General features: G+C 39.9%; 39 protein-coding genes. 24 read left to right on the top strand and 15 right to left on the bottom strand.

Annotation, left to right across the window (positions count from 1 at the left end; translation table 11 throughout):
* The first annotated feature begins 156 nt into the window (after window positions 1-156).
* The 3 genes from tig (at window position 157) to clpX (ending at window position 3,487) form a co-directional block, all read left to right on the top strand.
* Entirely contained in the window at window positions 157-1,527 is a 1,371-nt protein-coding gene (tig, locus tag B4C08_RS02580) for a trigger factor (RefSeq protein WP_296662516.1), read from the top strand.
* Window positions 1,528-1,613: 86 nt separating this feature from the next.
* Window positions 1,614-2,225 carry an ATP-dependent Clp endopeptidase proteolytic subunit ClpP gene (gene clpP / locus B4C08_RS02575; RefSeq protein ID WP_296662514.1) on the top strand — a complete coding sequence of 204 codons (612 nt, stop codon included), beginning with the start codon at window positions 1,614-1,616 and terminating at the stop codon, window positions 2,223-2,225.
* On the top strand, window positions 2,225-3,487 hold the full coding sequence (gene clpX / locus B4C08_RS02570) for an ATP-dependent Clp protease ATP-binding subunit ClpX (protein WP_296662512.1): 1,263 nt from the start codon (window positions 2,225-2,227) through the stop codon (window positions 3,485-3,487). The genes clpP and clpX overlap by 1 nt, the downstream gene beginning before the upstream one ends.
* 48 nt (window positions 3,488-3,535) lie before the next feature.
* Here clpX and B4C08_RS02565 read toward each other — a convergent pair whose 3' ends face one another.
* On the bottom strand, window positions 3,536-4,654 hold the full coding sequence (locus tag B4C08_RS02565) for a glycosyltransferase family 4 protein (protein ID WP_296662511.1): 1,119 nt from the start codon (window positions 4,652-4,654) through the stop codon (window positions 3,536-3,538).
* A 48-nt stretch (window positions 4,655-4,702) separates the two neighbouring features.
* On the opposite strand from B4C08_RS02565, the gene B4C08_RS02560 reads away from it, so the two are divergent.
* From B4C08_RS02560 to B4C08_RS02530, 7 genes are read left to right on the top strand one after another with little or no spacing between them, the layout of a single operon-like run.
* Window positions 4,703-5,869, top strand: a complete 1,167-nt coding sequence (locus B4C08_RS02560; RefSeq protein WP_295799542.1) for a DEAD/DEAH box helicase — start codon at window positions 4,703-4,705, stop codon at window positions 5,867-5,869.
* Window positions 5,870-5,924: 55 nt separating this feature from the next.
* Window positions 5,925-8,879 (top strand): chromosome segregation SMC family protein, encoded by a 2,955-nt coding sequence (locus B4C08_RS02555; protein ID WP_296662509.1) that lies wholly within the window; start codon window positions 5,925-5,927, stop codon window positions 8,877-8,879.
* A complete protein-coding gene (locus tag B4C08_RS02550) occupies window positions 8,876-9,247 on the top strand; it encodes a hypothetical protein (protein WP_296662507.1) in 372 nt (123 codons plus the stop codon). Before B4C08_RS02555 ends, B4C08_RS02550 begins: the two co-directional genes overlap by 4 nt.
* Window positions 9,244-10,731, top strand: coding sequence for a hypothetical protein (locus B4C08_RS02545; RefSeq protein ID WP_296662506.1), 1,488 nt, complete (start codon window positions 9,244-9,246; stop codon window positions 10,729-10,731). The genes B4C08_RS02550 and B4C08_RS02545 overlap by 4 nt, the downstream gene beginning before the upstream one ends.
* 16 nt (window positions 10,732-10,747) lie before the next feature.
* Window positions 10,748-11,443, top strand: a complete 696-nt coding sequence (locus B4C08_RS02540; RefSeq protein ID WP_296662504.1) for an SIMPL domain-containing protein — start codon at window positions 10,748-10,750, stop codon at window positions 11,441-11,443.
* A 32-nt stretch (window positions 11,444-11,475) separates the two neighbouring features.
* Window positions 11,476-12,813: a serine--tRNA ligase gene (gene serS, locus B4C08_RS02535; protein WP_296662503.1), complete on the top strand. Its 1,338-nt coding sequence runs from the start codon at window positions 11,476-11,478 to the stop codon at window positions 12,811-12,813.
* 20 nt (window positions 12,814-12,833) lie between these two features.
* On the top strand, window positions 12,834-13,931 hold the full coding sequence (locus B4C08_RS02530) for an AI-2E family transporter (protein ID WP_295799681.1): 1,098 nt from the start codon (window positions 12,834-12,836) through the stop codon (window positions 13,929-13,931).
* 31 nt (window positions 13,932-13,962) lie between these two features.
* On the opposite strand, the gene B4C08_RS02525 is transcribed toward B4C08_RS02530, so the two are convergent.
* Both B4C08_RS02525 and B4C08_RS02520 read right to left on the bottom strand, forming a co-directional pair.
* Complete coding sequence (locus tag B4C08_RS02525) at window positions 13,963-14,940, bottom strand: hypothetical protein (protein WP_296662501.1); 978 nt, start codon at window positions 14,938-14,940, stop codon at window positions 13,963-13,965.
* Between the two features lie 11 nt (window positions 14,941-14,951).
* Window positions 14,952-15,644 carry a hypothetical protein gene (locus tag B4C08_RS02520; protein WP_296662499.1) on the bottom strand — a complete coding sequence of 231 codons (693 nt, stop codon included), beginning with the start codon at window positions 15,642-15,644 and terminating at the stop codon, window positions 14,952-14,954.
* A gap of 75 nt (window positions 15,645-15,719) precedes the next feature.
* On the opposite strand from B4C08_RS02520, the gene B4C08_RS02515 reads away from it, so the two are divergent.
* Window positions 15,720-16,430, top strand: a complete 711-nt coding sequence (locus B4C08_RS02515; RefSeq protein WP_296662498.1) for a Bax inhibitor-1/YccA family protein — start codon at window positions 15,720-15,722, stop codon at window positions 16,428-16,430.
* Window positions 16,431-16,433: 3 nt separating this feature from the next.
* On the opposite strand, the gene B4C08_RS02510 is transcribed toward B4C08_RS02515, so the two are convergent.
* Window positions 16,434-18,881 (bottom strand): helicase C-terminal domain-containing protein, encoded by a 2,448-nt coding sequence (locus B4C08_RS02510; RefSeq protein ID WP_296662496.1) that lies wholly within the window; start codon window positions 18,879-18,881, stop codon window positions 16,434-16,436.
* Window positions 18,882-19,155: 274 nt separating this feature from the next.
* Between B4C08_RS02510 and B4C08_RS02505 the strand changes: the two genes are divergently transcribed.
* The 13 genes from B4C08_RS02505 (at window position 19,156) to B4C08_RS02445 (ending at window position 33,233) form a co-directional block, all read left to right on the top strand.
* Window positions 19,156-20,097: an L-lactate dehydrogenase gene (locus tag B4C08_RS02505; protein WP_296662495.1), complete on the top strand. Its 942-nt coding sequence runs from the start codon at window positions 19,156-19,158 to the stop codon at window positions 20,095-20,097.
* Complete coding sequence (fumC, locus tag B4C08_RS02500) at window positions 20,098-21,486, top strand: class II fumarate hydratase (protein WP_296662493.1); 1,389 nt, start codon at window positions 20,098-20,100, stop codon at window positions 21,484-21,486.
* 63 nt (window positions 21,487-21,549) lie between these two features.
* Window positions 21,550-22,389 (top strand): CoB--CoM heterodisulfide reductase iron-sulfur subunit B family protein, encoded by an 840-nt coding sequence (locus B4C08_RS02495; protein ID WP_296662491.1) that lies wholly within the window; start codon window positions 21,550-21,552, stop codon window positions 22,387-22,389.
* Window positions 22,382-22,777, top strand: a complete 396-nt coding sequence (locus B4C08_RS02490; RefSeq protein WP_295798332.1) for a 4Fe-4S dicluster domain-containing protein — start codon at window positions 22,382-22,384, stop codon at window positions 22,775-22,777. Before B4C08_RS02495 ends, B4C08_RS02490 begins: the two co-directional genes overlap by 8 nt.
* A gap of 10 nt (window positions 22,778-22,787) precedes the next feature.
* Window positions 22,788-24,800, top strand: a complete 2,013-nt coding sequence (locus tag B4C08_RS02485; RefSeq protein WP_296662489.1) for a CoB--CoM heterodisulfide reductase iron-sulfur subunit A family protein — start codon at window positions 22,788-22,790, stop codon at window positions 24,798-24,800.
* A gap of 52 nt (window positions 24,801-24,852) precedes the next feature.
* A complete protein-coding gene (locus B4C08_RS02480) occupies window positions 24,853-25,293 on the top strand; it encodes a hydrogenase iron-sulfur subunit (RefSeq protein ID WP_013701512.1) in 441 nt (146 codons plus the stop codon).
* Window positions 25,278-26,240 carry a 4Fe-4S dicluster domain-containing protein gene (locus tag B4C08_RS02475; protein WP_296662487.1) on the top strand — a complete coding sequence of 321 codons (963 nt, stop codon included), beginning with the start codon at window positions 25,278-25,280 and terminating at the stop codon, window positions 26,238-26,240. The genes B4C08_RS02480 and B4C08_RS02475 overlap by 16 nt, the downstream gene beginning before the upstream one ends.
* Window positions 26,240-27,277 (top strand): 4Fe-4S dicluster domain-containing protein, encoded by a 1,038-nt coding sequence (locus tag B4C08_RS02470; RefSeq protein ID WP_296662485.1) that lies wholly within the window; start codon window positions 26,240-26,242, stop codon window positions 27,275-27,277. The genes B4C08_RS02475 and B4C08_RS02470 overlap by 1 nt, the downstream gene beginning before the upstream one ends.
* A gap of 16 nt (window positions 27,278-27,293) precedes the next feature.
* A complete protein-coding gene (locus B4C08_RS02465; protein WP_276749901.1) occupies window positions 27,294-28,124 on the top strand; it encodes an FAD/NAD(P)-binding protein in 831 nt (276 codons plus the stop codon).
* A gap of 82 nt (window positions 28,125-28,206) precedes the next feature.
* Window positions 28,207-28,890: a 4Fe-4S dicluster domain-containing protein gene (locus B4C08_RS02460; RefSeq protein WP_013701516.1), complete on the top strand. Its 684-nt coding sequence runs from the start codon at window positions 28,207-28,209 to the stop codon at window positions 28,888-28,890.
* A 42-nt stretch (window positions 28,891-28,932) separates the two neighbouring features.
* On the top strand, window positions 28,933-30,576 hold the full coding sequence (locus B4C08_RS02455) for an FAD-dependent oxidoreductase (RefSeq protein ID WP_296662483.1): 1,644 nt from the start codon (window positions 28,933-28,935) through the stop codon (window positions 30,574-30,576).
* A gap of 100 nt (window positions 30,577-30,676) precedes the next feature.
* Window positions 30,677-32,767: a methyl-accepting chemotaxis protein gene (locus tag B4C08_RS02450; protein WP_296662482.1), complete on the top strand. Its 2,091-nt coding sequence runs from the start codon at window positions 30,677-30,679 to the stop codon at window positions 32,765-32,767.
* Window positions 32,768-32,942: 175 nt separating this feature from the next.
* Complete coding sequence (locus tag B4C08_RS02445; protein ID WP_296662480.1) at window positions 32,943-33,233, top strand: type II toxin-antitoxin system HicB family antitoxin; 291 nt, start codon at window positions 32,943-32,945, stop codon at window positions 33,231-33,233.
* A 74-nt stretch (window positions 33,234-33,307) separates the two neighbouring features.
* On the opposite strand, the gene B4C08_RS02440 is transcribed toward B4C08_RS02445, so the two are convergent.
* The 11 genes from B4C08_RS02440 to B4C08_RS11210 all read right to left on the bottom strand — a co-directional run bounded on the left by B4C08_RS02440 (window position 33,308) and on the right by B4C08_RS11210 (window position 43,194).
* Window positions 33,308-34,429, bottom strand: coding sequence for an NAD-dependent epimerase/dehydratase family protein (locus B4C08_RS02440; protein ID WP_296662478.1), 1,122 nt, complete (start codon window positions 34,427-34,429; stop codon window positions 33,308-33,310).
* Window positions 34,430-34,573: 144 nt separating this feature from the next.
* On the bottom strand, window positions 34,574-35,329 hold the full coding sequence (locus tag B4C08_RS02435) for a glycosyltransferase family 2 protein (RefSeq protein ID WP_296662477.1): 756 nt from the start codon (window positions 35,327-35,329) through the stop codon (window positions 34,574-34,576).
* Window positions 35,305-36,387 carry a glycosyltransferase gene (locus B4C08_RS02430; protein WP_296662475.1) on the bottom strand — a complete coding sequence of 361 codons (1,083 nt, stop codon included), beginning with the start codon at window positions 36,385-36,387 and terminating at the stop codon, window positions 35,305-35,307. Before B4C08_RS02430 ends, B4C08_RS02435 begins: the two co-directional genes overlap by 25 nt.
* An 18-nt stretch (window positions 36,388-36,405) precedes the next feature.
* Complete coding sequence (locus B4C08_RS02425) at window positions 36,406-37,464, bottom strand: EpsG family protein (protein WP_296662474.1); 1,059 nt, start codon at window positions 37,462-37,464, stop codon at window positions 36,406-36,408.
* On the bottom strand, window positions 37,461-38,360 hold the full coding sequence (locus B4C08_RS02420) for a glycosyltransferase family 2 protein (protein WP_296662472.1): 900 nt from the start codon (window positions 38,358-38,360) through the stop codon (window positions 37,461-37,463). The genes B4C08_RS02425 and B4C08_RS02420 overlap by 4 nt, the downstream gene beginning before the upstream one ends.
* Before the next feature lie 18 nt (window positions 38,361-38,378).
* Window positions 38,379-39,299 carry a DUF4422 domain-containing protein gene (locus B4C08_RS02415; RefSeq protein WP_296662470.1) on the bottom strand — a complete coding sequence of 307 codons (921 nt, stop codon included), beginning with the start codon at window positions 39,297-39,299 and terminating at the stop codon, window positions 38,379-38,381.
* Entirely contained in the window at window positions 39,289-40,431 is a 1,143-nt protein-coding gene (gene glf, locus B4C08_RS02410) for a UDP-galactopyranose mutase (RefSeq protein WP_296662468.1), read from the bottom strand. Before glf ends, B4C08_RS02415 begins: the two co-directional genes overlap by 11 nt.
* A 68-nt stretch (window positions 40,432-40,499) precedes the next feature.
* Window positions 40,500-41,075: a hypothetical protein gene (locus B4C08_RS02405; RefSeq protein ID WP_296662467.1), complete on the bottom strand. Its 576-nt coding sequence runs from the start codon at window positions 41,073-41,075 to the stop codon at window positions 40,500-40,502.
* On the bottom strand, window positions 41,072-41,254 hold the full coding sequence (locus tag B4C08_RS02400; RefSeq protein WP_296012623.1) for a hypothetical protein: 183 nt from the start codon (window positions 41,252-41,254) through the stop codon (window positions 41,072-41,074). The genes B4C08_RS02405 and B4C08_RS02400 overlap by 4 nt, the downstream gene beginning before the upstream one ends.
* 432 nt (window positions 41,255-41,686) lie before the next feature.
* On the bottom strand, window positions 41,687-42,832 hold the full coding sequence (locus tag B4C08_RS02395) for a polysaccharide pyruvyl transferase family protein (protein ID WP_296662465.1): 1,146 nt from the start codon (window positions 42,830-42,832) through the stop codon (window positions 41,687-41,689).
* A complete protein-coding gene (locus tag B4C08_RS11210) occupies window positions 42,829-43,194 on the bottom strand; it encodes a hypothetical protein (protein ID WP_414717759.1) in 366 nt (121 codons plus the stop codon). Before B4C08_RS11210 ends, B4C08_RS02395 begins: the two co-directional genes overlap by 4 nt.
* Between the last annotated feature and the right edge of the window lie 121 nt (window positions 43,195-43,315).

Raw genomic sequence — 43,315 nt, 5'->3', positions numbered from 1 at the left:
GTTCGATTCCCGTTTTCCGCTCGACGACGAAGCGATTTGGATTTTTTCTGAATCGCTTTTTTATTTAGGGCTTATAAATCCCTAAAAACGGCTGTGTCAAGGATTAAAATGAAGCGTGCCTTGACCCGGTGTATTTTATAATCGAGAGGTTCCCACGTGAAGGTAACAAAGGAAATTTCCAAACTTGAAAATTCAGCAGTAAAACTCACTGCCACAATTGCAAAAGAAGATGTTGTTTCTGGATACAACAAAAACATTTCTAAATACGCAAAAAATGTTCAGCTTCCAGGATTCCGCAAAGGTCATGTTCCTGTAAAAGTTCTTGAACAAAAGTATGGAGATTCCCTAAAGCAGGAAGTTCTCGCAGATCTTATCGATGAATCTTTGAACCAGATTTTCGCAGAGGAAGAATCAAAAGACATCCGTCCTCTTCCCTACACTCAGCCACGTCTTGACGGCGACAAGCTTCCAGAATTCAGCACAGACAAAGATTTGACTTTTTCTGTTGTTTATGACGTTTTCCCTTCTGTTGAAGTAAAAGATTTTTCAAAAATTGAAGTAAAAGAGCCTCAGGTTGAAATTGGCGAAAAAGAACTCAATGAAGAATTGAAAGCTATTCAGGAAAGAAACGCTGTTGTAATCGATAAAAAAGAAGGCGAGCCTGTTGAAAAAGACAATATTGTTACAATCGACTACAAAGAGCTTGATGACTCTGGAGCTGCAATTCAAGGAAGCGAGCGCGAAGGCTTTGTTTTCACTGTTGGAACAGGTGAGAATATCTACAAGATTGATGACGAAATCATTGGCATGAAAAAGGATGAGACAAAGGAAATCTCTAAGACTTATGATGCTAAAGATGAAAACAAAGATCTTGCCGGAAAAACAAAGAAAATCAGCGTAACTGTAAAAGCTATAAAACTCCGCAATCTTCCAGCTCTTGATGACGAGCTTGCGCAGGATGTAAGCGAAAAATACAAAACACTTGATGATCTTAAAAAAGATATTTCTAAAGGTCTTGAAAGCGCAAAAAATAGAAAAATTTCAGAACTTAAATCGCAGAGTCTTCTTGAGCAGCTTGTAGAAAAAAATCCGATTGTGCTTCCAAAGTCAATGGTTCAGGCAGAAATGGAAAGCCGCTGGAGAATGATGGCGCAGCAGTTCCAGACAACACCAGAGCAGCTTGAAAAAATGATTTCAGCTTCTGGACAGTCAAAAGAAAATATGCTCACACAGTGGACTGGAGATGCTGAAAAAATGCTCAAAAGCCGCCTGATTGTTGATGCTCTTATCCGTGAGAAAAATATTGCGGTTACTCCAGAAGAAGTTGAAGCAGAATTCGCAAAAATTGCAGATGAATCAGGCTCAACTCTTGATGAAGTAAAAGAGCACTACAAAGATGCACGTGCAAAAGAATATATTATTGATGAAATAAAAGAAAACAAGCTTTACGATGAGCTTTACAAACAGGTGAAAGTTTCAAAAGGCGACAAAGTTGACTTTGCGGATCTTTTTAAAAACAATCGCTAGTTTATAAAATTTCTGACGATAAGAAAAAAACGGAGTGTTGCCCATTCCGTTTTTTTTGTTTACACTATTCATCAGAGGAAAATTTAATGAATGAATTTATGAATACTCTTGTTCCGACTGTCATTGAAAGAAGCGGAAACGGAGAGCGTGCCTATGACTTGTATTCAAGGCTTTTAAAGGACAGAATAATTTTTGTGGATGGAGAAATCCGCGATGAAACAGCAGATTTGATTGTGGCGCAAATTCTCTATCTAGAAAGCGAAAATCCAGAAAAAGACATAAGCATGTATATAAACAGCCCTGGCGGTTCAGTTACAGCAGGACTTGCAATTTACGATACTATGCAATATGTAAGATGCGATATTCAGACTATTTGCATGGGACAGGCAGCAAGCATGGGTGCAATTATTCTTGCCGGCGGAACAATCGGAAAAAGATACGCTCTTCCTTCTAGCCGTGTGATGATTCATCAGCCTTGGGGCGGAACTCAAGGCCAGGAAAGCGACATTGCGATTCAGGCAAAGGAAATCGGACGCTTAAAAAAACTTAGCATAAAATATCTTTCCATGCAGACAGGAAAAAAAGAAGAAGAAATCGCAGTTGATATGGAGCGTGATTTTTATATGCCAGCAGAAGATGCAAAAAATTATGGAATAATTGACCATATAATGAACAGCGCGAAAAAAGGAGTTCAATAATGGCCAGATTAGGCAGAAACAATCAGCCGGTATGCGCATTTTGCGGTCGTCCTGCTGATGAACATAGAAGAGTTGTAAGTTCCCCAGATGACATGATTTATATCTGCGAGCATTGTGTTGCAACTTGCCAGACGATTTTAAACAATGAAGCCCACACAATCGCTCCAATCGACATGAGCGCAATTCCTTCTCCAAAAGAATTCAAATCGTATCTTGACCAGTACGTTATCGGTCAGGATTATGCGAAAAAAGTTCTTTCCGTGGCAGTATACAATCATTACAAGCAGCTTTCGATTTCAAGAGAACAGCAGCTTACAATGGATGTGAAAATTGAAAAATCGAACATTCTTCTTTTAGGGCCAACTGGCTCGGGAAAAACACTTCTTGCAAAAACACTTGCGCAGAAACTGAATGTTCCATTTGCAATTGCGGATGCCACTACCCTTACTGAAGCCGGATACGTTGGCGAAGACGTTGAAAATGTTCTTTTAAAGCTCATCAATGCGGCGGATGGAGATATTGCAGCAGCAGAACGAGGAATCATTTTTATTGACGAAATAGACAAAATCGGAAGGAAAAGTGAAAACACTTCAATTACACGCGATGTTTCTGGTGAAGGCGTTCAGCAGGCGCTTTTAAAGATTCTTGAAGGAACACATGCTTCAGTTCCTCCTCAGGGCGGCAGAAAACACCCGAATCAGGAAATGATTGATATTGATACCACAAATATTCTGTTTATTTGCGGCGGAGCTTTTGTTGGACTTGACAAAATAATTGAGCAGCGTCTTTCAACTGCTTCAATAGGATTCGGAGCGGAAGGCACTCACAGAACAAATGAAGAGCGAATGGAGCTTTTGAATCAAGTTACAAGCGATGACTTGGTAAAATTCGGTCTTATACCAGAACTTATCGGACGACTTCCAATGACCTGTGCTTTAAAGGAACTCAACAAGGAAGACTTAAAGAGAATTCTTGTAGAGCCAAAAAATGCAATAACAAAACAGTTTCAGGCTATTTTTGCGATAGACGATGTGGAGCTTTCTTTTGACGATGATGCGATTGACCAGATTGCAGAAATGGCAATAAGAAGCAAAACTGGAGCACGCGGACTAAGGGCAATTGTAGAGCACATTTTGCTTGACCTTATGTACGAAGTTCCGAGTGTAAAAGGCAAAAAGAAACTTGTAATCACAAAAGATATTGTAAATCAAAAAGAACTTCCAACTGCGGAATCCCTTTTGATTGAACAAAAAACAGCTTAAAAAAATGAAAGGAGCTTTCAAATGCAACAGCTAACGGAAGCTCCTTTTTTATTTTAAAATACTTTTTATTATCTCCAAAGTTTCAAGCACACATTTTTCCCAAGAAAATCTTTTTGACCAGACAAGAGCACTTTCTGATATTTTTTTCCTAAAAACTTCGTCTGTTGTTATTTTTTCTATGCATGAAGCAAATTCTTCTATGTTATTGCTATCGAAGAAAAGCGCATTGTTCCCAGCAACTTCCGGAAGAGCTCCGGCTTTTGCACAGGCAACAGGAATTCCAGTCGCCATAGCTTCAAGAATAGGAAGCCCCGCCCCTTCATTCACAGAAGGAAAAACACAGGCCTCAGAATTTCTATATAACTCAGGAAAACTTTCATGCGGAAAATATCCGGTTATAAAAATGTCGCTCGCCGCAGAAGATTCAAATGCCGCCTTGTGAACTTCATCGCTGTAAGGTCCGTCGCTTCCGGCAATTACAAGTCTATGCGGCAAATTTGTTTTTTCCTTAAACAGCGAAAATGCTTTTATGAGCTCAATGTGCTTTTTTTCAGGACTTTGCATACGGCTTGCATAAATTATATAAGGCTTTTTTATTGCGAACGGCTTTATATCAGCAATTTCATTTTCAATTCCAAGAGAGTCAATCGGAAAAAAAATGCTGTGGTCGATTCCGTTGTGGACAATTTCTATTCGCCTGCATTTCAGTCCTAAACGCTCAAGATTTTTCTTTACGAACATGCTCGGAACAATTATGCAGTCAACATTTGAAAGTCCGGTTTTTATGTGCTTTTGCGCAAGCCAGTTTTCGTTTTTAAAAATATTTCCAGGAATGTCATTTATTATTGCAATGCCGGGAACTTTAAATTTTGAAGGAATAAGTCTAGCTCCAGCCGGAAAAACAACCGCATTGTATCCAGTTTTTTTTATAAATCGATTTGCAGACAAATAATGCCAAAGACGAATTGCTCCAGGAGTCGGTTTTATTCCAATGCTAGAAAAAGGAACATCGCGCTTTGCGTTATAAGTGTATCTGTCGATTTCTTCCCCGAACAGTTCAAAGTTGAATTCATTTTCAGCAGGAAGATTATTTATAAAAGACATAAGGTATGAGCCGAGCCCGGATTTACCGTGGTCGCAACCAAACGTATCAATTCCAATTTTCATATTTGCATAGTATATCACAAAACTTTAAAAATATGCTATATTTTGTTTATGAACAAATTTTTAGAACTAAAAGTTGACGAGTCAATTGTCGCAAAGCTTGAAGAAATCGGCATAAAAGAACCTACCGAGGTGCAGAAAAAAATAATTCCGCTTATTTCAGAAGGAAAAAATATAATGTTCCAAAGCGAAACTGGAACTGGAAAAACGTTCGCATATTTGCTGCCGCTGCTTAGCCGATTGAATTCCACAGAAAAAAGAATGGCGCGTCTTATGATTGCTTCCCCGACTTACGAACTTGCTTCCCAAATAAAAGTTCAAGTGCAGAAAATCAGCGGAATAAAATGCGCCTTGCTTATTGGCGGAGCACCAATTTCACGTCAAATCGAACTTTTAAAGGAAAAGCCAGAAATTGTAATTGGAGGGCCTGCACGGCTTCTTGAGCTGATTCATTTAAAAAAACTCAAGGCTGACGGAATTGAAACTCTTGTTCTTGATGAGGCTGACCGTCTTTTAAGTCCTGAACTTAGGGACAGCACAAAAGATCTTATGGAGCGTCTCCCAAAATCAGTTCAGCTTATAGGAAATTCCGCCACTGTAAGCAAATACACACGAGAAATTCTTCAGAAAGCAAGAAACGGAATTTTAAATGATGAAAAGGAAAACGCGATTCTTTTTGTTGCGCTTCCCATGGAAAATGTTCTTAGAAAGCAAATTTCGCATTGGGCAATTTTTGCAGAAAGAAGAGACAAAATCGACACGCTGAGAAGTTTTATAAATGCGGAAAAACCAAAAAAGCTTCTTGTTTTCACTTCAAAATCTGATCAAATTGAAAACATTGCTTCAAAACTAAGGTTTAAAAAAATCGACTGCGAAACTTTGTGCGGAAAAACGAACAAGGTTGACAGAAAATCGGCAATCGACAGATTCAGAAGCGGAAAAGCCAAAATTCTCATTACAACAGATCTTGCTTCTAGAGGACTTGACATAGAAGGCATAACTCACGTTGTTCAGATGGATTTGCCTGAAAAAGAAGATTTTTTTATTCACCGTGCAGGAAGAACTGCAAGAGCCGGAGCAACTGGAATAAACTGTGTAATCGGAGATGCCTGGGAAATGGAAAACTATGCCCGACTCGAGAAAAAACTGAAGATAAAAGTTTTTCCAAAAATGCTTTATAAAGGCAATGTTGTTGATCCAAATTCCTTTAATACTTGAGGCTCAAAGGCCATTTTGCTATAATAGAAAAACATTTTAAATTAAGGAACTTCCTGTGTTTTTAAAAAGTCTTGAAATATTCGGTTTTAAGTCATTTGCCGATCGAACTCATATAAATTTTGCTGACGGAATTACTGCCCTGCTTGGTCCTAATGGCTGCGGAAAAAGCAATGTTGTTGATGCAATAAAATGGGTTCTTGCAGAAAACCGCTCAAAAAATCTTCGCGCCGAATCAATGGAAGACGTAATTTTCAACGGAACAGAAACTCGTCCGGCACTTTCTATGGCGGAAGTTACACTGACAATTGCAAACGAAAACGGACTTCTTCCTCTTGAAGATTCTGAAATCGCAATAAAACGCAGGCTTTACCGCAACGGTGAAAACGAATATTTTATAAATTCAAATCAAGTTGGTGCTTCTTCAATCCGCAAGCTTTTTATGGACACTGGAGTTGGAAAAGCAGCCTATTCTGTCATGGAGCAGGGAAAAATCGACCAGATTCTTTCAAGCAAGCCGGAAGACAGACGTTATCTTTTTGAGGAAGCCGCAGGAATCAGCCGTTCAAAGGCAGAAGTTGCAGATGCAGAACGTGAGCTCGAAAAAACAAGGGCGAATTTGGCTCAAATTGATATTGGACTTGCGGAAACAAAACGCAGCTACGAAACTTTAAAAGTTCAGGCTGAAAAAACTGCAAAATACAGAAAACTTCAAGATGAAAAATTTGAATGCGAGCTTGACATTCAGCTTTTAAAGCTCAAGGATTTTACGCAGAACAAGGCGCGCCATGAGCAGAACAGAAAAGAAGCTGAAGAAAAAAGAAATTCCGCGGCAAATGAAATTGAAGAAATTTTAAATACGCTTCAAGTCAACACGGACAAAGTAAAAGAACTTCAGGAACAAGTAAACACAAAACAGCAGCTTGTCATAAAAATCAGCGCAGAGCAAACCGGAAAAAAAGCTATGGCTCGGCAGCTTCACGAACATCAAAGCCAGATGAAAGAAAAAATCGGGCAAATTGAAAACCGCATAAAAAACATTGAAGAGCGCATTGATGAATATAATGAAGAAATTGACAGCCAAAATGCGGAGCTTCACGAAAAACACAAGCAGCTTTCAGATATAAATAAAAATGTTGAAAATTTTTCTGAAAATATCAGGCAGTCTTCAAGTCAGATTGAAGAAAATTTAAGACTCATAAACACAAACTCCGGAAAAATCAACAACCTTGACTCAGAGCGCGTGGAGCTTCAAAAACAGCTTACATCGATAACTGAAGATATTGTTACAGAACTTGACGCAAAATTAAAAGACGCAGGATATTCGAGCACTTCAAATAAAAAAGCAAAAGAAGCTCTTGATACAGCTCTTGAAAAAATAAAAATTTATGCGAACGGACGGGCAAATATTTTCAAGGACTTTTCATCTCTTCCTTCACATTCTGAAAAAGATTCTGCGCAAATGGGAATTGATGCGGTTGCGGCATTTACAGAAATTTTGCGGATGCTGGAAGAACTTTCGCAGTCGATTTCTGAATATACAAAAACAACACCGCAGTTTATTGACGATTTTCTTTCGCCGGAAGGAATTATCACAAAAAAACGCGAAATCGACTCTTCAATTCAACAGAATCTTGCTACAATCGATTCAATAAAAAATGAAAGTGCGGAACTCACTTCAAAAAACAATGCACTTAATAAAAAAATTGATGAATACAAAGACACTCTTTCAAAATTAAGAATAAACCAAGCGCAGATGGCTCAGCAAATAACTTCATGCGAGCAGCAAATTTCAACTTTGCGAAAAACTTTGGCTTCCGAGGAAACTTCGCTTCGGGAACAGCAGAATGAGCTTTTTGAAGAAAACAAGCGCCGGGAAGAAAACGAAGAACAGCTTCAAGAAACTGAAGAATCAATTGCGGAACTAGAAGCTCAAGGACAAAAAATTACCTCTGAATTGAATGATTTGGATAAGCAGATTGCTGAATGCAACAGCCAGGTAAGCGGAAAACAAAGCGCGCTTCAGAAAAAACAAGAGGAGCGGAATAAATATCAAAGTCAGCTTGAAAAATTCAGCGTTGGAATTGCGCAGTACGACACTGAAATCAGAAATGTTAAACAAAATTTCCAGGAAAATTTTTCGCGCGACCTGATGGAATTTGAAGAGCGGATGTACACTATAACAACTCCAGTTTCAGCTTTAAAAGAAAAGTTAGCACAGGTAAAGCAAAAAATTCAGGAACTTGGAACTCCGAACTTAATGGCAATTGAGCAGTTTGCAGAAGAAAAGGAACGCTACGAACGTCAGCAGGCAAACTACAACGACACGCAAAAGACGTTGGAAAATCTTGTTCGCGTAAGTGAAGAAATACGGACAAAATCTTCGGAAATGTTTTTGGACACATATAATAAAATTCGAAAAAATTTCCATAATATGTTCCGCAGACTTATGAATGGAGGAAGAGCCGAGCTTAGGCTTGTTGATCCGGCAAATGTTCTTTCAAGCGGTGTTGAAATTCTCGCCCAGCCGCCTGGAAAAAAACTTGTAAATATTTCACTTCTTTCAGGCGGTGAAAAAACGATGACAGCAGTAGCTCTTCTCTTTGCAACTTATCAAGTCCGCCCTAGTCCGTTTTGTCTTTTGGACGAAATTGATGCGGCTCTTGATGACAAAAACGTTGCAAGTTTTGTAAGCACATTGCGCGCATTCGGAAACATAAGCCAGTATATTGTAATTACTCACAACAGAAAAACTGTAATGGGCGCATCGACAATGCTCGGCGTTACAATGGAAGAATCTGGAATCACAAAAGTTCTGCAAGTCCGCCTTGACGAAGACACCATGAACGGAAACATTGTCTTTAACGACCAGTCAGATTTTGTGGAAGAAGATGTTCAGCCTGAAGAAGGAATTGTAATTCCGCCGCGTCCTCCTAGAAGAGAACACAATCCAGACGGAACATTAAAAACTGATGCAAAATATGAAACAGAGGAAACCAGCAGCCAGCAATGAATTTCTTTGAAATTATAAAGGAAAATCTGCAAAATTTTCTCCGGGAAAACACAAAGATTACAGCGGGAATAACAATCTTGCTTGTTGCCCTTGCAGTTTTTGCTTTTGCATCGGGAATTTTTCAAGAGAAAAAAAAACAGGAAACTTTTGTTTTTCCAGAGCAAATTCCTTTTTCAGCTGTAGAAAATTTTTTTCCGCCAAAAGAAGATTCTATAACCGAAGATTATTATTTTTCAAGAGAACAAAATTCCGTTTGGAGCAAGGATGAATTTGACAGATGGTTTTCTGTTCCTTCCAAGGAAAATGTTGAAGCTCTTGGAAAATCAAATGAAAAAATTGCAAATGAAATTTTAGGAGCAGCTCCGTGATAAAATTTTTTTTAGCTTTACTTTTTACATTTTTATTTTTTTCATGTGCCTCATCTCCAAAAGAAAATGCAAAAGCAGTTTTGCCTTCACAAACAGAAAAGGTCGCTGAAGAAATTCAGCCACAGGAACATGAAACAGAAGAAACACAAGAATCAGCTTCTGAAGTTCCAAATGACGAAAATCCGCCAGAAAAAAATTTACCAGACGAAAATCCGCCAGAAGAAAATCAAGAAGAAATAAAACTTGAGCCGATTGAAGAAGATATTCAAGGATATTACGAAAGCGACCCGGAGCCAGTTTTTCTTGAAAAGCAGGAAGTCATAGAGCCAATTGAAGAAACAGAAGAAATTCCGCTTGTTCCGCCGGAAGAAAAAATTCAAGAAGAAAAAATAGAGCCTGAAAAAAAAGAAAACTCATCGCAAGAAATTTCCGGCAATAAAAATGCAGAAGAAGAAATTCAAACAGAACAAACAGAATCTCCTGCTGAAGAAAAGCCTGAAGTTTTAGAAAATGAAAATGCAAAAACTGAAATTCAAAATACAGAAAATTCAGGAGAAATAATTTCGCAGCCAGAAATCCAAGTTGAGGAAGAAAACGCCGAAGAAAATTCCGCAGATTCAAATTCACAAGAAGAAGAAACTGAACCAGAAAAGCCTCCTGTAATTCCATCACGTTCGGTTTCAATAAAAAACAGCCAGTACCTGGATATTGTTTATCCTGGAAAAGGCTGGATTTATCTTGGCGAAGAAGACGGAAAAAATTTAATGCGCTACTTTGGAAGAAAAATCGGAGATAAAAATACTTCGTTCAGTTTGCGTTCCAGAGAAGAAGGAAAAACAATTCTTCATTTTTATAAAAATGATCAGCTCACTGGAGCTTTTATAGATGATTATTTGGAGGTTGAAATAAAAGGAAAAAATTATTCAGCTGAAAGAATTTTAGCGCCTGACTATTCTTCTATCGTTCCGCCAGCGCAAAAAAATGAAAAGCAAGAAAAAAATTCGAGTCCAGAAATTTCAAATCAGAAAAATGAAGATTCTGAAAGTTCGCCAAAAATTCCAGAAGAAAAACAAGTTGATGAAAAAAAATTTGAAAATGAAAATCCTTCAACACAAACTTTCAGTGAATTATCTTCCGGAAGTGAAGTTGCATCTTCGCAGGAAATTTCTTCGATAGAAAAAAACAATTCATCAGATTCTTCTTCTGATGAGTTTTTAAAAGCCGCACAGGAAAATTTCAATTCAAAAAAATACAAAGACTCGCTTGCATGCCTTGAAAGTTTTTTTGAAAAAGCAGATTCAAGAATTGATGAAGGACTTTTTCTTCAGGCGCAAATTTTCGAATCAAATTCATCAGAAAGAAATATAAAAAGCGCGCTTGATAATTATGAAACAATTGTACGCCGTTATCCTCAAAGTTCGGTTTGGAAAAAATCCAGCGAGCGGGTTACTTACTTAAAAAAATTTTATTTCAATATAAGATAATTTTCGGAGAAAAAAAATGAAAAAAAATTTGCTATTAGCAGTTTTTGTTCTTTTTGCATTTACTTCCTGTAATTTTAAAGCAGAAAAAAATGTGCCTAGAACAATTTCTGTAACAGGAAAAGGAACTGTAAAACTTGACAATGAAAAAGCTGTAATTTCACTTTCCGTTGTAACAAGAAGCTCAAGTGTTTTAGCAGCAACCGAAGACAATGCAAAAAAAATGGAAGCTGTAAGAAATTCTTTTGAAGCTCTTGGAATCGGAAAAGAAAATATTTCAACTTCATCATTTTATATTCAGCAGGAAACTTCATATTCAAATGGGAGGACAATCCTGGGGCAATACGTAGTTTCAAACAGCATAAATATTTTAATTTCTTCCATTGAAAAAACTGGACAGATAATAGACGGAGCTGTAAAGGCTGGCGCAAATCAGTTTGATTCACTTTCATTTTCCGCAGGAGAAACTTCAGAGGCAGAAAAACAGGCTAGAATTCTTGCGTTGCGTGATGCTGAACAAAAAGCAATTACTCTTGCAAGCACAAGCGGATGTTCTGTCGGAAAAATCATTTCAATAAAAGAACGTCAGGCAATCACAGAAAGCATATCGAACACAGTTTTATATGCGGCAAAAAAAGAAAACAGCTCTACTCCAGTTTCAGGAGGAAAAACTTCCGTTTCTGTAAATGTTGAAGTAGTTTACGAAATTCAGTAAACTGATTATATTTTATTTCATAGAGGAAAAAAATGTTGGACTACAGATTTATTAAAGACAATCTTGAGGCAGTAAAGAAAAATATCATAGACCGCAACATGGATCCTGCAAAAGCTGACGCAGATTTAGTAGTGAAACTTTTTGATGAACGCACAGCTCTTACAACAGAATTGCAGAATCTTCAGCAGAAAAGAAATGCAAACGCGGCGGCGATGAAGCAAAAACTCGATCCAGAAACAAGAGCAAAATGTATTGAAGAAGGAAAAAGCATAAAGGACGCAGTTTCTTCTGCGGAAGCAAGACTTTCTGAGCTCGAAGTAAAGCTTGAAGAAGCAGGACGTCAGATTCCAAACATGGCAAATCCGGAAGTTCCAGTTGGAAAAGTTGATACAGAAAATCTTGAAGTAAAAAAAGTTGGTCAGCCAAGAAAATTCGACTTCAAGCCAAAAAGTCATGTAGAACTTGGCGAGTCATTGGATTTAATTGACTTTGAGCGCGGAACAAAAGTTTCAGGAGCAAAATTTTATTATCTTAAAAATGAAGCTGTTTTTCTTGAGCAGGCGCTTATAATGTACGCTCTCAACATTTTGCGCAAACATGGATTTACAACATTTATAACTCCAGACATTGCACGCGAAGAAGTTCTAAAAGGAATTGGATTTAATCCGCGCGGAAACGAAAGCAATGTTTATGCAATTGAAGACGAAGGAACTTGCCTTGTTGCGACTGCGGAAATAACGCTTGGTGGCTATCATTCAGGAGAAATTCTAGACAAGTCAAAGCTTCCGCTTATGTATTGCGGACTTTCACATTGCTTTAGAAGAGAAGCAGGGGCTGCAGGTCAGTTCAGCAAAGGACTTTACAGAGTTCACCAATTTGATAAAGTTGAAATGTTTGTTTATTGCCTTCCAGAACAGAGTGATTCTCTTCACGAAAAACTCCGCTTAATTGAAGAAGAAATTTTCAGTGGACTTGGTCTTCCGTTCCGTGTTGTTGACACTTGTACTGGAGACTTGGGTGCGCCTGCTTACAGAAAGTGGGACTTGGAAGCATGGATGCCTGGACGTGCTGATGAAAATCATCCGGATGGAGATTACGGCGAAGTAACTTCAACTTCAAACTGCACAGACTATCAGGCACGCAGATTGAATGTAAAATACCACGACGATGATGGAAAAAATAAATACGTCCATATGCTTAACGGAACAGCCGTTGCAGTCGGAAGAGCAATGCTTGCAATTCTTGAAAATTACCAGAATGAAGACGGCTCTGTAACAATTCCAGAAGTTCTTGTTCCTTACTGCGGCTTCGACAAAATCGGACCAAAAACAGATGTAGCATCTCCAGTCTATAAAACAATCAAAAAATAAAATAATAGGAAGTTAAAATTATGGAAGACAAAAATTATTCAAAAGGCATTTTTTACATTTTACTATTTGCTTCCATAATTTTGGCAACTGTTATTCTAAAAATTACATCTTCATTTTTTATTCCGCTCACGCTCGCACTGATGCTTTCGTTTGTTTTTTATCCATTTGTAAAGAACCTTACGAAATTTCGTATTCCGTGGATTGCAGGAATAATTCTAGTTGTGATTTTGGCAGTTGCGGCATTTTTTATAATCGGAAACCTTTTGGTTGCAAGTTGCCGAACAGTTTTAAATGCATATCCAAAATACGAAACGAGATTCACAACAGTTTACAGTCTTATTGCCGAAGCTTTCCACATTCCGTTTGACGAAAATTCATCGCTTATTATAAATCTTTGGAATTCATTAGGCGTAAGAACATTTGTTCAGAACTTTGCATTGGCGGCAAGCAGCTATATGTTTTCAACTGCAAAAGTAATACTTGTAATCGCACTGTTTATTGTTTTCTTTTTGATTGAAATCCGCGGAATGAAAGAAAAAGTAAAAACTGCGTTCCCAGAAGAACATCTTAACAGAAAAATAATGTTCATAATAACAAAAACAATTGCAGAAGTAACGCGCTACATTTCCATAAAATTTTTGATTTCGTTTTTCACAGGACTTCTCGTGTTCTTGTTCTGCTTTATGATTGGACTTGACTTTGCCATTATCTGGGGATTTCTTGCATTCATCTTGAATTTCATTCCAACATTCGGTTCTATTCTTTCTTGGGCGCTTACAACCGGATTTGCAGTTCTTCAGTTTTATCCTTCATTTGGCAAAATCATTTATGTTGGAATAGCCGTGCTTGCAGTCAATTTTATTCTTGGAAATATTATTGAGCCACGCTGGGAAGGTTCTGATCTTGGAATTTCTCCGTTTCTTATTCTTGTAAGCCTTTCACTTTGGGGCTGGCTTTGGGGATTTATTGGAATGATTCTTGCAGTTCCAATTCTTGTGATTATAAAAATCATCTGCGAAAATATTCAAATTCTAAACCCAATTGGAGTCCTTTTGGGAAACAAAACGAATTTCAACAACAGAAAAAGAAAATTTTCACTTTTCAATAGAAAAAAGTAATTAGTCAGATTTTTAACTATCTGTCAATTTTCTATTTACCTAAGATTTTTCCAGTGATTCTTTCATATAAGAATCTGGAATCTTCTTCTTTTAAATTTTCATATTTAAGTGCAATACATTTTATATTCTTTGAATTTTCGTTTTCATAAATTTTTTCAACAGAACATTCAACTTGAACTGTTCTTTTTAAAAGTTTGTTTTCCGAAAGTGTAAAGAAAAGCGAAAGATTGTACTTTAATTCAGAGTCAAGATTTTCAGAATTTTCAGCGCAGGCAAGCACAATTCTTTTGTCGTCAGCAAAAATTATAAAAAACGGCTTTACTCTGCCTTCCACTGGTTCTTGCGGAAAAATATTTTTTTCAGAAAGATAGCGGACAATGCTCAAAAGCTGAATGCCGTTTCCAATTGGATTTGTCTGCCCGGATTTTACTTCCTGCACAAACTTTTCAAGGAGCGACTTTGCCTCATGCTGATTTTCTTCTGGAATTTCAGACCACTTTGGAGTAGAAAAAATTCTGTAGCCTTTCATTGGAATGCAGTCGATTTCAACAACAGAATCCGCCGCTTTGTAAGAAATTTTTCCGCTGAAATCGTAATCATTTTTTGAAAAAACTTCTGGAATTCTTTTTATGCTTGAAGGAATAACAATCGCAAGTCCTTGGGAACATTCTTTCATCGTTGTAATAAAATAAAGACCAAGATGATTAAAATAAAACTGGACTTTTACAAGTTTTCCCAAAAACGGAAGAACCGTGCGGGCAGGATTTTTTAAAAGAATTATTCCCTGGTTCAAAACTTTTATTTGCTCAGAAGGAATCGCAACCGGAAAAACTGCGCTCGCAGGAATACGGCTTTCTTTTTCCAGCACAGGAACTTTTTCGCCAATCATTTCAGCATCAGCCTGCTCCGGCTTTTTTTCAAGCGTAACAGTCAAAGGAACATTGTCGTCCATAAGATATTGAAGCACAAGCTCCCTTTCTATTTTTGTAAGTTCCTTGTTTTCAGACATCATTCCTCCTGTTAATTTTTTTTCCAACTGAAAATTTCAAGCTGAAAAATTTTCCATTCCTGTTCTATTTTTTTTAAATATGCATAAACGTCAACACTTGAATTTTTTTCATCATTCGCCTTAAGAAAAATTCTTACAGGGCATTGATAAATTCCATCATAAAAAAAAGGTTCGCCTGAAACATGACTAAAAGCATTCGCTTTCATTTTAGCAAAATCATGCAAAAAAATTACCAATGAATAAAGATTTTCTGTTTCAAAATATTTTTCACAATTCCCATTTTTTTCAAATGAATAAAAAAATGAATCAAGAGTTTTTAATGCGTCCTTATCCATTGAAGAAACGTCAAGGCTGAATGAATCTTTTAAACTCGGAAAAACGGCTTTTAAATCAATGGAAGCCAAAGCAACAGAAGCCGGAGACAAAACTGTTTTGGAAGAAATATTTTTTACAGCGAGCAATTTTTCTTTTAAAAGATTTGGCTCAATTTCATTTGTCCACAACGAGATTCTTTCAAAATTTTCTGCGGAACTTTTTAAAGTTTCATCTTTGACTTCTAATTCTTCAACAGAAGCCTCGCATGAAACAAAAAATGCAGCAATTAAAATTCCAGCTGAAAAAATTCTTATCATATTCTTCCATGCCATTATAATGGGGATTTTTGCAAAAGAAAAGAGATTTTTCCAACAAACTGAAAACGCCATGTTACAAAAAATAAAGTTTGCGGTTTTATGTGTAATATATTATATTTATAAAAACAAATAATTTCGGAGGAATCTATGGAAAATCAAATGACGTTTTATGCTCCAACAGAAACTGAAAGGAAGCTTTTCTTAACAAGAACTTATTTATGGATGGGAATCGCACTTCTTGTAAGCGCGGCAATTTCATTTCTCGCAGCAGAATCAGGATTGATTATTTCTATTCTGAAGGCAACAGGCGGAATGGGACTTCTTATTCTTTGCATTGCGGAAATCGGTCTTGTAGTCGGACTTACTTCTTCAATCAGAAAAATTTCTGTAGCAAACGCAAAGCTTTTATTCATTTTGTATTCAGCATTAAACGGACTTACAATTTCTACAATCTTCTTTACATACACAGCAAGCTCAATCGCAATCTGCTTTGTTTCCGCGGCGGCTATGTTCTTTGGAATGTCGCTTTATGGACTTAAAACAAAATCAGATCTTACAACTGCTGGGCGCTACCTTATGATGGCTCTCCTTGGAATTATTATAGCTTCTTTACTAAATGGGATTTTGTTCCTTTTTGGAGCCGGAAGCACAATGTTTGACTGGCTGATTTCTGTTGTTTCTGTTGTTGTGTTCACGGGACTTACAGCTTATGACTCACAGAAAATTATGCGCATTTCTTCAAGGGCGAACAGTTCAGACACATTCAAGAAAATTGCGATTTATGGCGCGCTTGAGCTTTATCTTGATTTCATAAATATTTTTCTTTCTCTTTTAAGGCTCTTTGGAAACCGAAAATAAGTTTCAATTAAAAAAATTTTTAACAGCGTGCAGAATGGCATCCAAAGGCGAATACATTCTTTTTGTCATCGGCACGCTTCTTGTAAAAATTCCGCCGTATTTTTTTTCAACTATGCGGCGATCCAAGACAACGACAATGCCTTTGTCATCAGCGCGTCTCACAAGCCGTCCAAAACCCTGCCTGAATTTTATTACAGCCTGAGGAAGACTTAGCTGCATAAAAGGATTTCCGCCTTTCTTTTCAAGAGCTTCACTTCTTGCTGAAAAAACCGGGTCATTAGGAACTGCAAAAGGAAGCTTCACAATTATCACTTGGCTAAGACTGCTGCCAGGAACATCAACTCCTTCCCAAAAACTGTCGGTTGCAAACAAAACGCTGTTTGTGTCTTTTTTGAATTTTTCAAGAAGCCTGAATCTGTCTTCATCGCCCTGCTTAAAAACTTCTATTCCATTTTCAGAAAGAATATTCCGGCTTGCATTAAAAGTAAATTTCAAGCTGTCATAGGAAGTAAAAAGAACAAGTGTTTTTCCGCCTGCAGCCAAAATAAGCTTTGGAATAGCCTCTTCAACAAAAGTTTGAAAATATGGACTGTCTGGAAAAGGCGCGTCATTCGGAACTGAGAACAAAACATTTTCTTTATATAGAAACGGAGAATCAAAACTGCCTTGCGCAACACGTTCAGGCTCTACAAAAGAAATTCCAACACGGCGCGTCCAGTAGCCAAAGTTTTTGTCAATTCTCAACGTCGCGCTTGTACACACAACAGTTTTCATAGGCTCAAAAACGCCAGAGTTCATCAAAGGCGCAATGTCCAGCGGAGTTTGAATAAACTGAACAAAAGTCACAAAATCTTCGCCTGGAACTTTCGGAGGAATTTTCACTTTCTGAAGCCAAAAAACAGTGTCATCTTTTTCTTCCCAAAGTAAAAAATTTCCGCACAAAGCAGCCAAAGATTCAAGACGTCGCAAAACGGTCTTTGCTTCCCAGACTGCAGGAACTTCAGAATCCTTATCGTCTATTTTTTCTAGAACTTCACGCACAAGGTTATTGAATGCAGAAATTGCAGATTTCAGTTTTGAAAGCGCATTAAAAGTTCCGCTGAATTTCTGCGAGTTTCCACTGTAAATTCTTGCATTGAAATTTTCATCAAGCTCAAGTATCGAAATCTGATCAAGTTCCAAAAGCGAATCTTTTATTCCATTGACGAGAGACAGCGCACGTTCCATGCAATCATCAGCTGAAGAAAACGCTGCAGCCTGAACAAGAAAACCTGTGTTTGAGCTTCTAAAAGTTCTGAACAAAAGATTAACCTGCTTCATCACTTTAAATCTTGTTATGATTTCACTGAAAAAACTTGTCGCGCTGTCTTCAATTCCGTGGGCTTCGTCAAAAATAATCCGTCTGTAAGGAGGCAAAACTGCAGCGTTGTCGTAACCTGCTCCGCTCATTCGGCTTTCAATGTCTGCAAACAAAAGATGATGGTTTACAATTATTATGTTCGCGCTGGCAGCTTCATTGCGCACTTTCATTACAAAACAGTTTTCCCTAAACGGGCATCTTCCGCCAAGACAAGCATCGCTTTCGCTGTTGACTTTTGACCACACGCTTTCAGACGGAAGAAACGTAAGATCGCTTTTACTTCCTGTTGCGCTTGTTTTTGTCCATTCACTTATCTTGTCAATAATTTCAATTTCTTCATTAAAAAGGCTTCTATCGTTTTCCGCTTCAGAGAGTCTTCGAAGACAGATATAGTTTTGCCGGCCTTTTAAAAGCACCGCCTTTATTTTTTTTCCGATTAATTTTTGTGCAAACGGAATGTCTTTTTCAAAAAGCTGCTGCTGAAGATTTATAGTTCCTGTGGAAACAACGACGCATTCCTTGTTTTTTACCGACCAAAGCATTGCAGGAATCAGATACGCAAAACTTTTTCCAACTCCAGTTCCTGCTTCAAAAACACCGATTTTTTCCTTATTAAATGAAGACGCAATTTCTTTTGAAAGTGAAATTTGAGACGGACGCTCTTCGTAGTTTCCGTAGGATTTTGCGAACGGACCTTGGCTTGAAAGAAAAAATGCAGTTTCATCCTCATTCAAAAGCTCAATTTTTTTAGGCTTGACTGGCTCTACAACCACGTAAACCCGGGAAACTTCATTGTCAACTATGTAAAATCCAAGCGAAGTGTCGGAAGCATTGTACGCAATGTTTTGGTCAGCCTCGCTAGGCGAAAGGTTTCCACTTGGATGGTTATGGATTATTACATTTCCTTCTCTTGCGGCGTTTTTATTTACAACTACGGAATTTTCGTTTCCGCGGGAACCAGCCTGAACAGAAACAACAATGCCTTCTAAATTTATTTTTCCAGCCCAAAAAACTTCATTTCCGTCTGCGTCTTTAATATCAGAGCGCATGGTGTCAATTACATTTTGGCTGAATCTTTTCAAGGCTTCCATAATCAGCGGTATTTTAGAGTGAAAGAAAAAAATGTTCAACAAGAAGTTTTTGTATGTGAATAAAATCACAATATTTTCTGCAAACTGTTATAAATTTCACAAAAAAATTGAAAATTCGTCAAAATCACTCTTAAAAGGCAGTTTTCGTTTTTATTTTCATTAACAGGTGTTTTTTTTTGTGTTATAATATAATTTGAATGTTGCTGTCATGGAAGGAATTTTCTTCGGACTATGCGGCGGCTCTTTTAAAACCATTTGCACACAGGAGATATTTATGGCAAACAAAATCACCATTATTGGTGCTGGACAAGTTGGCTCATCTATTGCTTATGCCCTTTGTCTTAAAAGCATTGCAACTGAAATCGTTATGATTGACATTGACAAAAACCGCGCTATGGGAGAAGCACTGGACATCCGTCAGGGAACTCCATACATGAGCCCTGTAAATATTCATGACGGCTCTTATGAAGACGCAAAAGATTCAGACCTTGTAATCTTGACTTCTGGAGTTGCACGCAAGCCTGGACAGTCTCGTCTTGACCTTGCGCAGACAAATGTAAACATAACAAAGTCAATTATTCCGCAGATTTCAAAAGTTGCTCCAAACGCAATTTATATTATTGTTGCAAATCCTGTTGACATTCTTACATATCAGTTTGTAAAAACATCCGGAATTCCTGCCGACCATATCATAGGAACTGGAACTTTGCTTGACACAGCAAGATTACGCACAAAAATCGCTGATGTATACGGAATCGGGCAGCCAAATCTTCACGCTTATGTTTTCGGCGAGCACGGAGATTCTTCATTTGTTCCGTGGTCTTTGGTAAATGTTGCTTCGGTTCCTGTAGATTCATACTACGACAGTCTTAATGGAAAAGGAAATGCAAAACCTGACCACGCAGAAATCGAGGACTTTGTACGCAAATCAGGCGGAATCATTATTTCAGCAAAAAAATGCACAAACTACGGAATCGGAGCTACAACAGCTCGTCTTTGCGAAATCATCAAAAATTCAAATGATTCTGTTACAATCGCTTCTTCTATGCTTACAGGCGAATACGGAATTAGCGATGTATGTTTGAGCATTCTCACAGTTGTTGGCGGACACGGAATTACAGGACGTCTTGTTGCTCCTCTTACAGACAACGAAATTGCCCAGCTCAAGCATTCCGCAGACTGCCTCAAAGACGTAATAAAGCAGCTGGAGTTCTAAATGGAATACAGAATTGAACACGACAGCATGGGCGAAGTAAAAGTTCCTGCTGACAAACTTTGGGGAGCTCAGACTGAACGCAGCCACGAGAATTTTCTTATCGGTGTTGGAATTGAAACAATGCCGCTTGAAATTACAAAAGCTTTCGGCTATCTGAAAAAGGCGGCGGCTCTTGCAAACAATGCGCTCAAACCTGAAAAAATGACAGACAAAAAGCTCAAGGCAATTTCTCAGGCTTGCGATGAAGTTATTTCAGGCTCATTGAACGAAAACTTTCCGCTTGTTGTATGGCAAACAGGTTCTGGCACACAGTCAAACATGAATACAAATGAAGTCATTGCGAACAGAGCAAACCAGATTGCAGGCGAAAAACTTTGCCATCCAAATGACGACATAAACATGAGCCAGTCTTCAAATGACACATTTCCAACTGCAATGCACATTGCCGCTGTTGTTGAAGTTGAAGACAAGCTTTTTCCGGCAATCGACATTCTTGTTGACACTTTCAAAAAACTGGAAAAAGCAAATGAAGGCATTGTAAAGTCAGGACGCACTCACCTTCAGGATGCTGTTCCAATTCAGTTCTCGCAGGAAATTTCAGGCTGGAGAACTTCTCTTGAGCGCGACAAGGAAATGCTTTCTTCTTCCCTTCCATATTTAAAGCAGCTTGCTTTGGGAGGAACAGCGGTTGGAACTGGACTTAATGCGCCGGCTGAATTTGACACGCTTGTTGCAAAAAAGGTTTCAGAGCTTACAGGAAAAGACTTTGTTACAGCTCCAAACAAATTCCATGCGTTGACTTCAAAAGATGAAATTGTCTTTGCGCACGGAGCTTTAAAAGCGCTTGCCGCTGACTTGATGAAAATTGCAAACGACGTAAGATGGCTTGCTTCCGGTCCAAGATGCGGAATCGGCGAAATCCACATTCCAGAAAACGAGCCTGGCTCTTCAATCATGCCTGGAAAAGTAAATCCGACACAATGCGAGGCAATGACAATGGTTGCCGTTCAGGTTATGGGAAACGACGCCGCAGTTGGAATGGCAGCTTCTCAGGGAAACTTTGAGCTGAATGTATTTATGCCGGTAATTGCGTATAATTTCCTTCAGTCCGTAAGGCTTCTTGCTGAAGTCATGGTAAGCTTCAATAAAAACTGCGCAGTTGGAATTACAGCAAACAAGGAAAAAATGCACTTTAACTTGTACAATTCCCTGATGCTTGTAACAGCCCTGAATCCATACATTGGATACGAAAACGCGGCAAAAACAAGCCATAAAGCTTACGAAGAAAATATTTCACTTAAAGATGCCTGCGTACAGCTTGGCTTCCTTACAGCTGAAAAATTTGACGAGGTTTTCCATCCAGAAGAAATGACTGGCGTGAAAAAATAAAAATACAAGGCCTTGAGTTTTTCTTGAGGCCAGCTAAAAATATCCTGCACTTAGGAGCAAAGAATGAGTGAGAACCAGACACACACACTGACTTATTCTTATTTTCCAGGCTGCACGCTAAAAAACAAAGCGAAGGATTTGGACTTATACGGCCGTTTAAGCGCTGAAGCTCTTGGTTTCAAACTTGAAGAAATCGAAGAGTGGCAGTGCTGCGGCGGTGTATATCCTACCGGCAAAAATGAAATTGCCTCAAAGCTTCCTTCTGTCCGGGCTTTGGCTGCATCCAGAGATAAGAACCAGGCATTGGTAACACTGTGCTCAGCGTGTTACAATGTAATCAAGCAGGTGAACAACGACCTGCAGAATGACGAGAATACAATTTTAAAAGTAAACAACTATCTCGCCCAAGACAATATTGAATACCATGGTGAAGCGAAAGTCCTCCACTTTCTTGAAGTTCTCCGTGATGAGATCGGCTGGGACAACGTCAAGAAGGCCGTCAAGAATCCTTTCAAAGGAAAGAAAATCGGTGCCTATTACGGATGTCTTCTTCTGCGTCCGGGAAAGGTGATGGAATTTGACGATCCTGAGAATCCGAAAATCCTTGAGGACTTCATAACCGCAATCGGCGGAACTCCGGTCATTTATGCCCAGCGCAACGAATGCTGCGGCGCCTATGCCGCGTTTGAGGACGAGACAATTCCTCAGAAAAGAGCGGCTTCGATTCTCGCGAATGCGGCTGACATGGGAGCGGACTTTCTTGTAACAAGCTGCCCTCTGTGCCGCTACAACCTCATAAAGAACAAAGGCTCTTCAGAGCTTGATGTCATCTACTTTACAGAACTTCTTGCGGAAGCTCTCGGCGTAAAGGATGCCGTAGCAAAGGAGGCTGTGAATGCTTGAGTCAGAAATCCAGAAATACAAGGAACTGATCCTTGAAACAAGCGGAGTCAATCCGAAGAAATGCATGGTCTGCGGAAAATGCTCCGGAACCTGTCCTAATTACGACTCCATGGAATATCATCCGCATCAGTTCGTGCAGATGGTTGAAAACGGAGAAATCGAGCCGCTTTTAAAGAGCAAGTCGATTTATACCTGCTTAAGCTGTTTCGCCTGTCTTGAGAGATGTCCACGTCAGGTCGAGCCGGCCAAGCTTATTGACGCTGTGCGCACTGTAGTTGAGCGTGAGCGCGGTCCTCTTCATCTTGATCCTGTTCAGGTTCCTGAAAAACTTGATGATGAGACTCCGCAGCAGCTTTTGATGAGCGCATTCAGAAAGTACCGCAAATAGGAGCAGCATCATGGAAAGAATCGGTGTTTTCGTGTGCCATTGCGGCACTAACATTGCAGGCACTGTTGACGTTGCAAAAGTAGCTGAAGAGCTCGGCAAGGTGAACGGTGTAGTTTATTCAACTCATTACACATATATGTGTTCTTCCGCCGGTCAGAAAATGATTGAGGACAAGATTCACGAGCTTAACCTTACGGGTGTGGTTCTGTGCTCCTGTTCTCCGCGTATGCATGAGAAGACCTTCCGTTCCTGTGCGGAGCGCGCTGGCTTGAATGCCTACAAGGTGGAAGTAGCAAACATCCGTGAGCAGTGCTCATGGGTTATGAAGGAAATGGGCGATGCGACGGAAAAGGCAATTGCTTTGGGCAAGGCGGCCGTTGCAAAGACAATCCTTGACACGCCTCTTATTGAAGGCGAGACACCAATGACAAAACGCGCATTGGTAATCGGAGGCGGCATCGCTGGAATCACGGCGGCTCTCGACATTGCGGATGCGGGATTCCCTGTTGACATTGTTGAGAAGGACTATACGGTCGGCGGAAAGATGGCGAAGCTCGACAAGACCTTCCCGACGCTGGACTGCGCATCCTGTATCGTCACTCCGAAAATGACTGAAGTAAGCCAGAATCCGAACATCCGCATCCTCTCATACTCTGAAGTTGCAGGTGTGAAAGGATATATCGGAAACTTCGAGGTGGACATCAAACGCCATCCGCGCTATGTCGACGAGGCAAAGTGTACCGGCTGCGGAGCATGTATCGAAAAATGCCCGAACAAGAAAGTTCCGAACGCATTCAACCTGAACCTTAACAACCGCAAGGCGATTGACATTCCGTTTGCCCAGGCAGTTCCGAAAGTTGCCGCAATCTCCGCGGACTACTGCCTTCACATGAAAGGCCTCAAGAACGGCAAGGACAATGTCTGCGGATTCTGCGAGAAAGCCTGTGCCGCCGGAGCAATCAATTTCCATCAGGAAGAAACCATGCTCACGGAAAAATACGGCGCAATCATCGTGGCTACCGGCTACAATCCGATCAGCCTTGAGAAATTCGACGAGTATGCATACAGCCAGAGTCCTGACGTTGTGTCATCGCTTGAATTCGAGCGTCTGTGCAACGCATCCGGTCCTACAAACGGACATCTTCTCCGCCCTTCCGATGGAAAGGAGCCTAAGAACATTGTATTCGTCCAGTGCGTGGGAAGCCGCTGCTCTGCGGACTCCACAAAAGGCCACGAATACTGCTCTAAAATCTGCTGTATGTACACGGCAAAGCACGCAATCCTTACACGCGACCACTATCCGGACACAAACATCACTGTATTCTATATCGACGTGCGCACTCCTGGAAAGAACTTTGATGAGTTCTACCGCCGCGCAGTTGAGCAGTACGGTGTCCACTACATAAAGGGTCAGGTGGGAAAAGTAACTCCGCTCTCGGACGGAACGCTTGATGTGCAGGGTTCTGACCTGATTCTGAACAGGCAGGTTCACATTAAGGCAGACATGGTTGTTCTTGCCGCTTCAATTGAGGCTGACAAGTCGGCGCGTCCGCTTGCCACAATGCTTACGACTTCAATGGACAACAACGACTTCTTCCTTGAGGCCCACGCAAAGCTCCGTCCTGTGGAGTCTCCTACAGCAGGTATATTCCTTGCAGGATGCTGTCAGGGACCAAAAGACATTCCGGAGACTGTAGCACAGTCTTCAGGTGCGGCCGCGAAAGCGATTTGCCTGCTTGTTAAGGACAAGCTTAAGAACAACCCTTGCACTGCGAACCCGAACGAGAACGCCTGCAACGGCTGCGGTCAGTGCGCGAACGTCTGTCCTTACGGAGCCATCACTTACATCGAGAAGAATTTCCGCGGACCGAACAGAACTACAATCACACGCCGCGTTTCTCAGGTGAACAAGGCTATGTGCCACGGATGCGGCGCCTGTACGGTTGCCTGTCCTTCCGGCGCAATGGATCTGTTAGGATTCAGCAACAAACAAATCTTGGCGGAGGTTGATTCAGTACTGTAATTCGCAATGCCCAACCAGCAATACGCAATTATTTATTCTGAAAAAAAGAACTATGGCTGAAAATAAAGAATGGGAACCGAGAATTGTTGCCTTCTGCTGCAACTGGTGCTCTTACGCCGGTGCGGACTTGGCAGGCAACAACCGTCTTGAATATCCGAAGAACGTTAAAATCATCCGTATTCCATGCTCATGCAGACTGAATCCTCTGTTCATTCTCCGTGCATTCCAGCGTGGCGCAGACGGTGTAATCTTATGCGGATGTCACCCAGGTGACTGTCACTACTCTACAGGAAACTATTTCGCGCGCCGTCGCATGACCCTGCTTTTCTCGATGCTTGACTACTTGGGAATTGACAAGGGACGCACACGCGTCGAATGGTGTTCCGCCGCTGAAGGTGTCCGCTTTGCCGGAATCATGAACGATTTCGTATCGCAGATAAAAGCCCTTGGCGAAAACAAGAAGCTGGAGGATGTAAGATGCAAGACAAACTGATTGCCCGCGCCAAGGAGCTGCTTTCTGAAGGCAAGGTACAGAAGGTTGCCGGCTGGAAAAAAGGTCTATTTGAAGACGACATCACTCCGGCCGTATTTGCAACCGCAGAAGAACTGGACAAGGATTTTGTCTTCAACAAATACTGCAAGGCGAACCTTTCAAAATATCTGGTCGGAATCACAAGAAACATCGAGATTGCTAAAAGCACGGCACGCATGAACAACACGATGGCGAAGCAGCGCGATCCGAATGCGCAGGACAAGCCTATTCCGTCCGAAGTTGTGCTTGTATTCCTGAAGCCTTCCGACACATATTCATTCACACAGCTGCTCAAGGAAAGCCGCATTACAAGAAGTGATGTCTATGCTATCGGTGTTCCGTGCCAGGACGCAATTGACGGCGGAGATGCATGCGGAAACTGCGCAGGAAAGAAGCCGGTCTCATGCGATGAGTATATCGGCGTGGATCCGGAAGCAGAGCTTGCTCCGAACACCGCAAGAATGGACGAAGTTGCAAAGATTGAGGCCATGTCAGTGAACGAGCGATACGAATTCTGGAGAAATGAATTCAGCCGCTGCATCAGATGCAACGCCTGCCGCAACGTATGCCCTGCCTGTACCTGCGAGAAATGCGTGTTCGACAACAACGCGCTCTACACGACGCAGAAAGTCGCGGAGACAAGCTTTGAGGAAAGCCTGTTCCATATCATCCGCGCATGGCACGTGGCCGGACGATGCACGGACTGCGGTGAATGCTCAAGGGTCTGCCCACAGAACATTCCGCTTTATCTTCTTAACCGCAAATACATCAAGGACATCAACGAAATCTACGGCGACTATCAGGCCGGAGCTGACATGGAGACAAAGCCGGCCATGCTCCGTTTCAAGGAAGACGATCCGGAGACGACGATTGTTTACGACAGATCAAAAGACGGAGGCAATGAATAATGCTTAGTATCGCAAAAGATAAAATCGATTCATTATTTGAGCTTATCGGTTCAAAGCAGCCTTTGTATTTGCCTGTTGACAACAATTCAGGAAAAGCCGACTTTGCAAGATGGCAGAAAGGCACAAAGCTTTCAGAAAAACTAAAGACCACAAGATCCGCAAAGGACTTCTTCTTCCCTAAGACCGAGCATCTGGTAAGCTATGAAATGAGCGGAAAGGAAGTGAAGGTCGTTGATCCGCGCAAGGAAGTTGAGGACTTTGTTATTTTCGGTGTGCGCGCCTGCGATGCCCGCGGCTTTACCGCAATTGACAACGTATACCTGAACATGAATCCGGTGGACTCATACTACAAGAACCGCCGCGAGCACGGAACAGTAATTGTTCTTGCCTGCAACGAGCCTGCAAAGACATGCTTCTGCTCCACATTCGGAATTGACGCGTCGCTTGCAAAACCTGCAGGAGACGTGAGCTGCTGGCTTGCCGACGGAAAATACTATTTTGAGGCTAACACGGACAAAGGCAAGGCTTTTGTTGAGAACGCGAAATCCGCGCTTGAGGACGCTGACACATCGGCTGTTGACAAGTGCAAAAAGGACATCTCGGCAAAAGTCGAGGCTCTTCCGTTCGCTCATCTGGATCTCTCCAAGTTCCAGGGCAAGGATATGCTCAAGATTTTCAACTCGAAAATCTGGGACAAGGTTTCCGAGCCTTGCGTAGGCTGCGGAACCTGCACTTATGTCTGCCCGACATGTATGTGCTTCGATGTGCGCGACTTCGCCACAAGCAACGGAGTGCGCCAGGTTCGCTGCTGGGATTCCTGCATGTACAACGACTTCACCCAGATGGCCGCCGAGAATCCGCGCCACACCCAAAAGGAAAGAAGCCGCCAGAGATTCATGCACAAGCTCATGTACTACCCTATGGCGCATGAGGGAATGTTCAGCTGCGTGGGCTGCGGACGCTGCGTTGAGAACTGCCCTGTGAACATGAACATCGTCAAGGTCATAAAAGCCGTCAACGAGAGCGATGACATCTAAGGAATAGGAGAAACTGATGGAAAACAAAGAAAGCTTTATTCCTTATGTAGGAAAAATTATTGATATCAAGCAGGAAACTCCTGATGTAAAGACTTTCAGTGTAGTCGGTCTTGACGGAAAGAAATTGTTCGAGCACATTCCGGGACAGTGCGCGATGCTGATTGTTCCGGGTGTGGGCGAATCGATGATTTCCATAACATCATCCCCGACTCTTGAAACTCACATGGAATTCTCAATCAAGAAGTGCGGCTGCGTCACCGAATGGCTTCACTCCGCAGAAGTAGGACAGGAAATATGTCTTCGCGGACCGATTGGAAACGGATTCCCTGTGGAGGGCGCGCTTAAAGGCAAGGACATTCTCGTTATTGCCGGCGGTATCGGAATCGCTCCGGTTCACTCGGTTGTAAACTACATGATGGATCACCGCGAGAACTACGGACGGATTCAGGTCATCTACGGAAGCCGATCAAAGGCCGATCTCGTGCGTCTGGATGAGATGCAGAACGTCTGGATGAAGCAGCCGAACTGCTCGATAAATCTTACAATCGACCGCCCTCAGGACGACTGGGACGGACACGTGGGATTCGTTCCTCCTTACGTTACGGAATGCAACCCGGATCCAAGCATGACAGTAATCATGTGCGGACCGCCGATTCTGATTCACCTTTCGCTCGACGCATTGAAAAAGCTCGGCTTCAAGGACAACCAGGTTTTCACAACCATGGAAATGCGCATGAAGTGCGGAATCGGAAAATGCGGAAGATGCAACATAGGCGACAAATTCGTCTGCAAGGACGGACCTGTGTTCAGCTTCGACCAGCTTGGGGAACTGCCTCCAGAGTATTGATTTCAAGAATTTTCCTGTGAAGATTCGAAAATTTTTATAAGACTTCAGATGCGCCGTCCGCGGCGCATGAGGAGATTAAATTATGTCAGAAACAAAACAGATGGCTACAATATATCTGTTCGGCAAGAAATACGAAGTGCCGGCAGAACTTACAATCATGAACGCAATGGAATATGCCGGCTACCAGCTCAAACGCGGCTGCGGATGCCGCAACGGATTCTGCGGAGCCTGCGCCACAATCTACAGAATCAAGGGCGAGAACCAGCTCCAGACCTGCCTTGCCTGCTCAAAGAAGGTCGAGGACGATATGTACATCGCAACCCTTCCGTTCTTCCCTCTTGTAAAACAGGTTTATGATCTGAACACAATGAAGCCGGAGCAGGCCGTGATGATGCAGCTTTATCCGGAAATCTATTCATGCGTGGGCTGCAACGCCTGCACAAGAGCCTGTCCGCAGAGCCTGAACACAATGCAGTACATCGCCTATGCACAGCGCGGAGACTTCGCCAAGTGCGCAGACCTTTCATTTGACTGCGTAATGTGCGGATGCTGCTCTTCAAGATGTCCTGCCGGAATCAGCCATCCTCAGGTCGCAGAGCTTGCCCGCCGTCTTAACGGAAAGTACATCCAGCCGCAGAGCCAGCACCTTATTGACCGCGTGAACGAAATCAACGAGGGAAAATGCGAGGAGCTTATCCAGAACCTGATGAAAAAGCCGTTGGCGGAAATCAAAGAGCTATACAACAACCGCGAAATCGAGAAATAAAACCACAACTGACGCACCTTCCTTGGTGCCAGGGAGAATTATATGTACGGAAACGAATTGGACGAAGCAGCAAAAATTGTGGCTGCAAAACGTGAAGAAAACCTTAAATTCGAACATGCGCGTCTCACTGCTGACGAAAAGGATCAGCTTCTCAAGGAATACCATCCGGACCGCATCGCAAGCCAGTTCGAGGAACTTAAAATCGGACCGAACAAGGGACAGAAAGCGCCGATTGAGCTTGCGGCAATGCTTCAGGCAAAACCGCGCATCGAGCCTGAGCACATCGACCTTGCCCACGTTGACTACGAGACAGACGTTCTTGTAATCGGCGGAGGCGGAGCCGGAACATCGGCCGCAATCATGGCAAGCGAGGCAGGAGCAAAAGTTCTTCTTGCAACAAAGCTACGCATCGGAGACGCGAACACAATGATGGCGGAAGGCGGAATCCAGGCGGCGGACAAGCCTAACGACTCCCCTGCCCAGCACTATCTTGACGCGTTCGGCGGCGGACACTTCGACGGAAAGCCTGAGCTCGTCTACACTCTTGTAAACAAGGCTCCTTCTGTAATCAAATGGCTGAACGACCTCGGAGTTGAATTCGACAAGGAAGCAGACGGCACTATGGTTACGACACACGGAGGCGGAACAAGCCGCAAGCGTATGCATGCCTGCAAAGACTATTCTGGAGCTGAAATCATGCGCACTCTCCGCGATGAGGTTCTCAACCGCCCTGACAAAATCACAGTAGTTGACTTTACGGCAGCGATAGAAATCATCAAGGACGACAAGGGAAACGCCTGCGGCGCAGTTCTCATGAACGTTGAGACAAACGAAATCAGAATCGCAAAGGCAAAGGTTGTAATTATAGCGACAGGAGGAGCCGGACGTATGCACTACCAGGGCTTCCCTACATCGAACCATTACGGAGCAACAGCGGACGGTCTTGTAATCGCATACAGAGCCGGGGCAAAGCTTCTGTATCAGGACTCGCTGCAGTACCACCCGACAGGAGCCGCATATCCTACACAGATTCTCGGAAAGCTCGTTACTGAAAAAGTACGCTCGCTCGGCGCAAAGTTGATTAACAAGAACGGAGAAGTCTACATTCATCCGCTTGAGACACGCGACGTGAACGCATCCGGAATCATCAAGGAAGTTCGCAACGGACGCGGAGTACACAACGAGGTTCAGGACGCTGTCTGGCTCGACACTCCGATGATCGAGATGATTCACGGGGAAGGAACAATCCTCAAGTCAATTCCTGCGATGTACAATATGTTCATCAAGTACGGAATCGACATCCGAAAGGAACCGATTCTTGTCTACCCTACGCTCCATTACCAGAACGGCGGCGTTGAGATTGACAAGACCTGCCACACGAATGTCTCAAATCTTCTTGTAGCAGGAGAAGCCTCAGGAGGCGTTCACGGAACAAACCGCCTGATGGGAAATTCTTTGCTTGACGTTGTCGTGTTCGGACGCGAGGCCGGAATTGAGGCTGGTAAGATGTTCAAGGACATTCAGCTTTCTGAAACTTCAAAAATGAACCTTGACCATGTGAAGGCGTTTGAAAAAGAACGCGACGCAGCCGGAATAAAATCCGACCTTGTTTCTCCGAAAATTCTTCCGCGCTACACACACGGAAACAAGGAATTCGAGAAGGCGATTCCCGGAGCAACAAAATAAAATAAACTGATTTTCAGCAAAAGGGCTGTCAAAATTTGGCAGCCCTTTTTTAGCTATAAGAAATGAACTATTAATCAATAATAAATTTCAAAGAGGCTGTATGAAAAACAAACATATTTCACTTTCCACAAAAATGTTTTTGGGAAACATTTTGCCATTAATTCTTGCTTCAACATTTATAATTGGTTCTTTTCTTATTGTATTAAATAAAACAATAAACACAGATATTGAAAAAATCACAAAAACTTCAATTGAAAATCTTGACGGAAAAATCTCAACGATTATTCAAGGATATGAAACTCAAATTGACCACTTGCGGAACATTGTAAAAGAAAAGCACGACAAAGAAACAGCAGACCTCGCAACAAAAGCTCTCACTGTAAATATGCCAGAAGATTTCTCCCTCTACTACGGAACTTTAATTTCACGCTATGAGCCAGGCGGATTTTATTCTGACAGTTCCGGCTGGAATCCTGATTCTGACTGGCTTCCCCCTGAGCGTCCGTGGTTTAAAGATGCTGTAAAAAATTCCGGAGAATTTGCAATTACAGATCCTTATGTTGACACAATGACAAACTCAATCTGCACAACAATCAGCAAGGACGTAAAAGATGAAAACAACAATCTGCTTGGAGTTGCCGCGATCGATATAATCCTTAACAATCTTTCTGTGGCAATGTCGGATATTAAAATTTCTGAAAATGCAAAGGCATATATAGTAAATACAGATGGTCTGTTTATTACAAATGACGACACATCGTTTTTAATGGAAAAATCAATTTTTGATGAGCCTGAATTTAAAAAGTATAACTTTAGCAAAGATAATTTCTTTAATTCAGCAAATGCAATTATAAAGGGTGGAATTTTTTATGGAGCATGCAAATCATCTTCTACTCCATGGTACATTGTAGTTTATGGCCCAGTTTCCGATTTTACAAAAAACAGCTATTCAGCAATATTAAAAGTTTTACTTATAATAACTGCGGCAATTGTAACCGCAATGGCGATTCTTCTTTTCAGTGCAAAAGCAAGCGCCAAAGAATTTAAACTTATGGCTGAAAACTGCAATGAAATTGCACAGGGCGACTTTACAAAAGAAGTAAAAGAAGGCAGCACAAAAGAAGCGGCAGAGCTTGCAGAAGGATTCAACAACATTATCATTGACCTTTCTTCTCTCATTAAAAACATTAGAAATTCCGCAAGCGACATCGGGTACATTACAGAAAATCTTTCAGAAGCCTCAGATGTAATTGGACAAAGCGTTGAAACAGCAAACGGTTCCGTAGAAAATGTTGCGCAAAGTGTTCAAACGCAGATTTGTTCAGTTGATAAAATTAGCCAGTCAGTTACAGAAATCGTAACTCAAATCAACAATCTTAAATCTGAAATTGAAAATCAGGACAGAACAATTGACAATTCATCTGACTCGATTGAAATTGTGGCAAACAACCTTCTTGCGGTAAATGAAAAAATTGCCGAAACATCAAAAGATGTTTCAGAGCTTGTAGAATTTGCGGACAAAAATAAAAATGAGCTAAAAAATTCAGTTGCGCAGATTCTTGAAGTAAAAGAGAAATCAAAAAATCTTCTTGACACAAACAAAATGATTGCATCCGTTGCAAGCCAGACAAATCTTCTTGCCATGAACGCCGCAATTGAAGCCGCCCACGCTGGTGCTGCCGGAAAAGGTTTTGCTGTTGTTGCAAATGAAATCCGCAAGCTTGCAGAAACAACATCGAAGCAGGCAAAAACCTCCTCTGAGTCGCTCAAGCTTATACAAACTCAAATTGATACAATTTCAGACACATCAATGGACGTTGAAAAAGCTTTTGAAAATACAATCAAAAAAATCGGAAACATCAGTACTTCTGTAGACAGCTTGAAATCTTCCGCAGAAGTGCAAGGACAAAAAGCCCAGGAAATTTTAAGCGCGCTTGACAACATGAAAAGCAGTTCCAAAATCGTAAAATCCGGAACTGAAAAAATTGTGGAAGTTACAACCGCCGCGTCCTCAATTTGCAGTGAACTTGTTAACTTGAACTCAAGCGTAGAGCAAAATCTTACAGAATGCAAAGACGCTGCAACTACTCTGCTTTCCGCCGCAATCAAAATCACAGAAACTGTAAGCAAAAACAACGCCTCTGTAGAAACGCTCAACCATGCGATTTCTACATTCAAGGTGAAGTGTTGATTTTAATAGATGTTACTAGACTTGATCTAACAACCTATTATAAAGCTGCTCACATCTGAAACAATGAAATATTATTGTGATATAAAAAAACAAAATGAAAATATGTATATTGTACATTTCCCAGACATGGCAAATGTAACCACATTCGGAACTTCTGTAGACGATGCAAAAAAAAATGGCAAAAGAGGCATTGGAGGCTGTTCTTGAAACAGATATTGAAGAAAACTTTCCGATTCCTGAACCAAAATGCAATGAGGGCTTAGAAATTGAAGTTTCTCCAAAAATCGCCTTTGCCATAGAGCTACGAAAAACCCGCGGTCATAAAACACAAAAAGAAATTGCCGCAAAAGCCGGAATGTCATACCAACAGTATCAACGGCTAGAAAATCCCAAAAAGACAAATCCGACACTGGAAATGCTTTACCGGCTTCAAAAAGTATTTAACAGACCGTTTTTGGCACTCTAGGAAAAATATGCAGCACATACCATTATTGAATAAAGCTATACAATGATATGTGTTGTTAAAATAACTTCTTAAATCTACTCGCAGCTGAAAGTATGCCCCTGCACTTTCTTCACAAACTCGTAGTCAATTGTGCGGCGCAAGCCTTCCTCAAGCGATACCGGTGCGGAAAAGCCTGTCTTTGGAACTCTTGATGACTTGAAGTAAGTATTCTGGCAGAATTTCTTTACACGGATTGAGTTTATTGCGAACTTCTTGTGCAGGATGAACGCGAGCAGGTCGAATCCTTTTCCGCCTAGATATGCAAGCCAGTACGGAAAATGGACAAGATGCTTCTTCTGTTTTCCGAGGTGCTTGTAAACGTCAAGCACAAGATGGTTCATGTCGTATGCCGGCTCGTCGCAGTAATTGAACAGGTGCTGCTTTCCGGCTGATGTTCCGTCGTATTCCTTTTCAAAGCAGGGAAGCTTTTCCTCGTTCTCAATGCAAAACTGAATGAACGCCGCAACATTCTCAACGTAGTTCATGCTCTTGCGGTTTGTGCCCTTGCCCACCATCGGAAATTTTCCGCCTGCAATCTGGCGCAGAAGGTTGTACACGTTTCCGCGGTTCTGCTCGCCGAAAATCACCGTGGGGCGGATTATTGTAAGGCAGTTCGATTTGTCGGAAGAAAGCCACTCACGGTATTTTCCTTCGGCAAGATACTTTGTGCGTCCGTAGTCGTTGAAATATTTTATCCCGCCGCTCTCATCTGTTCCGACCGGGGCAAATCCGTAGACTGCGACTGAGCTTGTAAAGAAAATGTGATGGATTCCAAGCTCCGTGCAGGCTTTGCAGATGTTCTCGCTGCCCTTCACGTTCACTTCGTCGTACAAGGATTTTGGAGAAACATCGTCGCGGTGCTCGGCTGAAAGATTCACAACGACATCGCTTCCTTTCAAAACTTCCAGAAGAGAATGCATCGGCTGTGCTTTCTTTGCAACCTCATACGCACCCGGAGCCATAGCTTCGTCCGTAAGGCTCGCAGGAAACTCGTTCGTCTCATTCCCGGAATTGCGCACATCGCAGCGGAGCCAGAGATCAGGATATGCAACGCTTCTTCTTTTGTCCGCGATTCTTACATTATGTCCTGCATCCAGAAGCCTCTTTACAAGCCGGGTTCCTACAAACCCAGAGCCACCGATAACTGTTATTGTCATTTTGTTTTAACCTCCAAAATATAGAGATGCGTTAGGGATTGAAACCGCACCGAAGGCGTTCGTAAGCAGTTTGCTGCGTCGAATGGAGCGACAGCGGAACGGTGCAAAGCCCGTCCTGCCAATGGCAGGAAACGCCCTAATCTACTACTTTATGAATTTTAGGAATCCGCTAGCCGCATAATTAAGAAAATATTTAAAAGCTTTGAAAAACGGAATTTTTAACTCCTTGCGAAGAATATTCCACTGCCATTTGAATATTTTCAATTTGCTGCCTGAAACAGAAGATTTGTTTTCTCTGTAAACGGCTTCCACAGAATTTGTGTTGATTGCAAAAAATCCTTTCTTTAGAATTTCAAGCCACATGACATAATCTTCGTGGTGGATTTCCTTTTGAAAAACTTTTCCGCATTTCTTTGTGTCGTACATTCCTGTAAGATTTCCAATGCAGTTTCCATTTAGCATATAATTGTATGAAACAAAAACAGGAGAAGATATTGAATTATTTCCATAATTTCCATCGGCATTCATTTTTGCGTAATACGAAAATACAACCGCAACATTTTTTGTCTCAAAGAGCGGCAGCTGATGCTCAAGTTTTGTCGGAAGCCACATATCATCACAGTCAAGAAACGCAATAAACCGACCGGATGCAGCATTTATTCCGACATTGCGAGGAGTTGCCGGCATACCGGATGATGTTTCTGTATGAAGCAATTTTATCCGTGCATCTTTTTTGCATAAATCTTCTATTATTTTTACAGAATTATCAGTGGAATTGTCGTCTACAACAAGAAGTTCCCAATCTGTATAAGTCTGAGAAATAACAGAAGTGATTGAGTCTGGAAGATATTTTTCTCCGTTGTGGCACGGCATTATTATTGAAACTTGTGGAGCATCCATTTTTCACATCCTTCAATGTAAGTTTTTAATTTTTTCAATACAACTGAGTTTGAAAGATTTTTTTCAAAATATTTATATGGATGTCCACTATATTTTGAAATATCAAAATTGTTTATTTTTTCAATAAACTCAGAAGCACTTTGACAAAGTTCTCCAATATTTTTATAATCAATTCCAACAAAGGCTTCTTTTGTTCCTATTATTGGAATTCCATAAGACAAAGCTTCAACAGATTTTGTTTTCATTCCAGAACCAAGAAATATTGGTGATACAACAAACTCAACGGAATTATAAAAATCATCAACATTATCCACATGCCCCAACATTTCCAAATTTTCATAATTTGCTGACAATCTCTCTTTTAAGTAATCACATATAGAACCAGCAACAACAAATTGCTTGTTAATGTGAGGAAGTACATTTTTAATGAACCATGACATACCGTCTTTATTTGCAAACATATCAGAGCCAATAAAACCGCATTTTCCTTTTTTTGAGTTATTGAATTTTGTCAAATTGATATGAGAATCCATGCTAATAGGCAAAATCAATTCCGGCAGAACAGAATATTCTTTTTGCATTTTTTCAGAATCTCTTTCATTCAAAACAATTTTGCAGTCTGAAAATAAACATGATTTTTTTTCAAGTCGTGATACATATTTATAAAAGAAATATGTTGAAACTGATTTTTTATATTTGTACACATCGTGATAATATTTTTTTTCAATGTTATGAAAAAATGTAATTGTCTTGATGCCACCGTTTCTACAGTATTCAATAAGATTTCCAAATAACGAAGAATTGAAAAATACATAATTATATGTTCCTCTGCTTATCTTCGTTTTTATTTCATTCTCTATCTTTTTTGTAATTCCGTAATCACGGTTAAATAAAAGTCCTTTTATTTTTGATACAAATGTTGGAACTGGAAAAACATATAAATCAATATTGTCTTTACCAAACAGTTTTAAGAATAAATCATAATTTCTTTTTGATACTACAAAACCGCCATTAGACTGAGACTGTTTAAAGTCTTTGGAAATAAACAGAACTTTCATATTAAAACAGCTTCCTCTTTAGTTATATCTAAATGATTTTAAATTTGTAAAATCCGTCTTATTAATAAAAAGTATTGACTGATAAGGAATATATGGAGAACGAGTAATATTGCTTGCAGAAATACGCAATGTAAATATAAAGACAAAATAGAAAATTATTAAGTTTAAAGCCCGTTCTTTTATTTTAAACTTGCTAAAAACAACAGGATAGACAAAACAAAGATAAATGTTATAGTACTCAGAAAATCGCAATCCCATGTGTCCACCGAAAATTAGTGGAAAAGAAAATCCCAAAATGAATATAGAAAAAAAACGTTTTGACTTGTTGTAAGTTCCGGTAATCAAGGATATAAAAATCAAATATATAGTAATTAAAATATAAAAATACTTCATAAGAGAGCCGCCTTTTAAATTTTCCAATGCATCAAGGTAAGACAACATAAGCCCTAGCTCTTTTAGTTTTTTGAAAATAAAAAACTTTGAAATTAAAATAATAGATAAGAAAATCACAGAGAATGCAATATTTATATAGTTGTAAATAAAGTAAATCGGAATTGCTATTAAAGCGGATTTATGCCACAAACATGCAAATATGCATAAAACTATGTACTTAAGCATTTTACGTTCAAATATGTATTTGGCAGAATAAAATACTATAGAAACTGCAACAGTCTGGCGAACTGTGCTTAATCCGCTCAAAAAAAATAAAGAGATATAAATTACTGTTGATTCAAAATAAGAAATGGAATACTTCTTTATTCCATAATAAACAAGAGAATATGCAAAAACACTTGTAATAATAAAAAACATCCAAGGACATTTATACTCGTTACAATAAAAAGCTAGAAAACGTGGAAACAGTTCCCAACGGTAAACTTCATCTTTATTCAAATCTGGAAAAATTGAATGCCAATAATTTGGATAATCATATCCTACATCAAATCTAAGCGCAGCAAATAAGAGTATAAGCACAAAAGAAAATATCAGCCGTAAATTTTTTGAAAGATACTTATTATTTACACTGTAGCGACCGGCAAAAAAAAGTAAAAAAAACAAGAAAAAAATATATATAGTCATTTCAGAGCCTCTAAAAACAGAGATTTTGATTTTTTGTTTTTTTTCAAATTGTATATAAACAAAAGAATTCTTTTTAAACAGTACAATTTCATTTCACTTGAAAGATTTTTCTCAGCGTATTTACAGCAAGACGTCCAATAAAGCACAACTGATTTTTTTTGAAAATCATAATTCATAGAATTTTCATTTTTATCTTTTGAAGATGCACCTTCAAAATGAATGATTTGAGGACCTTGTATTAAAACACTAGATTTTCCTTTATGTTTAAGTTTCAGTTGCAAATCAGATTCTTCAAAATACATAAAATATCTTTCATCAAAAAATGCGTCTGTATTATTCAAAAGAAAATTATCTGCGCCAGTAATATATTCAACGTTGCCATAAAAAGGTTTTATTATGCCTATTTTTTTAAAAAAGAATTTCCAAATTTTTTTCATTCCATACGAAACAGAAAGGCAATAAAAAAGAGATTTAAAAATATTTTTATATGTCGGAAATTTCCCCCAAGAATGTATGCAGTTTCCTTTATCATCCGATAAGTTACAACCCAAAACCCCGATTTTTTCTTTTTCAGAAGAATTTTCCCAGTAGCAAAAAAAAATCTTTACGGCATTGTTCAGCAAAATCGTATCGCTGTTCAGATAGAAAATGTATTTTCCTTTCGCAATTTTTAGTCCACGGTTATTTGCCGCCCCGAATCCTAGATTCGCATTGTTTTCTATAAGAATCACTTGCGGAAATTCGGATTTTATCATCTCAACGGAGCCGTCATTGCTGCAGTTATCCGAAACGATAACTTCAAATGAAATATCTTTTGTCTGCTCAAAGACTGATTTCAGGCAGTTTCTTGTCAGCTCTTTTGTGTTGTAGTTTACGATTATGATTGAAACGTCCATTATTAATTTCCTAGATTTTCAATACATCAGTATTTTTACATAATATTCCTCAGAAAATTTCGTCATTCCAATCAAAGAAATGTTTCCCAAGAATTTATTTCTCAACAGATAAGCAAATTGCCATAATCCAGAATGAGTCTTTGCATCAACAAATTTCAAGATATTTAGAAGTTTCATCTTTTTTATATTATGTCGTACCCATACATTAAAAAGCCGTTCCGCCATGTATCCAAAAATGCGTTCCTGAACAGCATTATATTTTGATATATCGATTTTTTTTTCAGCCTCAAAAAGTATATTGAACAGCCATGTGCAGTACGCGTCAAAGTCATTCCACCCTATGACAGTCATGTTATAGGGTGATAACCTACATCCGCAGGTCATCACACTATAAACATCCTTGTCGTATTCAGGATATTTCTCATGTATTATCTTTTTTAAAGTGCGTAAATCTTCTGAAACATGGCATACCGAATAGTCAACTTCCAATGAATAAGGATAGACTCTCGACTTTGCCATCATCACATCATATTTTGAGAGGATTTTCTCCAATTTCGTCTTGTCAAAACTGTAATTCTTCACTTCGTCTTCAGGAAGAACTACTGCATCATCAAAACAATTCTTCTTGTCAAAACTGAAATATCTTCTGTAATGGTTCAGACCGATATATTCAAGATTAGGATAAAGTTTCTTTATGTTTTTCCATGCCCAGTAAAGAGCTGTAAGCTCGCAGTAGCTTTTGTTCTTTGCGCTGATGTTGTCGCATGGTTCGCCGTTCACTTGGTCATCACGCTGCATTCCCAAATCAACATTGCTGATTGCCGCTCCTACTTGAATAGGCAGAAACAGTCCGTCCGGATTAGGAGGAAGCTCACAAGGCTTGTGGCAGCATATCAGGATCTTGCAATTGTCTTTGTTCAGAGTTACTTTACCTTTCATTTTCTTCCTCCCAGTCTTTCATGCACTTTTCAATCACATCGTCCATGTCGTAGTATTTGTATTCCGCCAGACGACCGCCGAAAATCACTTTGTCTTGGGCTTCTGCAAGCTCCTTGTATTTCTTGTAGACTTCTGCGTTTTTCGCATCTTTCACCGGGTAGAAGGGTTCGACTCCCTCGTGCCATTCGGTTGAGTATTCTTTTGAGATTACTGTTTTATTTTGTGAATATGCAGGATTTTCCGGCTCAAAATGCTTGTGCTCTATGATTCTTGTAAACGGCTCGCCGTGGCTTGTGTAGTTCACAACCGCGTTTCCCTGGAAATTCTGAACGTCAAGAGTTTCTGTCTCAAAGCGGACTGTTCGGTATTCAAGCTTTCCAACCTTGTAGCCAAAGAACTCGTCGATTTTTCCTGTGAAAACGATTTTTTCCGCAATGCCGTTCCATTTCTCACGGTCTGTAAAATAGTCAACGTTCGTTTTCGTCTCGATTCCGGCAAGAAGTCCGTCAACAAGTCTGTTGTAGCCGCCGATTGGGATTCCCTGATATGCGTCGTTGAAATAGTTGTTGTCAAAAGTGAACCGTACCGGAAGCCGCTTTATGATGAAAGACGGAAGCTCCGTACATTTGCGTCCCCACTGCTTTTCGGTGTATTCCTTTATAAGAGTTTCGTAGATGTCGCGCCCCACAAGGCTTATTGCCTGCTCCTCAAGGTTTTTGGGCTCGGTGATTCCGCTTTCCTTTTTCTGCTGCTCGATTTTTGCCATCGCTGCCGCAGGTGTTGTTACGCCCCACATCTGGTAGAAAGTGTTCATGTTGAACGGCAGGTTGAAAAGTTTTCCACGGAAGTTTGCGACAGGCGAGTTTGTGTAGCGGTTGAACGGAACAAAGCTGTTCACAAAATCCCAGACTTTTTTGTTTGAGGTGTGGAAGATATGCGCGCCATACTTGTGGACATGGATTCCCTCAACATCCTCGCAGTAAACATTTCCGCCAAGCTGCGGACGTTTGTCTATGACAAGGCACTTTTTCCCGGCTTTAGCAGCAAGATTGGCAAAAGTCGCCCCATACAAGCCAGAGCCTACGATGAGATAGTCGTAATGTGAATATTTTGTTTGAATTGTTCCAGCCATTTATTCTAGCTGAAAAGAGAATTGATTTTATCTGATTTCTATTTTTGAATTTTAAGAGAGGCTAATGCTTATAGATTTTGGAACATGAACACGCAGTCTTCGTCATATTTTGGCTTTATATGGTTCTGAACGAATTTTTCCTGCTTTTTTGGAAGGCGTGTAAACCCCAGTTTCGTATAATGCTCAATCAGTTTCTCATCTGGGAGAGCATAAATATAAAGAGAAGCAAGCCCAATGTATTTGCTCATCGTCTGGCAAAGCGGAATGATAAAACGTCTTAGTATAAATGCTCCGATTTTTGCCGTCTCAGGATGATTGTTACGATAATTCTTATTCACTGCGAAATTAGAAAGCTCAACAGCAGGAATTGTATCAAAACTTTCATGAAAGACTTGAATTGTTATAAGTCCGCTCCGCAAAGTAAAATAAGCCGCAAGTTCACCCGAAACTTTATCTTTTACAAGATACGTTCTTGCGTTCAAGTCTTTTTCATCTGATGCAGCCTGATTTTTCAGGTAATTTTCAAGCCCTTCTGCTCCATTCAGTGCACAAAAGTCAGCAATCAAGGACTCATTCTCCGAAGAATCAAAGATATGCTCAATTGAAAAATCGTCTGTGTCTAAAACCGAGAATTCAACAATCACTTTTTAGAAATCTCCTTCAACTTTGAACGTTCTTTTTTATGTACATTTGAAATCCATAATTCAAAATCATCACATTCTTTATCCAGTTCCTTAAAATCAGGCTTCGGATGATTTACAATAAACTGATAAACTTCATTCTTTTTCAAATGTTCCTGATACTCTTTTGAAAGCACGCGCATATCAACCTCCAATAAAAAGTCAATGAGGAAATATCAATTTCCGATTTGACTTTTTGCACAATTTCGCAACAAAGTGAACTCGCGACGCAAGTTTCCAGCGGAAATTGAAGTTTATAAAAAAGTTTGCAACGCAAACTTGTGAATAAAAACTTTGACGCTATTTTAGACAAAGTTTTTATTACATACCTCCTGTAATAAATATACAAATATTTTCTGTTACAGTATAGCACAAGATTCCGTTTTCGCCTCAGTAAAATCAAAAATAGAAATGTCAAAGAACTTATAAAACAACAGGAAAATACCGTTGTTTTATCAAAAATCAATTGTCTTTTCAGTGTGCCTCCTTGCAATTATTTTATTATTTCAAGTAATCTATTTATTCCTTTATGAATTTGATTTTGAATATCTTAATCCAACCAATACAACATATATTTATTTCCCTACTAAAGCGTTTGAAAGAAAATTTATGCCTCTCTCTCTTAGTTCTTTTTTTTGTATTTCAAAAAAATTCCAGTCAAAATTGGACAAAAGAGTTTTTTCAAAGTCATAAGCTTTATGAATTGTCAAATTCCGTCCTACCATCATATTTAGCGTATCAAGCCTTGAATTTGTAGTTTTTGCACAACCTTTTAAAGAAAAGGCAGCAACTGGTTTATGAAAGAAAAGAGAAAACACTGTTCCGTGAAAAGAATTAGTAATTACATATCTTGCGTTTGCTATAAATTTAACCCACTGCGGTACTGATGGAAATATTCTCTTCTCCGAAGTACACTTTCCGTGACCTGTTACATATACAACATCAAGCCCCTGTTTATACGCCCATGTTTTTATCTTTTTAATATCCAAAGATGAGCTTGCAGAAAGTTCATATACAAATACATATTCTTTTTTTGGCAATACAACTTTTTCATCTTTGAAAAATTCAAGATATTCATCAGGTGTAAGAAGAAAAGTTGGATCACATACCTGAACAGCATCTTTGATACCGATTTTCTTTAAGATTTCAAGACCGCTTTTTTCTCGTACACTGATAGCATCAAAGTGGGAAATCAAAGGTTTTACTGCCATCGCAAATTTTTCATTCAATTTATCTTCTGAAAAACCGAAACTTGCAGCATAAGAAATCCGTTTTGTTTCACTTTTTCCAAAATTCAAAAAATGTGCGTTCAGATTATTTTTCTGTAAATACTGAATATTCCAAACCTGATCGCTTCCGACAATATAAGCATCCGCTTTTGGAGGAGATTCCTTTAATTCATCGAATGTATAATAATTTTGTGATAAATGAAGATATTTCTTTCTGAATTCTGGAGCATTGCGATTATGTAAAGAAGTTTCATTTTTTTGGTTTTTAGAATCCAACTTGTTCTTAATAAAACGCATCAACAAATAGGGATTCAAACCTTTTAGAATTTTCCAAAAAGGTCGTTTTATAGTTAAAATATCATCAAATCTATGATACTGAATCAAAAAAACATCATTACCAATTTTTTCAAGGTATTTCTGTAGTGCAAATCCTTGAATCTGAGTACCATAATTATCATCTGGTTGCCAGCAAGTCATTATTCCAATTTTCATTTTCTAAGTCCTAATCTTCGTAAGATTTTTCCTCCAAACCGTCGGCAAGCATAGTAAACTCTAACTGGAAACTTCACTTTGACATATTTTTTATATGCAACATCAAACCCCTTTTTTAAGCAGATCGAAATAAATTTTTTGCGATTTTTTGGAAGCTTGAGAGAATATAAAAGTTGCGTATTAAATCTTTTACAGTCGTAATTTTTTATTTCATCAACAAAAAGTGAACTTTTTACAGATTTGAAAAGTTTTTTCCCCTTATCAGTGTTTAAAAAACAGATAGAATATCCTTTGTCATCATCTTTTTCTGGAATATAGTTTTGAATTCCCCAAAAGTCTCCGATTGTAATGTCCGAAAGAATTTTAGAACCTTTAAAAACACAATCATATCAGGAATTCCGCATCATCACATTTTTATTGAATGAAAGCATCCACATTCCTTTAGATTGATTTACGCTGTATTCACTGCCATTCGCGAAAGTG

Origin of the sequence: Treponema sp. UBA753 (assembly GCF_002297325.1) — a bacterium.
Taxonomy (GTDB): Bacteria; Spirochaetota; Spirochaetia; order Treponematales; family Treponemataceae; genus Treponema_D.
The sequence above is the reverse complement of the archived record's forward strand: the minus strand, read 5'-3'. Positions and strand labels throughout refer to the sequence as shown.

Bases quoted from the DNA above. Each gene is read 5' to 3' on its own strand.
- clpP (WP_296662514.1), top strand. From the start codon at position 1,614: ATGAATGAATTTATGAATACTCTTGTTCCGACTGTCATTGAAAGAAGC.
- clpX (WP_296662512.1), top strand. From the start codon at position 2,225: ATGGCCAGATTAGGCAGAAACAATCAGCCGGTATGCGCATTTTGCGGT.
- B4C08_RS02565 (WP_296662511.1), bottom strand. From the start codon at position 4,654: ATGAAAATTGGAATTGATACGTTTGGTTGCGACCACGGTAAATCCGGG.
- B4C08_RS02560 (WP_295799542.1), top strand. From the start codon at position 4,703: ATGAACAAATTTTTAGAACTAAAAGTTGACGAGTCAATTGTCGCAAAG.
- B4C08_RS02550 (WP_296662507.1), top strand. From the start codon at position 8,876: ATGAATTTCTTTGAAATTATAAAGGAAAATCTGCAAAATTTTCTCCGG.
- B4C08_RS02540 (WP_296662504.1), top strand. From the start codon at position 10,748: ATGAAAAAAAATTTGCTATTAGCAGTTTTTGTTCTTTTTGCATTTACT.
- serS (WP_296662503.1), top strand. From the start codon at position 11,476: ATGTTGGACTACAGATTTATTAAAGACAATCTTGAGGCAGTAAAGAAA.
- B4C08_RS02530 (WP_295799681.1), top strand. From the start codon at position 12,834: ATGGAAGACAAAAATTATTCAAAAGGCATTTTTTACATTTTACTATTT.
- B4C08_RS02525 (WP_296662501.1), bottom strand. From the start codon at position 14,940: ATGTCTGAAAACAAGGAACTTACAAAAATAGAAAGGGAGCTTGTGCTT.
- B4C08_RS02520 (WP_296662499.1), bottom strand. From the start codon at position 15,644: ATGGCGTTTTCAGTTTGTTGGAAAAATCTCTTTTCTTTTGCAAAAATC.
- B4C08_RS02515 (WP_296662498.1), top strand. From the start codon at position 15,720: ATGGAAAATCAAATGACGTTTTATGCTCCAACAGAAACTGAAAGGAAG.
- B4C08_RS02510 (WP_296662496.1), bottom strand. From the start codon at position 18,881: ATGGAAGCCTTGAAAAGATTCAGCCAAAATGTAATTGACACCATGCGC.
- B4C08_RS02505 (WP_296662495.1), top strand. From the start codon at position 19,156: ATGGCAAACAAAATCACCATTATTGGTGCTGGACAAGTTGGCTCATCT.
- fumC (WP_296662493.1), top strand. From the start codon at position 20,098: ATGGAATACAGAATTGAACACGACAGCATGGGCGAAGTAAAAGTTCCT.
- B4C08_RS02495 (WP_296662491.1), top strand. From the start codon at position 21,550: ATGAGTGAGAACCAGACACACACACTGACTTATTCTTATTTTCCAGGC.
- B4C08_RS02490 (WP_295798332.1), top strand. From the start codon at position 22,382: ATGCTTGAGTCAGAAATCCAGAAATACAAGGAACTGATCCTTGAAACA.
- B4C08_RS02485 (WP_296662489.1), top strand. From the start codon at position 22,788: ATGGAAAGAATCGGTGTTTTCGTGTGCCATTGCGGCACTAACATTGCA.
- B4C08_RS02480 (WP_013701512.1), top strand. From the start codon at position 24,853: ATGGCTGAAAATAAAGAATGGGAACCGAGAATTGTTGCCTTCTGCTGC.
- B4C08_RS02475 (WP_296662487.1), top strand. From the start codon at position 25,278: ATGCAAGACAAACTGATTGCCCGCGCCAAGGAGCTGCTTTCTGAAGGC.
- B4C08_RS02470 (WP_296662485.1), top strand. From the start codon at position 26,240: ATGCTTAGTATCGCAAAAGATAAAATCGATTCATTATTTGAGCTTATC.
- B4C08_RS02465 (WP_276749901.1), top strand. From the start codon at position 27,294: ATGGAAAACAAAGAAAGCTTTATTCCTTATGTAGGAAAAATTATTGAT.
- B4C08_RS02460 (WP_013701516.1), top strand. From the start codon at position 28,207: ATGTCAGAAACAAAACAGATGGCTACAATATATCTGTTCGGCAAGAAA.
- B4C08_RS02455 (WP_296662483.1), top strand. From the start codon at position 28,933: ATGTACGGAAACGAATTGGACGAAGCAGCAAAAATTGTGGCTGCAAAA.
- B4C08_RS02450 (WP_296662482.1), top strand. From the start codon at position 30,677: ATGAAAAACAAACATATTTCACTTTCCACAAAAATGTTTTTGGGAAAC.
- B4C08_RS02445 (WP_296662480.1), top strand. From the start codon at position 32,943: ATGGCAAAAGAGGCATTGGAGGCTGTTCTTGAAACAGATATTGAAGAA.
- B4C08_RS02440 (WP_296662478.1), bottom strand. From the start codon at position 34,429: ATGACAATAACAGTTATCGGTGGCTCTGGGTTTGTAGGAACCCGGCTT.
- B4C08_RS02435 (WP_296662477.1), bottom strand. From the start codon at position 35,329: ATGGATGCTCCACAAGTTTCAATAATAATGCCGTGCCACAACGGAGAA.
- B4C08_RS02430 (WP_296662475.1), bottom strand. From the start codon at position 36,387: ATGAAAGTTCTGTTTATTTCCAAAGACTTTAAACAGTCTCAGTCTAAT.
- B4C08_RS02425 (WP_296662474.1), bottom strand. From the start codon at position 37,464: ATGACTATATATATTTTTTTCTTGTTTTTTTTACTTTTTTTTGCCGGT.
- B4C08_RS02420 (WP_296662472.1), bottom strand. From the start codon at position 38,360: ATGGACGTTTCAATCATAATCGTAAACTACAACACAAAAGAGCTGACA.
- B4C08_RS02415 (WP_296662470.1), bottom strand. From the start codon at position 39,299: ATGAAAGGTAAAGTAACTCTGAACAAAGACAATTGCAAGATCCTGATA.
- glf (WP_296662468.1), bottom strand. From the start codon at position 40,431: ATGGCTGGAACAATTCAAACAAAATATTCACATTACGACTATCTCATC.
- B4C08_RS02400 (WP_296012623.1), bottom strand. From the start codon at position 41,254: ATGCGCGTGCTTTCAAAAGAGTATCAGGAACATTTGAAAAAGAATGAA.
- B4C08_RS02395 (WP_296662465.1), bottom strand. From the start codon at position 42,832: ATGAAAATTGGAATAATGACTTGCTGGCAACCAGATGATAATTATGGT.